The 56,181-nt window shown below is 67.8% G+C and carries 50 protein-coding genes, 2 tRNA genes and 1 pseudogene (1 of these 53 only partly in view); 31 read left to right on the plus strand and 22 right to left on the minus strand.

The annotated features are described in order from the left end of the window. The 4 genes and pseudogenes from F790_RS14705 to F790_RS0111430 form a co-directional block, all read left to right on the plus strand. Nucleotides 1–465, plus strand: a pseudogene (locus F790_RS14705) (type VI secretion system tip protein VgrG); the annotation flags it as partial. Further along, nucleotides 450–1,196, plus strand: a complete 747-nt coding sequence (locus tag F790_RS0111420; protein WP_019591733.1) for a DUF4123 domain-containing protein — start codon at nucleotides 450–452, stop codon at nucleotides 1,194–1,196. The pseudogene F790_RS14705 and the gene F790_RS0111420, both read left to right, overlap by 16 nt. Nucleotides 1,197–1,198: 2 nt before the next feature. Then, nucleotides 1,199–4,522, plus strand: a complete 3,324-nt coding sequence (locus tag F790_RS14850; protein WP_019591734.1) for a hypothetical protein — start codon at nucleotides 1,199–1,201, stop codon at nucleotides 4,520–4,522. 50 nt (nucleotides 4,523–4,572) lie between these two features. Beyond that, nucleotides 4,573–5,586: a tetratricopeptide repeat protein gene (locus F790_RS0111430; RefSeq protein ID WP_026332940.1), complete on the plus strand. Its 1,014-nt coding sequence runs from the start codon at nucleotides 4,573–4,575 to the stop codon at nucleotides 5,584–5,586. A 513-nt stretch (nucleotides 5,587–6,099) separates the two neighbouring features. On the opposite strand, the gene uvrD is transcribed toward F790_RS0111430, so the two are convergent. Next, nucleotides 6,100–8,295, minus strand: coding sequence for a DNA helicase II (gene uvrD, locus F790_RS0111440; protein WP_019591736.1), 2,196 nt, complete (start codon nucleotides 8,293–8,295; stop codon nucleotides 6,100–6,102). Between the two features lie 75 nt (nucleotides 8,296–8,370). On the opposite strand from uvrD, the gene F790_RS0111445 reads away from it, so the two are divergent. Next, complete coding sequence (locus F790_RS0111445) at nucleotides 8,371–11,205, plus strand: 2-oxoglutarate dehydrogenase E1 component (RefSeq protein ID WP_019591737.1); 2,835 nt, start codon at nucleotides 8,371–8,373, stop codon at nucleotides 11,203–11,205. A gap of 34 nt (nucleotides 11,206–11,239) precedes the next feature. After that, complete coding sequence (gene odhB, locus F790_RS0111450; protein WP_019591738.1) at nucleotides 11,240–12,580, plus strand: 2-oxoglutarate dehydrogenase complex dihydrolipoyllysine-residue succinyltransferase; 1,341 nt, start codon at nucleotides 11,240–11,242, stop codon at nucleotides 12,578–12,580. A 13-nt stretch (nucleotides 12,581–12,593) separates the two neighbouring features. On the opposite strand, the gene dtd is transcribed toward odhB, so the two are convergent. From dtd to F790_RS0111465, 3 genes are read right to left on the minus strand one after another with little or no spacing between them, the layout of a single operon-like run. After that, entirely contained in the window at nucleotides 12,594–13,043 is a 450-nt protein-coding gene (gene dtd, locus F790_RS0111455; protein ID WP_018868963.1) for a D-aminoacyl-tRNA deacylase, read from the minus strand. Beyond that, entirely contained in the window at nucleotides 13,040–14,023 is a 984-nt protein-coding gene (gene pip / locus F790_RS0111460) for a prolyl aminopeptidase (RefSeq protein ID WP_019591739.1), read from the minus strand. Before pip ends, dtd begins: the two co-directional genes overlap by 4 nt. A gap of 52 nt (nucleotides 14,024–14,075) precedes the next feature. Beyond that, nucleotides 14,076–14,471: a hypothetical protein gene (locus F790_RS0111465; RefSeq protein ID WP_019591740.1), complete on the minus strand. Its 396-nt coding sequence runs from the start codon at nucleotides 14,469–14,471 to the stop codon at nucleotides 14,076–14,078. A 193-nt stretch (nucleotides 14,472–14,664) separates the two neighbouring features. On the opposite strand from F790_RS0111465, the gene F790_RS0111470 reads away from it, so the two are divergent. The 3 genes from F790_RS0111470 to F790_RS0111480 are packed head-to-tail and all read left to right on the plus strand — an operon-like array spanning nucleotide 14,665 to nucleotide 18,085. Continuing rightward, complete coding sequence (locus F790_RS0111470) at nucleotides 14,665–15,477, plus strand: tRNA 2-thiocytidine(32) synthetase TtcA (protein ID WP_018868967.1); 813 nt, start codon at nucleotides 14,665–14,667, stop codon at nucleotides 15,475–15,477. Further along, the gene (locus tag F790_RS0111475; protein WP_019591741.1) at nucleotides 15,470–16,372 is read left to right on the plus strand and encodes a lysophospholipid acyltransferase family protein; all 903 of its coding nucleotides are present in this window, start codon (nucleotides 15,470–15,472) and stop codon (nucleotides 16,370–16,372) included. Before F790_RS0111470 ends, F790_RS0111475 begins: the two co-directional genes overlap by 8 nt. Nucleotides 16,373–16,378: 6 nt before the next feature. Then, on the plus strand, nucleotides 16,379–18,085 hold the full coding sequence (locus F790_RS0111480) for an alpha/beta-hydrolase family protein (protein ID WP_026332942.1): 1,707 nt from the start codon (nucleotides 16,379–16,381) through the stop codon (nucleotides 18,083–18,085). A 6-nt stretch (nucleotides 18,086–18,091) separates the two neighbouring features. Here F790_RS0111480 and recG read toward each other — a convergent pair whose 3' ends face one another. From recG to ispB, 7 genes are all read right to left on the minus strand, one after another. Beyond that, nucleotides 18,092–20,155: an ATP-dependent DNA helicase RecG gene (gene recG / locus F790_RS0111485; RefSeq protein WP_019591743.1), complete on the minus strand. Its 2,064-nt coding sequence runs from the start codon at nucleotides 20,153–20,155 to the stop codon at nucleotides 18,092–18,094. A 25-nt stretch (nucleotides 20,156–20,180) separates the two neighbouring features. After that, on the minus strand, nucleotides 20,181–20,570 hold the full coding sequence (locus F790_RS0111490) for a RidA family protein (protein WP_018868971.1): 390 nt from the start codon (nucleotides 20,568–20,570) through the stop codon (nucleotides 20,181–20,183). A 52-nt stretch (nucleotides 20,571–20,622) separates the two neighbouring features. After that, nucleotides 20,623–22,809, minus strand: coding sequence for a bifunctional GTP diphosphokinase/guanosine-3',5'-bis pyrophosphate 3'-pyrophosphohydrolase (gene spoT, locus F790_RS0111495; RefSeq protein ID WP_019591744.1), 2,187 nt, complete (start codon nucleotides 22,807–22,809; stop codon nucleotides 20,623–20,625). A 9-nt stretch (nucleotides 22,810–22,818) separates the two neighbouring features. Continuing rightward, nucleotides 22,819–23,094, minus strand: coding sequence for a DNA-directed RNA polymerase subunit omega (rpoZ, locus tag F790_RS0111500; RefSeq protein ID WP_019591745.1), 276 nt, complete (start codon nucleotides 23,092–23,094; stop codon nucleotides 22,819–22,821). A 40-nt stretch (nucleotides 23,095–23,134) separates the two neighbouring features. Then, complete coding sequence (gmk, locus tag F790_RS0111505) at nucleotides 23,135–23,785, minus strand: guanylate kinase (protein WP_026332943.1); 651 nt, start codon at nucleotides 23,783–23,785, stop codon at nucleotides 23,135–23,137. Nucleotides 23,786–23,851: 66 nt separating this feature from the next. Next, nucleotides 23,852–23,928: transfer RNA gene (locus F790_RS0111510), tRNA-Pro, on the minus strand. A 63-nt stretch (nucleotides 23,929–23,991) separates the two neighbouring features. Then, complete coding sequence (ispB, locus tag F790_RS0111515; RefSeq protein ID WP_026279416.1) at nucleotides 23,992–24,960, minus strand: octaprenyl diphosphate synthase; 969 nt, start codon at nucleotides 24,958–24,960, stop codon at nucleotides 23,992–23,994. A gap of 232 nt (nucleotides 24,961–25,192) precedes the next feature. Here ispB and rplU point away from each other — a divergent pair, with 232 nt between their 5' ends. The 4 genes from rplU to proB all read left to right on the plus strand — a co-directional run bounded on the left by rplU (nucleotide 25,193) and on the right by proB (nucleotide 28,045). After that, complete coding sequence (gene rplU / locus F790_RS0111520) at nucleotides 25,193–25,504, plus strand: 50S ribosomal protein L21 (RefSeq protein ID WP_018936343.1); 312 nt, start codon at nucleotides 25,193–25,195, stop codon at nucleotides 25,502–25,504. 34 nt (nucleotides 25,505–25,538) lie between these two features. Beyond that, the gene (gene rpmA / locus F790_RS0111525) at nucleotides 25,539–25,799 is read left to right on the plus strand and encodes a 50S ribosomal protein L27 (protein ID WP_018868976.1); all 261 of its coding nucleotides are present in this window, start codon (nucleotides 25,539–25,541) and stop codon (nucleotides 25,797–25,799) included. 81 nt (nucleotides 25,800–25,880) lie between these two features. Beyond that, nucleotides 25,881–26,930, plus strand: coding sequence for an Obg family GTPase CgtA (gene cgtA / locus F790_RS0111530; protein ID WP_019591746.1), 1,050 nt, complete (start codon nucleotides 25,881–25,883; stop codon nucleotides 26,928–26,930). Beyond that, nucleotides 26,927–28,045: a glutamate 5-kinase gene (proB, locus tag F790_RS0111535; protein WP_018947182.1), complete on the plus strand. Its 1,119-nt coding sequence runs from the start codon at nucleotides 26,927–26,929 to the stop codon at nucleotides 28,043–28,045. Before cgtA ends, proB begins: the two co-directional genes overlap by 4 nt. Before the next feature lie 103 nt (nucleotides 28,046–28,148). Here the strand turns inward: proB and rpsT are convergent, their stop codons facing one another. Continuing rightward, entirely contained in the window at nucleotides 28,149–28,415 is a 267-nt protein-coding gene (gene rpsT, locus F790_RS0111540) for a 30S ribosomal protein S20 (RefSeq protein WP_026279417.1), read from the minus strand. Nucleotides 28,416–28,645: 230 nt separating this feature from the next. Between rpsT and F790_RS0111545 the strand changes: the two genes are divergently transcribed. The 9 genes from F790_RS0111545 to purU all read left to right on the plus strand — a co-directional run bounded on the left by F790_RS0111545 (nucleotide 28,646) and on the right by purU (nucleotide 38,225). Further along, nucleotides 28,646–29,176, plus strand: coding sequence for a DsrE family protein (locus tag F790_RS0111545; protein WP_018868980.1), 531 nt, complete (start codon nucleotides 28,646–28,648; stop codon nucleotides 29,174–29,176). 112 nt (nucleotides 29,177–29,288) lie between these two features. Continuing rightward, complete coding sequence (murJ, locus tag F790_RS0111550) at nucleotides 29,289–30,848, plus strand: murein biosynthesis integral membrane protein MurJ (RefSeq protein ID WP_026332944.1); 1,560 nt, start codon at nucleotides 29,289–29,291, stop codon at nucleotides 30,846–30,848. A 51-nt stretch (nucleotides 30,849–30,899) separates the two neighbouring features. Next, complete coding sequence (gene ribF / locus F790_RS0111555; RefSeq protein WP_019588859.1) at nucleotides 30,900–31,889, plus strand: bifunctional riboflavin kinase/FAD synthetase; 990 nt, start codon at nucleotides 30,900–30,902, stop codon at nucleotides 31,887–31,889. Between the two features lie 69 nt (nucleotides 31,890–31,958). Beyond that, nucleotides 31,959–34,802, plus strand: coding sequence for an isoleucine--tRNA ligase (gene ileS / locus F790_RS0111560; RefSeq protein WP_019591748.1), 2,844 nt, complete (start codon nucleotides 31,959–31,961; stop codon nucleotides 34,800–34,802). After that, nucleotides 34,799–35,296 carry a signal peptidase II gene (gene lspA / locus F790_RS0111565; protein WP_018947177.1) on the plus strand — a complete coding sequence of 166 codons (498 nt, stop codon included), beginning with the start codon at nucleotides 34,799–34,801 and terminating at the stop codon, nucleotides 35,294–35,296. Before ileS ends, lspA begins: the two co-directional genes overlap by 4 nt. 34 nt (nucleotides 35,297–35,330) lie before the next feature. Beyond that, nucleotides 35,331–35,768, plus strand: a complete 438-nt coding sequence (locus F790_RS0111570; RefSeq protein WP_019591749.1) for a peptidylprolyl isomerase — start codon at nucleotides 35,331–35,333, stop codon at nucleotides 35,766–35,768. 19 nt (nucleotides 35,769–35,787) lie between these two features. Continuing rightward, nucleotides 35,788–36,735: a 4-hydroxy-3-methylbut-2-enyl diphosphate reductase gene (ispH, locus tag F790_RS0111575; protein WP_019591750.1), complete on the plus strand. Its 948-nt coding sequence runs from the start codon at nucleotides 35,788–35,790 to the stop codon at nucleotides 36,733–36,735. A gap of 78 nt (nucleotides 36,736–36,813) precedes the next feature. Further along, entirely contained in the window at nucleotides 36,814–37,179 is a 366-nt protein-coding gene (locus F790_RS0111580; RefSeq protein ID WP_018868987.1) for a nucleotidyltransferase family protein, read from the plus strand. Between the two features lie 179 nt (nucleotides 37,180–37,358). Beyond that, the gene (gene purU / locus F790_RS0111585) at nucleotides 37,359–38,225 is read left to right on the plus strand and encodes a formyltetrahydrofolate deformylase (RefSeq protein WP_019591751.1); all 867 of its coding nucleotides are present in this window, start codon (nucleotides 37,359–37,361) and stop codon (nucleotides 38,223–38,225) included. A gap of 10 nt (nucleotides 38,226–38,235) precedes the next feature. Here the strand turns inward: purU and F790_RS0111590 are convergent, their stop codons facing one another. Both F790_RS0111590 and F790_RS0111595 read right to left on the minus strand, forming a co-directional pair. Beyond that, nucleotides 38,236–41,436, minus strand: a complete 3,201-nt coding sequence (locus F790_RS0111590; RefSeq protein WP_019591752.1) for a DUF3427 domain-containing protein — start codon at nucleotides 41,434–41,436, stop codon at nucleotides 38,236–38,238. Then, nucleotides 41,433–41,846 carry a (deoxy)nucleoside triphosphate pyrophosphohydrolase gene (locus tag F790_RS0111595; RefSeq protein WP_019591753.1) on the minus strand — a complete coding sequence of 138 codons (414 nt, stop codon included), beginning with the start codon at nucleotides 41,844–41,846 and terminating at the stop codon, nucleotides 41,433–41,435. The genes F790_RS0111590 and F790_RS0111595 overlap by 4 nt, the downstream gene beginning before the upstream one ends. Nucleotides 41,847–42,959: 1,113 nt before the next feature. Between F790_RS0111595 and F790_RS0111600 the strand changes: the two genes are divergently transcribed. The 3 genes from F790_RS0111600 to F790_RS0111605 all read left to right on the plus strand — a co-directional run bounded on the left by F790_RS0111600 (nucleotide 42,960) and on the right by F790_RS0111605 (nucleotide 46,865). Beyond that, complete coding sequence (locus tag F790_RS0111600; RefSeq protein WP_019591754.1) at nucleotides 42,960–43,793, plus strand: hypothetical protein; 834 nt, start codon at nucleotides 42,960–42,962, stop codon at nucleotides 43,791–43,793. Between the two features lie 92 nt (nucleotides 43,794–43,885). After that, entirely contained in the window at nucleotides 43,886–44,779 is an 894-nt protein-coding gene (locus F790_RS14540; protein WP_156824332.1) for a hypothetical protein, read from the plus strand. A gap of 280 nt (nucleotides 44,780–45,059) precedes the next feature. Further along, on the plus strand, nucleotides 45,060–46,865 hold the full coding sequence (locus F790_RS0111605) for a DEAD/DEAH box helicase (protein ID WP_019591755.1): 1,806 nt from the start codon (nucleotides 45,060–45,062) through the stop codon (nucleotides 46,863–46,865). A gap of 35 nt (nucleotides 46,866–46,900) precedes the next feature. Here the strand turns inward: F790_RS0111605 and F790_RS0111610 are convergent, their stop codons facing one another. Next, nucleotides 46,901–47,347 (minus strand): type II toxin-antitoxin system HicB family antitoxin, encoded by a 447-nt coding sequence (locus F790_RS0111610; protein WP_019583292.1) that lies wholly within the window; start codon nucleotides 47,345–47,347, stop codon nucleotides 46,901–46,903. A 475-nt stretch (nucleotides 47,348–47,822) separates the two neighbouring features. On the opposite strand from F790_RS0111610, the gene F790_RS0111620 reads away from it, so the two are divergent. Then, on the plus strand, nucleotides 47,823–48,143 hold the full coding sequence (locus F790_RS0111620) for a hypothetical protein (RefSeq protein ID WP_019589846.1): 321 nt from the start codon (nucleotides 47,823–47,825) through the stop codon (nucleotides 48,141–48,143). 24 nt (nucleotides 48,144–48,167) lie between these two features. Here F790_RS0111620 and def read toward each other — a convergent pair whose 3' ends face one another. Continuing rightward, complete coding sequence (def, locus tag F790_RS0111625) at nucleotides 48,168–48,704, minus strand: peptide deformylase (protein WP_026332945.1); 537 nt, start codon at nucleotides 48,702–48,704, stop codon at nucleotides 48,168–48,170. Between the two features lie 71 nt (nucleotides 48,705–48,775). Between def and F790_RS0111630 the strand changes: the two genes are divergently transcribed. The 3 genes from F790_RS0111630 (at nucleotide 48,776) to F790_RS0111640 (ending at nucleotide 50,199) form a co-directional block, all read left to right on the plus strand. Further along, nucleotides 48,776–49,408: a DUF429 domain-containing protein gene (locus F790_RS0111630; protein WP_019591757.1), complete on the plus strand. Its 633-nt coding sequence runs from the start codon at nucleotides 48,776–48,778 to the stop codon at nucleotides 49,406–49,408. A gap of 274 nt (nucleotides 49,409–49,682) precedes the next feature. Beyond that, entirely contained in the window at nucleotides 49,683–49,943 is a 261-nt protein-coding gene (locus tag F790_RS0111635) for a type II toxin-antitoxin system Phd/YefM family antitoxin (protein WP_019591758.1), read from the plus strand. Beyond that, the gene (locus F790_RS0111640) at nucleotides 49,936–50,199 is read left to right on the plus strand and encodes a Txe/YoeB family addiction module toxin (RefSeq protein WP_019021529.1); all 264 of its coding nucleotides are present in this window, start codon (nucleotides 49,936–49,938) and stop codon (nucleotides 50,197–50,199) included. The genes F790_RS0111635 and F790_RS0111640 overlap by 8 nt, the downstream gene beginning before the upstream one ends. A 74-nt stretch (nucleotides 50,200–50,273) precedes the next feature. Here F790_RS0111640 and F790_RS0111645 read toward each other — a convergent pair. The 5 genes from F790_RS0111645 to moaC form a co-directional block, all read right to left on the minus strand. Then, a tRNA-Phe gene (locus F790_RS0111645) sits at nucleotides 50,274–50,349 on the minus strand. Between the two features lie 93 nt (nucleotides 50,350–50,442). Continuing rightward, nucleotides 50,443–50,718 (minus strand): oxidative damage protection protein, encoded by a 276-nt coding sequence (locus F790_RS0111650; RefSeq protein ID WP_019591759.1) that lies wholly within the window; start codon nucleotides 50,716–50,718, stop codon nucleotides 50,443–50,445. Continuing rightward, on the minus strand, nucleotides 50,702–51,757 hold the full coding sequence (gene mutY, locus F790_RS0111655; protein WP_019591760.1) for an A/G-specific adenine glycosylase: 1,056 nt from the start codon (nucleotides 51,755–51,757) through the stop codon (nucleotides 50,702–50,704). Before mutY ends, F790_RS0111650 begins: the two co-directional genes overlap by 17 nt. A 97-nt stretch (nucleotides 51,758–51,854) precedes the next feature. Further along, nucleotides 51,855–54,143 carry an AsmA family protein gene (locus F790_RS0111660; protein ID WP_019591761.1) on the minus strand — a complete coding sequence of 763 codons (2,289 nt, stop codon included), beginning with the start codon at nucleotides 54,141–54,143 and terminating at the stop codon, nucleotides 51,855–51,857. Continuing rightward, the gene (gene moaC, locus F790_RS0111665) at nucleotides 54,140–54,634 is read right to left on the minus strand and encodes a cyclic pyranopterin monophosphate synthase MoaC (protein ID WP_019570599.1); all 495 of its coding nucleotides are present in this window, start codon (nucleotides 54,632–54,634) and stop codon (nucleotides 54,140–54,142) included. The genes F790_RS0111660 and moaC overlap by 4 nt, the downstream gene beginning before the upstream one ends. Before the next feature lie 43 nt (nucleotides 54,635–54,677). Here moaC and moaD point away from each other — a divergent pair, with 43 nt between their 5' ends. Both moaD and F790_RS0111675 read left to right on the plus strand, forming a co-directional pair. Further along, nucleotides 54,678–54,911: a molybdopterin converting factor subunit 1 gene (gene moaD / locus F790_RS0111670; protein ID WP_019021532.1), complete on the plus strand. Its 234-nt coding sequence runs from the start codon at nucleotides 54,678–54,680 to the stop codon at nucleotides 54,909–54,911. A gap of 2 nt (nucleotides 54,912–54,913) precedes the next feature. After that, nucleotides 54,914–55,348, plus strand: coding sequence for a molybdenum cofactor biosynthesis protein MoaE (locus F790_RS0111675; RefSeq protein WP_019591762.1), 435 nt, complete (start codon nucleotides 54,914–54,916; stop codon nucleotides 55,346–55,348). A gap of 26 nt (nucleotides 55,349–55,374) precedes the next feature. Here F790_RS0111675 and F790_RS0111680 read toward each other — a convergent pair whose 3' ends face one another. After that, nucleotides 55,375–56,181: the 3' portion of a DnaJ C-terminal domain-containing protein gene (locus F790_RS0111680; protein ID WP_019591763.1), read on the minus strand. The gene runs 120 nt beyond the window's last position; the window shows 807 of its 927 coding nt (coding positions 121–927); its start codon lies beyond the right edge, outside the window — the gene reads right to left on this strand; the stop codon is at nucleotides 55,375–55,377.

A 56,181-nucleotide genomic window follows, 5' to 3' on the forward strand; every position in this document is an offset into this window, starting at 1 on the left:
GAACACCTCACCGTCCAGGGCGAACGCCGCGAACACACCGCCGCCGACCAGCACCTCACCGTCGACGGCACCCTGCACCAGCGCTTCGGCACCGCCCAGCTCGTCGAGGCCGGACGGGAGATCCACCACGCCGCCGGCACGAAGATCGTCCTCGACGCCGGCGCCGAGATCACCCTCGAAGCCGGCGGCAGCTTCATCAAGGTCGACCCCTCCGGCGTCACCCTCAGCGGCCCGAACGTCCGCCTCAACTCCGGCGGCAGCCCCGGATCCGGCAGCGCCCAGCAGGCGCAGGCGCCCGAACTGCCGGGGCATGTGCAGGCCGAGCCGCCTCCGGAAGCGGTGCAGGGTGCCGGGCCCGACCCCGAAATCTACGCAAACAGCGCGGCGGCCCGCATGGTGTTGTGTGGCAAGGACAAGGAGTCCGGTGAATGCGCCAGGGAAGACTGCCCATGCACCAATGGCTGACACGCGTCGGAGACCGCGGGCACACCGTCGAAAGGCCCGGGGAAGACGGCAAGGCAGGGCGGTTCGGGATCATCATCGACCAGCGCCGCGCTCCGGAAGAAGCTCGCGCCCTTTATGCTTTGGACGGCGCCGACAGCATCATCCCCCTGTTCGCCGGTACGGCACTTGACGCCCTGGCGGCGCACAGCCCGTGGGTGGGCTGGCTGGGCGTGGACAGCCCCGCCCTGGAACAGGCCGAGTCGCTTTGCCGGGAACGGGCGCTTGGCTGGATGTGGCTGCCACCCGGTGGCGCCATGGAGCCCTGTCTCGAGCTTCTGCAGCGGTTGAGCGTGCTGGACGACGCCGGGGGAGGCCAGTCGCTGGTGCAGCTGCAGCGACCGGAGGCCTGGAGTGCGTTGCTGGCCGTGGCGCCATCCATGCAGTTCGATCACTGGCTGCACATCCTCGGGGCGGTGTATACGCCGACGCCCACGGGCGGCTGGCGCTGCTGGACCGGGAACGAACCGCGCGAGGCGGAGTGTGTGGCCGTGCTGGACGGCGAACAGTGCCAGGCGCTGGACGATGCCCCGTTGGCATGGTGGCTCGGCCGCGAACTCGGCATTGCGCTGGAGGATGTCCCTCCGCAGCGGCTTGAACAGCTTCGGCGTCTTCAGGAAGCGGGCATCCACCAGCCCCGGGAATGGCGGCGCCGACTGCCGGATTTTGATTTTGCGGCAAGCAAGGAGGCTTGAACATGAGTCATTCCATCCCGACCGAGGTCTGGCCCCCGTGTCCGCGTGGAGCGGACGACGAACTCTTCCACGAAGACCCGCGCCCCCTCTGTGACACCTCCAGCTGGGAGGACATCGCCTACCTGACCGGATCCGGCGAATTCTGGCTGCTCAATGCCACGGCGGCCGCCGCGATGCACGGCGCGGCCGACGACCTCGCCGACATCGCCGCCATGGATGATCGCGAGGCACGCAACCGGCGGCTGTCCGAGGAGGCCGGGGTGCTGGACAGCTTCCTGCCGGCCCACCCGGTCAGTTTCCTGGCCGAGGACGACCGCCGGCAGTTCACCGACACCCTGCAACGGCTCGCCGCATTGCAAGACGAAGACCCCGACAGCCTGCTGCGACGGGTCGTGGACGACGAGCCCTTTCAGGCATTCAACAGCGCGAGCACCTCGCAAAACTGGCCCGGTGATGACGCCATGCCCTCGAGCGTACCGACGCACGCGCAGGCGCAGGAGAAAACCCGCGAGAGCAACGACCACCTCGAACAGCTTCAGGCGCTCTACCACCGCGGCCTGAAAAAGGCCGAAGAGTCGGGCTACGTGGTCGACAGTGGCCTCATCCATGGTGATGGCGAAACCCGCATCCGCGAGGCCCTGCAGCGCTATCACGAGCACCGGGACCTCGCGTTCCACTCGGTCCGCTCCCACCTGGAACGGGATCAGGGTCTGCCGCCGACCCGGCCTCTGCACCGGATCCTCGATCAGTACCGCCGGCATGTCGAGCTCTGCGACCGGGATCCGGTACCGGAGGCCGCATCGCAATGCGAGATCGCCCAGGTGATCGAGTTCGCCATTCCGCAGCTGGAACAGGACTACCGGGACTACATCGACAGCATCGTCGAACTCGCCGGTCTGGGCGTCGCCACCCCCGAGTTCGCGCTGGCCGAGGATCCCGACGCGGGTTTTGCCGACGGGGTCGACCATCTGGCCCGCTACTTCGAGTACCTGCAGGCGTTCGAACAACTGCAGGAAGACGTGGATACCCGCCTGCGCGAGTGGGAGCAGGGTACGGCCCGCGGCACGCCGCTGCCCGTGTTCCTGTTCACCGACGAACAGGCCCGCTTCGACCGGCTGCGCGAGGACATGGATCGCCTTCACCGCCTCGCCCTGCGGCGTCTCAAGCGCATGTACCCCGGGCGCGTTCTCCACTGGGACCTGGGGCCCGACGACATCCGCGAGGCCGAGCTCTACCGCCCGCGCCCGATCCACCGGCTGGTACGCGCCGACTTCCCCCTGCGCGAGTTCAGCAGCCCCGGGCGGCCGCGCACCCTCGACCACCTGAGCCTGCATCAGCTGGGTGAGACCTGCGAGCACTCCGCCCGCCAGCGCGACGCCGCCAACGAACACGACAGCCGCGCCATCGCCGAACCCCGGTCGATGCCCGACACCGCGCTCGCCGGCTGGCTTCGCCGGCGTGGCTGCCGACGCATCGACTGGAACCCCGACTGGCACGACGACGCCCTCGGGCTTTTCCGGCCCGAGCGCTTCTTCGAGGACCTGGACCGCCAGGGCCTGGCGATCGAGCGCCTCGCCGACGACAGCGCCCGCGAGCAATGGGGCCAGCGCCTGCGCCGGATCCTGTTCGCCGACCCGCTCAACCACCCCATGCGCCTGTTCGACGCCAGCGGCCCGGCCCAGTTGCTGCGCCTGCTGGCCGGCGAGCACGCCGAGCCCGACCGGCGCGAGGACACCGCCTTCGGCGACGGCACCCTCTGGCTGCGACTGCCCGAGCCGATGGCCCGCGCGGATGCGGATACCGACGAGGGCGGCGCCCGTCTCGGCGTCCAGGTTCGGCACGCCGACACCGCCAGCACGGGCGACGACGCCGGCGGGCGCAGAGTCGCTGTTACCCCCAGCCTGGCGCTGGACGACCCGGGCATCACGGCCACCCTCACCCGCGGACAGGGCGACGACCCCGCTCGCCTGCAGATCCAGGGCCAGCACGCCTTCGACTTCGCCCGCGGCGAACTCGCCCTGGAGGCCATCCATCTGCCCGAGCCTGCCCGGGCCGAAGCGGTCAAAGTCCCCTTCGGCGCCGCGGCCGACGACCCCGACGCACGCTCCATTGGCCGCTACTGTCTGCGTATCGAGCCCGTCCTTCACGGCCACGCCGCCGTCTCCATCGCTCTGGGCGGCGCGGCCGGGCTCGACACCGCCAGCGGGCGCATGACGGTCAACGGGTTCGCACCCGTCGAGCGCAACGGCGTCGACGCCCGCCTCGATGCCTTCGCCGGCACTGGCCTTGCCGCCCACAACCACTGCCGCCTGCTGTGGCAGCCACCCGAAGGCCTGCTTGCGCGCCTGCCGCGCTACCAGGCCCTGGCCCGCATCCACCGCGAGGACCGTGCCCACCGCGAGGCCGGGCAGTGGAAGACCCTCACCACCGCCGAGATCAACCCCGAGGTGCGCGCCGGCGTCGGCGGCGGCGCTGCCTTCCGGATCGGTCTGGACAACGGGCGGTTCGTGCTGCACGCCTCCCTGCGCCTGGTGCTCGGCATCGGCGGCGGGGGCAGCGTGCGCCTCACTCTCGACCCCCGCCACCTGGACCTGTGGCTGGCCATGCTCCACCAGGCCCTGGTCGATGTCGGCTACGAGCGCGTCGACTGGATCGACGAGGACGCCTTCGAGCAGATGAGCATGCTCGCCTACCTGTCCGCCGTCACCCTGGTCGATGCCAGCCTGTTCCTGCTGCGCACCACCTACAGCATCCGCCAGTGGTTCGAGCGCTTCACCCGCCGCCGCGATATGGCCAGCCGCATCGCCCATGAACTGGCCACCGAAGAACCGCCCGAACTGCGCCACGACCCCGAGGCCCGGGAGGCCCACACCCGCCGCGTCCGGCAATTGCGGGCCTGGGTGCGCCAGCTCCCGCCGGAAGCCCTAGGCCCCCTGCTCGACACCCTGACCAGCGAGCCGAGGGCGTTCGAGGTGGAGGGGCAGCAATACAACGCCGATGAGTCAAGGCGCTTCCACCAGCAGGCCATCCTCAACTGCCTGCAATGGATCGTCTCCGGCGTGGGCGACGGCGTATACGGACCAAAGCGCACCTTCTCCGCCGACGACCCCAACCCGGCCCAGAAACTGTTCGAGAAGGCCGTGATCCGCATGGGGCGCGACGGACGGCCCACCAGCGAGGCGAAGCGCGAAGCCTATGAGGAGAACCGACGACGTCTGGACAGCTTTATGCCAACACCTTCACCAACTGCGGGTGGGCGCGAGGAGCGCAGGAAATACGACAATGCCGTTCGGATGTTATCCAGGCATCTGTCGCCGATTGACTGAGGAGCAAGAATCAACAGGTATGTCTTGGGGTGTGTTCATGGGACGGAAACATGTCTTTACGTAATATAAAAATCACTATTTTCGCGGTCCTTGTTCTTTCATTGGCAGGTGATCCTGTGGCCTCACCTGTTAATGCCGACCCAACGCCGGACCTTGACCAGACCGCCCAGCAGGCCAGGGAAGAAGGCATGCGCCTGTACGGCATCCGCTGGCGCAGCGTGGCCATTCCTCATCTGGAGAAGGCGGCCGAGGCCGGCGATGTCGAGTCCATGTACTACCTGGGCGAAATCCACCGCTTCATGGACCGCGGCATGTCCCGCGAGGCCATCGACTGGTACCACCGCGCCGCCCTGGGGGGCGACCCCTACGCCATGCTTCGTCTGAACTGGGGCATGATCTGCGAACTCGCTGACCTCTGTCCCGAGGACCACGACACCTGGGTCGATATGGCCCTTGAGCAAGAGCTGCCCAGAGCCGAGAAGGGCGATCCGGAGGCCATGCTTGCGCTGTATTCGATCTACGTTGCACTGGATGATGCTGAGGAGGGGCGAGACTGGCTACGCCAGTCGGCCAAGGCCGGCCATCCCCAGGCACAGGATCTGTGGGCCAGTCGGATTCAGGAGCGCTCCGACGAATGGCCGCCACCGCTCGAAGACGTCAAAGCCGCCGAACCCTGGTTCCGCAAGGCCGCCGAACAGGGCTATGCACCGGCCATGAACAACCTTGCCGGCAATCTGTGGCGGCAGGACGATGTGGAAGGCTCCTGGAAGTGGGTCGTGCATGGATCTGAACATGGCCATGTAGAGAATCGGACTACCTACGGTGGCTGCCATCTCGCTCCCGAAGATCTGACTTATTGCCCGAAGGACAACGATCCGATCAAGGGCTGGGCGATACTCCGCGCCGTTTATGAAGAAACTCGACACCAGAACGCCAAATGGTACCTGGAAGAGTTTCCCGATCTGCTCATCGACGAAGAAATCGCCGAGGCCGAGGCACTTGCCGAGGACTGGCTGAACCGCGACCCGCCGTTGTCCTACTTCCCGCCGAAATACGGTTTTTAGGGAGAAGTGTCGCATGGACGCAGCCGGCACCGGTCTCGCCGCCCACAACCACTGCCGCCTGCTGTGGCAGCCACCCGAAGGCCTGCTTGCGCGCCTGCCGCGCTACCAGGCCCTGGCCCGCATCCACCGCGAGGACCGTGCCCACCGCGAGGCCGGGCAGTGGAAGACCCTCACCACCGCCGAGATCAACCCCGAGGTGCGCGCCGGCGTCGGCGGCGGCGCCACCTTCCGGATCGGCCTGGACAACGGGCGGTTCGTGCTGCACGCCTCCCTGCGCCTGGTGCTCGGCATCGGCGGCGGAGGCAGCGTGCGCCTCACCCTCGACACCCGCCACCTGGACCTGTGGCTGACCATGCTCCACCAGGCGCTGGTCGATGTCGGCTACGAGCGGGTCGACTGGATCGACGAGGACGCCTTCGAGCAGGTGAGCATGCTCGCCACCTTGGGGGGGCAAGACCCGCGGGAGCCCTTACCGGAGGTTTCGGGGTCGAACAGCGGGTCGAAGGGTTCGGGTCAGGCCAGCACGTCCAGCTTGGCGAAGCCGACCACCAGCCACTTGGCGCCGGCGTCGGCGAAGTTGACCTGTACCCGGGCCGAGGATCCCGAGCCCTCGAAGGCCGTGACCAGCCCCTCGCCGAAGCGCGCGTGGTGCACCCGGGTGCCGATCGCCAGGCCCTCCTCGCGGGCCGATTCCGCCTGCGCGTCCATGCTGCTGGTCCGCTGGCGCGCGGCGGCGAAGCGCCCGGCGGCGTAGGGCGAGGACTGCGGGCGCAGCACCTCGAGCATGTCTTCCGGGATCTCGTTGAGAAAGCGCGAGGCCGGGTTGGAGGCCTCGCGGCCGTACAGCCGGCGGGTCTCGGCGTGGGTCAGGTACAGCTGGCGCTCCGCCCGGGTCATGCCCACGTAGGCCAGACGGCGCTCTTCCTCCAGGCGGCCGGGCTCGTCTACCGAGCGGGCGTTGGGGAACAGCCCGTCCTCCAGCCCGGTCAGGAACACCAGCGGGAACTCCAGGCCCTTGGCCGAGTGCAGGGTCATCATCTGGATCGCGTCCTCGTCGGGGTCCGCCGACCCCTCGCCCGACTCCAGCGCGGCGTGTGACAGGAAGTCGGTCAGGCGGTCACCGGTGGTTTCCTCCTCGCGGATCTCCTCCATGTCGAAGGCCCGCGCCGCACCCACCAGCTCGTCGAGGTTCTCCAAGCGTGCCTCGCCGCGTTCGCCCTTCTCCTTCGCGTAGTGCTCGCGCAGCCCGGACAGGGCGATGGCCTGTTCCACCTGTTCCCCCAGCGGGCGCCCGGACAGGGCGTCGCGGATCTGTTCGATCAGCTGCAGGAATCCCGCCACCGCGTTGCGCGCGCGTCCGGACAGCGCGTTCGCCTGCACCGCCCGCTGCGCCGCGCGCAGCAACGAGATGTCCTGTTCCGCGGCCACCGCGCGCAGGTCGTCGAGGGTCTTTTCGCCGATCCCGCGCGGCGGCTGGTTGACCGCGCGCAGGAAGGCCGGGTCATCGTCGCTGTTGCCGGCCAGGCGCAGGTAGGCCAGCGCGTCGCGGATCTCCTGGCGCTCGAAGAAGCGCAGCCCGCCGTACACCCGGTACGGCAGGCGCCGTGCGATGAAGGTCTCTTCCAGCACGCGCGACTGCGCGTTGGAACGGTACAGGACCGCACATTCGCGGTGCTGGCCGCCGTCCTCGATGTGCCGGGCGATGGTCTCGGCGATGAAGCGCGCCTCCTCCTGCTCGTTCAGCGCGGTGTACAGCCGCACCGGCGCGCCCTCGAGGTCCTCGGTCCACAGCTCCTTGCCCAGACGGCCGCTGTTGTGGCGGATCAGCGCGTTGGCGGCGTTGAGGATGCTGGCGGTGGAGCGGTAGTTCTGTTCCAGCCGCACGACCCGGGTGCCGGGGTAGTCCTTCTGGAAGTGCTGGATGTTCTCGATCTTCGCCCCGCGCCAGCCGTAGATCGACTGGTCGTCGTCGCCCACCGCGAACACCGGGATGGCGCCGGCGATCAGCCGCAGCCAGGCGTACTGGATGTCGTTGGTGTCCTGGAACTCGTCCACCAGCACGTGGCGAAAGCGCGTGCGGTAGTGTTCCAGCAGCCCCGGATTGTCGCGCAGCAGTTCCAGCGAGCGCAGCAGCAGCTCGGCGAAGTCCACCACCCCGGCGCGCTCGCAGGCCTGCTGATACGCGGTGTAGATGCGCACCCACTGCCGCGCGATCGGGTCGCCGGTGTCCGGAAGGTGTTCCGGGCGCGAGCCCTCGTCCTTGCGCGCGTTGATGTAGCCCTGCGCCTGCTTCGGCGGCCAGTGGGACTCCTCCAGCTCCAGCCCGCGCAGCACGCGCTTGACCATGCGCAGCTGGTCGTCGGAATCCAGGATCTGGAAGCTCTGCGGCAGTCCGGCCTCCTGCCAGTGCTGACGCAGCAGGCGGTGGGCCAGACCGTGGAAGGTCCCCACCCACAGCCCGCTGGCCGGATAGTCCAGCAGTTCCTCGATGCGCCCGCGCATCTCGCTGGCGGCCTTGTTCGTGAAGGTCACCGCCAGCAGTCCGTGCGGGGCGATGTTCTCCACGCCGATCAGCCACGCGATGCGGTGGACCAGCACGCGGGTCTTGCCGGAGCCGGCACCGGCCAGCACCAGAACGGGTTGCGACGGCGCGGCCACGGCCTCGCGCTGCGCCGGATTGAGGCCTTCAAGAAGGGGAGAAACGTCCATGCGCGCATGGTAGCAAACGCGGTACAGTCGAGGTCTGCAGAACTTCGCGCGCACGCCCGACGTCACAGGACCACCATGAACGACATGTCATCCCGCCATCGGCTGGATCAACCGGTTTCCGGACAGGACCCCCACCCGGACAATCTGGCGTTTGCCGAGACGCTGCTGGAGCGTTTCCGCGAGGATCCGTCTTCGGTCCCGGCGGCCTGGGCCGACTATTTCCGGGCCCTGGAGGATGCGGCACCGCAGGCGCGTGCGCCGGCGCGGGGCGAGGAGCGCCGCCGGCATACCGATCGCCCCGACCTGGAGCACGAGCGCCTGCAGATCCGCGTGCTGCAGTTCATCAACGCCTATCGTTACCTCGGGCATTTCGGCGCGCGTCTGGACCCGCTGGAGCGCGAGGCCCCGGTGGCACCGCGCGAGCTGAGCCGCGAATACCACGGGCTGGAAGGCGTGAGCCCGGACATGAGCTTCGACCCCGGCTCGCTGTTCCTTGACGGTCCGGCACCGCTGGACACCATCGAACAGGTCCTGCGCGAGACCTACTGCGCCAGCATCGGCGCGGAATACATGCACATCACGGCCACCGACGAGAAGCGCTGGCTGCAGGAGCGCCTGGAGTCGGCGCACGGGCGCTTCGGTTTCGGCGACGATACCCGCCTGGCGATCCTCGAGCGCCTCACTGCCGCCGAGGGCCTGGAGCGCTACCTGCACAAGCGCTACGTGGGCCAGAAGCGCTTCTCGCTGGAGGGCGCGGAGAGCCTGATCCCGCTGCTCAATGCCCTGGTCCAGCGCGGTGGCGCACGCGGCCTGACCGAGCTCGTGCTGGGCATGGCGCATCGTGGCCGTCTCAACGTGCTGGTGAACCTGCTGGGCAAATCGCCGGGCGAGCTCGCCGACGAGTTCGAAGGGCGCCCGCGCGATGATCGGGGCACCGGTGACGTCAAGTACCACATGGGGTTCTCGTCCGATGTGGAGACCCCCGGTGGACCGGTGCATCTGGCGCTGGCCTTCAACCCGTCGCATCTGGAGATCGTGACGCCGGTGGTCGAGGGTTCGGTGCGCGCGCGCCAGGTGCGCCTGGGCGACCGGCAGGGCAACCGGGTGATGCCGGTGGTGATCCACGGCGATGCGGCCTTCGCCGGCCAGGGCGTGGTGATGGAAACCCTCAACATGTCGCAGACCCGCGGGTTCTCCACCAAGGGCACCGTGCACGTGGTCGTGAACAATCAGATCGGGTTCACTACCAGCACGCTGAAGGATGCACGTTCGACGCATTACGCGACCGATGTCGCCAAGATGGTGAATGCGCCCATCCTGCACGTGAACGGCGACGACCCCGAGGCGGTGGTGTTCGTGACCCAGATCGCGCTGGATTACCGCATGCGGTTCGGCAAGGACGTGGTCATCGACCTGGTCTGCTATCGCCGTCAGGGGCACAACGAGGCCGACGAACCCGCCGCGACCCAGCCGCGCATGTACCACCGCATCCGCGACCTGCCGACTACCCGCGAGCGCTATGCCCGTCAGCTGATCGAGGAAGGCCTGACCGACGCGCAGCAGCAGGAGCAGATCCTCGACGCCTACCGCGACCGGCTGGATGCCGGCGAGGCGGTGGCCGACTCGCTGCTGCGCGATCGCACCCGCGAGACCCGCGCCGGCGGCACCAACTGGGGTCCGTACCTGCATCAGCCCTGGGATCAGCCGGTCGATACCGGCGTCGACCGCGAGCGTCTGGCGACCGCGCTGGAACACCTGTCGACCCCGCCGGAGGGCTTCGAGCCCCACCCGCGGGTGCACAAGATCCTCGAGGCGAGGCGCCAGATGGCGCGCGGTGAACAGTCGCTGGACTGGGGTGCTGCGGAGACCCTGGCCTACGGCAGCCTGATCCAGGACGGCTATCGCGTGCGCCTGTCCGGACAGGACTCCGGGCGCGGGACCTTCTTCCATCGTCACAGCGTGCTGCACGAACGCAACACCGGCGACACCTACGTCCCGCTGCGCCGACTGGATCCGGACCATCCGCGCTTCCTGGTCATCGACTCGCTGCTGTCCGAGGAGGCCGTGCTCGCGTTCGAATACGGTTACGCCACCGCGGCCCCCGAGGCGCTGGTGATCTGGGAGGCGCAGTTCGGAGACTTCGTCAACGGCGCCCAGGTGGTGATCGACCAGTTCATCTCCTCCGGTGAGCAGAAATGGGGGCGGCTGTGTGGCCTGACCCTGTTCCTTCCGCACGGCTACGAGGGCCAGGGACCGGAGCATTCCTCCGCGCGCCCCGAGCGCTTCCTGCAGCTGGCGGCGCAGGAGAACATGCAGGTATGCGTGCCGACCACGCCGGCGCAGATCTTCCATCTGCTGCGCCGGCAGATGGTGCGTCCCTACCGCAAGCCGCTGGTGGTCATGACCCCCAAGAGCCTGCTGCGGCACCGTCAGGCCGTTTCCTCGCTGGAGGACCTCGCCGAAGGACGGTTCGAGACCGTGCTGGACGATCCGGAGGTGACCGATCCGCAGCAGGTCCGTCGGGTCCTGCTGACCAGCGGCCGGATCCACTACGATCTGGTCTCCACCCGCCAGACCGACGAACGCGAGGATGTCGCCGTAGTGCGCCTGGAGCAGTGTTACCCGTTCCCCTGCGACCGCATGCGCGAGGTACTGGAGCGTTATCCGCAGGCCGAGGAATTCGTCTGGATCCAGGACGAGCCGGAAAACCAGGGCTATCTCGGCTTCGTGTATCCGCGCCTGGCCCCGCTGCTGGCCGAGCGCGGTCATGCCCTGCACGCGGTTGCGCGCCCGCCGGCGGCGGCCCCGGCGGTGGGCTATCCCGAGGTCCACCGGTCGCAGCACGAGGAACTGCTGGAGCGCGCCTTCGGCCCGCTGGGCAGTCGTGACCTGCCGCACCCGACACCCTGAGTCCGTCCCGCAAAACCGCCGAAAAGGAAGCCCGATGTCCGCCGAGCAGACCCCGATCCAGGTTCCGCAACTCCCCGAATCCGTGGCCGACGCCACGGTGATCGCCCTGCACCGGAAGCCGGGCGATGCCGTACGCCGCGACGAACTGATCGCCGAGCTGGAGACCGACAAGGTCGTGCTGGAGGTCAACGCCCCCGCCGACGGAACCCTGGTCGACCTGGCCGTGGCCGAAGGCGACACCGTGCACGCCGATGACGTGCTCGGCCATCTGGGCCCGGCCCCGGCACAGGCCGCCGAGGAGGCCCCGGCGGCCGGGGAGCACGTCGAGCCCGAACCCGACCCCGCCTCGGCCGAGGCCGACGAAGCGGACGAAGGCCCCGAGTCCGAACCGGCCGCGGATGCCGGCTCGCCGCCCCCGCCGAGCCCGGCGGTACGCCGCCTGCTGCAGGAGGCCGGCCTGCGCGAGGATCAGGTGCGCGGCACCGGGCCCGATGGCCGTATCCAGCGCGAGGATGTCGAGCGCGCACGCCAGGCGGCGGGCGGCTCCGGGGCCGAGGCCCGGGGTGACGGCGGGGGTGAATCCCGGCGTCCGGCGGCCAGTGGCTCCGGACGCGTTGCCACGCGCGAGCCGGCCGGAGCGGAGCCGGAGGGCGAGGCGCCGCGTGCGGCCGGCGAGCGCGGCACCGAGCGGGTACCTATGAGCCGCCTGCGGGCGCGCATCGCCGAACGCCTGCTGGAGGCGAAGCAGTCCACTGCGATGCTGACCACCTTCAACGAGATCGACATGTCGCAGGCCATGGCCCTGCGCGGGCGCTACAAGGATGCCTTCGAGCAGACCCACGGCATCAAGCTCGGCTTCATGGGGCTGTTCGTGGCTGCGGCCACCCGAGCCCTGCAGCGTTTCCCGGTGATCAACGCCGCGCTGGACGGGGAGGAGATCGTCTACCACCACTACACCGACATCGGCATCGCGGTGTCGTCCCCGCGCGGACTGGTGGTTCCGGTGCTGCGCGATACCGGCAACGCCTCCATTGCCGACATCGAACGCCGCATCCGCGACTTCGCCGAGCGTGCCGGCAGCGGCAAGCTGGATATCGACGAGCTGCGCGGCGGCACCTTCACCATCACCAACGGCGGGGTGTTCGGTTCGCTGTTCTCCACGCCCATCGTCAATCCGCCGCAGAGCGCCATCCTCGGCATGCACGCGATCAAGGAACGCCCGGTGGCGGTGGACGGCGAGGTGGTGATCCGGCCGATGATGTACGTCGCGCTGTCCTACGACCACCGCCTGGTCGACGGCGCCGACGCCGTGCAGTTCCTGGTGGCGATCAAGGAGGCCATCGAGGACCCGGCGCGTCTGGTGCTGGACGTCTGAGTCCGAACGCGGTTCAGCCCCGGGGCCGGGCCTGCAGCCAGAACGTGACCGGGCCGTCGTTGGTCAGGCTCACCTGCATGTCGGCGCCGAAGCGCCCGGTCGCGACCGGTTCGTGGCGCTGCTGCGCCCGCTGCAGCAGGTGGTGGAACAGGGCCTCGCCACGCTCCGGGGGAGCGGCCGTGGTGAAGCTGGGGCGCATGCCCTTGCCGGTATCCGCCGCCAGGGTGAACTGCGGCACCAGCAGCAGCCCGCCGCCGGTCTCCCCCAGCGAGCGGTTCATGCGCCCCTCCTCGTCCGGGAACACGCGATAGCCCAGCAGGCGGTCGAGCATGCGCTCGACTGCCGATTCGTCGTCGTCCGGTTCCACCCCCACCAGCGCCAGCAGCCCGGTGCCAATCTCGCCGGTGATCTCCCCGGCGACCTCCACCCGCGCCCGGCTGACCCGCTGGATCAGGCTGATCATGTCCGCGCCCTGCCACTGCCCGGCTCCAGCCCGCCCGCCAGGTGGGTCAGGCGATCGGTGGCGGCGACCAGCGCCCGCGCGATCCCCGGCTCGGCGGCCGAATGCCCGGCATCCGGGACGATCTGCAGATCCGCCTCGGGCCAGACCTCGGCGAGCGCCACCGCCTGCTCCACCGGGCACACCACGTCGTAGCGCCCGTGCACGATGAAGCCCGGGATGTCGCGCAGGCGCCCGGCATCGCGCAGCAGCTGGTCCGGTTCCAGGAAGGTGTCGTGGCTGAAGTAGTGGCACTCGATGCGCGCCAGGCTCAGGGCCACCTCCGGGTCCTCGAAGTGGTCGATCACGTCGTCGTTGGGGATCAGGCAGGAGGCATGTCCCTCCCAGGCCGACCACGCCTGCGCGGCCGCCTCGCGCACCGCCGGGTCCGGGTCGGTCAGGCGCCGATGATAGGCCGCCACCAGGTCGTCGCGTTCCTCCGCAGGGATGTGGTCGCGATAGGCCGCCCAGGCCTCGGGGAACAGGCGGTCGGCCCCCGCCTGGTAGAACCACTGGATGTCGCGCGGCCGGCACAGGAAGATCCCGCGCAGCACCAGGCCCAGCACCCGGCCGGGGTGCGTCTGCGCATAGGCCAGCCCCAGGGTGGAGCCCCAGGACCCGCCGAACACCACCCAGCGCTCGATCCCCAGTTCCTCCCGCAGCCTTTCGATGTCGGCCACCGCGTGCCAGGTGGTGTTCGCCTCCAGGCTGGCGTGCGGGGTGGAGCGGCCGCAGCCGCGCTGGTCGAACAGCACGATGCGATAGCGTGCCGGATCAAAGAACCGTCGATGCCAGGGCTCGCAGCCGGACCCGGGGCCGCCGTGCAGGAACACCGCAGGGATGCCTTCCGGGTTGCCGCATTCCTCGTAGTACAGGCGGTGGCCGTCGCCAACCTCCAGGGTGCCGGTGGTATGGGGTTCGGTCGGGGGGTAGAGCGCGTCCATGGCAGGCCTCGAGTTACACGAGCCCCAAGTCTGGCCAAAAACGGCGCGGCTGTCAGTCGTCGTCGATCACCTTCCCGCGATAGACCCGGCGACCCTTCTTCTTCGCGGGTTCGGCGGCATCGGTTGTACCCGGGGTGTCCGGTGTCTCCCCCGGCTCCGCGGCCGAACCTTCTTCCCGCGCGTTGTCGGCGTCCGCATCGGCCTCGGATCGGGATGCCGCCGGGGCGCTCAGATGCCCCCGCAGGGTCATCGCCGCCGCCTGCACCATGCTCGATCGGCTGCGGCCGGCATAGTCCAGCAGCACCTCCATGAAATCCGGGTCGGCGAACGAGAGACGACCCACCGCCGGGAACTCGCTGCGCAGGGCGCGCTTGAGCTCGCCGGCGAGGGTCAGGGTCTTGCGGTCGTACATGTCGAAGTTCCGCGCGGTGTCCGTCCCGGGACTCATGCAAGCCGGGTGCCACGGTGATTCGGCCCGTCTTTCCCGTCCGGGGCGCCCGGGTGCCGGACCCCGATCGCGCGGGTGAACCGGGCTGGTGCAGACGCCCGCGCGCTCAAGGGCAGCCGCACCGCCCCGGTGCATCCCCTCGCGGCCGGCGTCGGGGCTTGCGCGGGCCGCGCCCCGTCCCTATGTTGCGGGCATGGAAACCCCGTCCGTTCCTCGTTCCATCCGCCGGCTGGCGGGTCAGGCGATCCGCGAGTTCGACATGATCCGTGACGGCGACCGCGTGCTGGTCGGTCTGTCCGGTGGCAAGGACTCACTGACCCTGCTGTGGCTGCTGCACGAGCTGGCGCGTCGCGCGCCGGTGCATTTCGAGGTGGGTGCGGTGACCATCGACCCGGAGATCGACGGCTTCGACCCGGAGCGCCTGCAGGACTACCTCGGCGGCTACGGGATCCCGTATCACTTCGTCTCCGAGCCGATCGCCGAGCTGGCCGGCGAGCACATGGATAACGACTCGTTCTGTTCCTTCTGCTCGCGCATGAAACGCGGCCTGATGTATCGCACCGCGCGCGAGCACGGCTACAACGTGCTGGCGCTGGGCCAGCACCTGGACGACCTCGCCGAGAGCTTCCTGATGAGTGCCTTCCACGGTGGTCAGCTGCGCACCATGAAGGCCCATTACCGCATCGACGCCGGCGACCTGCGCGTGATCCGACCGCTGGTCTACGTGCGCGAGCGCCAGACCCGCGACTTTGCCGAGGCGGCCGGATTGCCGGTGATCCTCGACAACTGCCCGGCCTGCTTCTCCATGCCCACCCGGCGCGAGCACATGAAGGCGCTGCTGGCGCGCGAGGAGGGCGAGTTCGGCGAACTGTTCCGCAACCTGCGCACCACCCTGCGCCCGCTGATGACCGAGGGCGGGATTCCGGGGCCGGACGAGGCCCCCGCCGCTTCAAACGGGCCGCGGTCCGCGGAACCGGTGCCCCGCGGGGAGCCGGCCGATGGCTGAGCGGCGGCAGCTGCGCGACCGCCTGATCGGCATGGTCCTGCGGGTGCTGGGGCGCCTGCCGCTGCGGGTCAATCACGCGCTGGGCGGGCTGCTGGGGACGCTGGTCTGGCTGCTGCCCACGCGTTCGGCGCGGCTCACGCGCATCAATCTGGCGCTGTGTTTCCCGGACATGGATCCGGCCTGGCACCGGCGCACTGCGCGGCGTTCGCTGCAGGCCATGGCGCGGTCGCTGACCGAATCGCCCTGGCTGTGGCGGGCCTCGCCCGAGCGCCTGGCGGCGCTGGCGGAGGCTCCACCGCATTACGCCCGGCTGCAGCAGCGCGAGCCCGGGCGGGCCCTGTTCCTGGCCACGCCGCATCTGGGTTCCTGGGAATTCGCCGGCCTGCAGGCGGCCACCCACGGCCCCATGGCCACGCTGTACAGCCCGTTGCCGACCCCCGAGATCGACCGCTGGGTGCGCGAGGCGCGCGCCGCCACCGGGGCGAAACTGGCGCCGGCCGACCGTTCCGGTCTGCGCATCCTGCAGAAGGCACGCGATGCCGGCGAGATCATCGGCGTGCTCCCCGACCAGAGCCCGAAAGGGACCTCGGGCGTGCACGCGCCGTTCTTTGGCCGCCAGGCCCTGACCATGACCCTGCTGCCGCGCCTGCTGCGCGGGCGCGACGACCACGTGGTCTTCCTGTTCGCCGAACGCCTGCCGCGCGGGCGCGGCTTTCGCTACCACGAGATCGAGGCCGGGCCCGAGGTGCGGGACCCGGATCCCGCGCGTGCCGCCGCGGCGGTCAACCGCATCGTCGAGGACCTGGTGCGGCGCTGCCCGGAGCAGTACAACTGGGCCTACAAGCGTTTCCACCCACCGCCGCCGGGACAGCCGTCGGTGTACGCCCGCCGCTGAAGCGTGATGTCGTTCCCCGATTCCTTGGCCCGTATGGCCGCCCGCACCCCGTTGCCCCGCTGGCTGGCGCCGGGCTGGGCGCGGCGCCTGGCGGCCTCGCTGTCGGTGCCGGGGCTGTTGCTGGGCACGCTGTTCTTCGCCGCTTCGCTGTCGCCCAGCCTGATCCCGCGCACCTGGGAGATGCAGGGCATCCTGTCCGGGATCTCCCTGTCGGCGGGTTATCTGCTCGGGGTCTTCCTGCACTGGCTGTGGGCCTACCTCGAGCTGCCGGAGGCCGGCGAGCGGGTGCACCGGATCATGGTCAGCGTCGCCGCCGTGCTGTGCGCGATCATCGCGGTCGCGTTCCTGATGCAGGCGGCCCAGTGGCAGAACTCGATCCGCGAGCTGATGGAGCTGGACCCGGTGGACAGCGCGCATCCGTTCCGTACCGGGATGATCGGCCTGGCGGTGTTTGCGGCAGCGCTGGCGGTGGGGCGGCTGTTCCTGCTCAGTTTCCGCTTTGTGGCCGTGCGTCTGCGCCGTTTCATTCCGCGGCGGCTGGCCAACGTGACCGGCGTCATCGTCGCGCTGTCGCTGTTCTGGGCGGTGATCGACGGGGTGCTGCTGGAATACGGTCTGCGCACGGCCGACCGGACCTTTCAGCAGTTCGACGTGCGCATGGAGGCGGACGTGGAGCACCCGGGCGACCCGCTGCTGTCGGGCAGCGAGGCATCGCTGATCGGCTGGGAGGACCTCGGCCAGCACGGGCGGCGCTACGTGGGCTTCACCCCCACCCGCGGCGAGATGAGCGAATTCTTCGGCCAGCCGACCCCGGCACCGCTGCGGGTCTATGTCGGATTGAACGCGGCGGAGACCATCGAGGAGCGTGCTCGCCTGGCGCTGGACGAACTCCGGCGCACCGATGCCTTCGACCGCTCGGTGCTGGTGCTGGCCACGCCCACCGGGCGCGGCTGGGTGGATCGCGACGCGATGCAGGCGGTGGAATATCTGCACCGCGGCGACGTGGCCTCCGTGGCGGTACAGTACTCTTACCTGCCCAGCTGGCTGTCGCTGATGTCGGAGTCATCCTACGGGCTGGAGACCGCGCAGGCGGTGTTCGCCGAGATCTACGGCTACTGGCGCGAGCTGCCTGCCGAGGAGCGCCCCGAGCTGTATCTCCATGGTCTCAGCCTGGGGGCGCTGAATTCCGAGCGCGCGGCGGATCTGTACGACATCGTCGGCGATCCGTTCTCCGGTGCGCTGTGGAGCGGGCCGCCGTTCCGGTCCGAGGCCTGGCGCGAGATCACCGCGCAGCGCGAGCCCGACTCGCCCGCGTGGCTGCCGCGCTTTCGCGACAGTTCGATCGTGCGCTTCACCAACCAGGATCCGCACCTGGAGATCCCCGGTGCCGAATGGGGGGCGATGCGCATCGTGTACCTGCAGTACGCCAGCGACCCCGTCACCTTCTTCGAGCCCGAGGCCTTCTACCGCCAGCCGGAATGGATGGAAGAACCGCGCGGCCCGGACGTGACCGACAAGCTGCAATGGTACCCGGTGGTGACCATGCTGCAGCTGGCGATCGACGTGGCCGCCGCGGATGATGCCCCGGTGGGCTACGGCCATGTGTATGCCCCGGAACACTATGTCTACGCCTGGCGCCACGTGACGGATCCCGAAGGCTGGTCGGAAGACGAGCTGCAGCGGCTGAAGGACCACCTGCGCGGCGATCGGTAGCGGCCGTCAGCCGACCTGGCCGTAGCGGGTCGCATCCCCCAGCCAGCGCTCGATCAGCGCGCCGCCGCGCGGCGGATCCTGCAGCAGCCCCTCGGCGATGCGGGTCGCGCGCGGCAGCAGGTCCTGGTCACGCGACCAGTCGGCCACGCGGAAGCTGCGGTCGCCGGTCTGGCGGGTGCCCAGCAGTTCGCCCGGCCCGCGCAGGCGCAGGTCCACCTCGGCGATCTCGAACCCGTCGTCGGTGCGCCGCATCGCCTCCAGACGCTCGCGCGCGGTGTCGCCCAACGGCGGGCGATACAGCAGCACGCAGGCGCTGGCGGCATTGCCGCGCCCCACGCGCCCGCGCAGCTGGTGCAGCTGCGACAGGCCCATGCGCTCGGCATTCTCGATGATCATCAGGCTGGCGTTGGGCACGTCCACGCCGACCTCGATCACCGTGGTCGCCACCAGCAGGTCGATCGCACCGCGGCGGAATTCCTCCATCACCTGGTCGCGCTCGCTGCCCTTCATGCGTCCGTGTGCCAGCCCGATGCGCAGCCCCGGCAGGGCCTCGGCCAGGCGCTCGCGGGTGGCCTCGGCGGATTCGGCCTCCAGCTGCTCCGAGTCTTCCACCAGCGGACACACCCAGTAGGCCTGGGTGCCGTCGCCGCAGGCCACGCGGATGCGTTCGATCACCTCGTCGCGGCGTTCGTGGCTGATCAGCGCCGTGCGCACCGGCGTGCGCCCCGGCGGGCGTTCATCGATGATCGAGGTCTCCAGCCCGGCGTACAGCGTCATCGCGAGGGTGCGCGGGATGGGCGTGGCGGTCATGATCAACTGGTGCGGGGTGTGGCCGTTGCCCTTCTCGCGCAGCGCCATGCGCTGATGCACGCCGAAGCGGTGCTGCTCGTCCACCACCGCCAGCCCGAGGCGATGGAAATGCACGTCCTCCTGGAACAGCGCATGGGTGCCCACGGCCACCGGCCGCGCCCCGCTGGCCAGTTCGTTCAGCAGCTGGCCGCGTTCGCTGCGCCCCTGGCGTCCACCCAGCCAGGCGACGGGGATCCCCATGGGCTCCAGCCAGGCGGCCAGGTTGCGTGCGTGCTGGCGGGCCAGCAGCTCGGTGGGGGCCATGAACGCAACCTGGTAGCCGGCCTCCACCGCGGCCAGCGCCGCGGCCACCGCGACGAGGGTCTTGCCCGAGCCCACGTCGCCCTGCAGCAGGCGGTTCATCGGCTGCTGGCGGGCGAGATCCGCCCGGATCTCGCCGATCACGCGCTGCTGGGCGCCGGTCAGCGGGAACGGAAGCCCGGCATGCAGGCGCTTCCACAGGTCGCCGGGCGGGGCCAGCGCCGGGGCGTGTTCGTCGGGTTCGGTCCGGGCATGCTGCAGGCGGGCGAGCTGGTGCGCGACCAGTTCCTCCAGCGCGAGCCGGGTCTGCGCGGCCGAGCGCCCGTCGATGCCGGGCTCGAGCGCCGCGGTCTGCGTGTCGGGGGGCGGCTGGTGCAGGTCCTGCACGGCCTGCTGCAGCGGCGGCAGGCCGTCACGCTCCAGTTCCGGCAGGAGATCGGGCAGCTGCCGGATGCCGGGCAGGGCCTGGCGCACCAGCTTGCGCAGCAGCGGCTGCGACACGCCGTCGGTGACCGGGTAGACCGGGGTCAGGCGCTGTTCCAGCGCCGGCGGGGCATCCGGATCGACGATCTCGGTCTCCGGGTGCACGCATTCCAGCGCACCGGGCACGCCCCGTGGTTCGCCGAAGGCGCGGACCCGGGTCCCGGTCGCCAGGCGTTTCTGCTGCGCGTTGCCGAAGTGAAAGAAGCGCAGGGTAATGAGGCCCTGACCGTCCCCCAGGGTGACCACCAGCATGCGCCGGCGGCGGATCACCACCTCGCTGCGCTCGACCACGCCTTCGAACAGGGCGGCGCGGCCCGGGCGCAGGCGGTCCAGCGGGGTGATGCGGGTGCGGTCCTCGAAGCGCAGCGGCAGGTGGAACAGCAGGTCGCCGCAGACATGCAGGCCCAGCCGCGCCAGGCGCTCGGCCTGGCGCGGTCCCACGCCGGTGAGTTCGGTCAGCGGGGCCTGCAGGTCCATCTGCAGTGCTCCGGGGCGCGGGGCCTCAGCCCCGCGGGCACCAGGCGATGGCGTCCATCTCCACCTGGGCACCCTTGGGCAGGGCGGCCACGCCGATGGCCGCGCGCGCGGGGTAGGGCTCGCCGAAGTATTCGCTCATCAGCTCGTTGACCAGCGGGAAATGGGTCAGATCGGTGAGGTAGATGTTGAGCTTGGCGATGTCGCCCAGCCCGGCGCCGGCGGCTTCCAGCACCGCGGCGAGGTTGTCGAACACCCGGCGGATCTGGGCCTCGATGCTTCCGTCCACCAGTTCCATGGTGGCCGGGTCCAGCGGGATCTGGCCCGACAGGTACAGGGTGTCGCCGGTACGCACCGCCTGCGAGTAGGGGCCGATGGCGGCCGGGGCGGTTTCGGTCTGGATCACTTCGCGGGACATGAGGTCTCCTGATTGCTGTGCGCCATAACTGTGCGACCGGCACCTTACCGCATCAGCCTCGCGGGCGGGAGATCTTCAGGACGTCGGGCAGGCGCCGCAGCATGCGCATGATCTGCGCCAGGTGCCGGCGGTCGCGCACCGTGAGCAGGAAGGTCATCGCGGTGGAATGCCCGTCCTGCTCGTTGAAGGAGATGTGCTCGATGTTCGAGCCCTGATCGGCGATGTTCGCGGCCATCTCCGCCAGCGCCCCGCGACGGTTCGCGGTGCGGGTGCGGATCGCGGCGGTGAACTGCAGGCCCGGTTCGTGCGACCACTGGAGGTCGATGGTGCGGTCGGGGCGCTCGCGGCCTTCGTGCAGGTTGCGGCAGTTCTCGCGATGGATCACCAGCCCGCGTCCGGCACTCAGCTGGCCCACGATCGGGTCGCCCGGGATGGGATAGCAGCAGCGCCCGTAATTCAGGACCATGCCCTCGGTCCCGCGGATGGCCAGGGTCGGAGTCTCGTCGCCGCTGGTCTCGCCCTCGACTTCCGCGGTTTCCGCGGTCTCCAGGCCCGTCAGCTGGCGGGCCACCAGGCCGGCCATGCGGTTGCCGAGGCCGATCTCGGCCAGCAGGGCATCCAGGTCCCGCAGCTGCATGGCGTCCAGCAGCTGGTCCAGCTGCGCCGGGGAAACCCGCGCCAGGCTGGAGTCCAGCGCGGACAGGGCCTTTTCCAGCAGTCGCCGCCCAAGGGCGCGGGCCTCGTCGGTCTGCATCGACTTCAGGCAGTGGCGGATGCCGCTGCGGGCCTTGCCGGTGACCACGAAGGACAGCCAGGCGGGGTTGGGCCGGGCGCCCTCCGCCGTGACGATCTCCACCGTCTGGCCGCTTTGCAGGCGACTGGACAGCGGCGCCAGCTGACGGTCGATCTTGGCCGCCACGCAGCGGTTGCCCACGTCCGAATGCACCGCGTAGGCGAAATCGATGGGCGTGGCATTGCGCGGCAGCACCAGGATGTCGCCCCCCGGGGTGAAGGTGTAGACCTCGTCGGGGAACAGGTCGACCTTGACGTTCTCCAGGAACTCGATGGAGTTGCCCACGCTGTTCTGGATCTCGAGGACGTCCTTGAGCCATTCGCGCGCGCGGCTCTGCGCGGTCTGCGCCAGTTCGCCGCCGGCCTTGTACTGCCAGTGCGCGGCGATGCCGCTCTCCGCCACGCGGTCCATCTCGGTGGTGCGGATCTGGATCTCGATGGGGATGCCGTGCGGGCCGAAAAGCACGGTGTGCAGCGACTGATAGCCGTTGGATTTGGGGATCGCGATGTAGTCCTTGAAGCGCCCCGGCACCGGCTTGTACAGGTTGTGCACGACCCCCAGCGAGCGATAGCAGGTGTCCATGCTGTCGACCACGATGCGGATCGCGAAGACGTCGAAGACGTCCTCGAAGGTGTTGCGCTTGGACAGCATCTTGCGGTAAATGCTGTAGAGCGATTTCTCGCGCCCGGTGATGCGGCCCTCGATGCCCGCGGCCTCCATGCGCGAGCAGATCGCCTGCTCGATGTTGCGCATCGGCTCGCGGCGGTTGCCGCGGGCTTCGCGCATGGCCTTCTCCAGCACCGCCGCGCGCCACGGATGCTTGGCGGTGAACCCGAGGTGCTCCAGCTCGCGGCGCATCGCGTTCATCCCCAGGCGCTGGGCGATGGGGGCGTAGATCTCCAGGGTCTCGTTGGCGATGCGGCGTTTCTTGTCCGGGCGCATCACGCCCAGGGTCCGCATGTTGTGCAGGCGGTCGGCCAGCTTGACCAGGATCACCCGGATGTCGCGGGTGATCGCCAGCATCATCTTGCGGAAGTTCTCCGCCTGCGCCTCGGCCTTCGACTGGAACTGCAGGTGGGTCAGCTTGGAGACCCCGTCGACCAGCTCCGCGACCTCCTCGCCGAACTCGGCGTGGATGCGGTCCTTGCTGGTGGGGGTGTCCTCCATCACGTCGTGGAGGATGGCCGCGCAGATCGCGCGGTGGTCCATGCGCATCTCGGCCATGGTGCGGGCCACGGCCAGGGGGTGGTAGATGTACGGCTCGCCGGTCTTGCGGGTCTGGCCGTCGTGGGCCTCGGCGCCGAACAGGTAAGCGCGATAGACCTCCTCGACCTGCTCCGGCTCCAGATACGCCTCGAGCTCAGCGCACAGGTCGCTGATCAGGAAACGTGCGGAGCCCGAGGGAGCCGAGGAGACGGCCCCGGGCGCGGACAGCCCAGCGGCCATGGGCTCCACCTACCGTTCGTCGGCTTCGAGCTGTTCCAGGTGCCGGATCGTGGAGAAATCCAGCATCTGGTTCTGCGGCCGCTCGTCGTGTTCGTCGAACACCTCGGTCCCGACCTCGCCGGCGGCGATCTCGCGCAGGGCGATGACCGTCGGCTTGTCGTTGTTCTCGGGGACCCGGGGTTCCTTGCCGTGGGCGATGTGCCGGGCGCGACGGGCGGCCATCATCACCAGCTCGAAGCGGTTGTCGACTTTTTCGAGGCAGTCCTCGACAGTTATGCGGGCCATGGGCTAGCTCCGGATGTTGCGTGCAAAAAGGTTGAACGGTTCAGGCCGGCGCACGGGCGCCGGCCAGCAGGTTGTTCAGGGTATCCGCCGAGCGGATCTCCTGCTCCACCGTACGCAGCCGGTTGGAGCGGAAGATGCTGGCAAGATCCCGCAGGGCCTGATCGAACTCCGCGTTGACCACGGTGTAGTCGTATTCGCGGTAATGCGTGCAGTCCGATTCGGCATCACGCAGGCGGCGTTCGATCACCTCCTCACTATCCTGACCACGGCCGCGCAGCCGACGTTCCAGTTCGGTGCGCGAAGGCGGCAGGATGAAGATCGAGCGGCAGTCCGGCACCGCGGCGCGGACCTGCCGGGCGCCCTGCCAGTCGATCTCCAGGATCACGTCGAAACCGGCGTCCAGGCGTTCGTTCACGCTGGCCAGTGCGGTCCCGTAGAAGTTGTCGAATACCTTGGCGTGCTCCAGCAGCTTGCCGTCCTCGATCATGCCGAGGAAGGTCTCCGCCGAGACGAAGTGGTAGTCCACGCCGTCGACCTCGCCCGGGCGCGGCTGACGCGTGGTATGCGAGACCGAGACCTCGACGTCCTCGACGCTGTCCAGCAGTGCGCCGACCAGGCTGGTCTTGCCGGCACCGGAGGGTGCGGAAACGATGTACAGCGTGCCACGTGCGGGCCGGGAAGAAACGGTCATGCTGGCGTCCGCCGAAGGAGGACCGGGCGGTGCCGGATGCACCGCCCGACCGGAGAAATCGGGAAATGGTCGGAGTGAAAGGATTCGAACCTTCGACCCCTGCCTCCCGAAGGCAGTGCTCTACCAAGCTGAGCTACACTCCGACGCTGAGCTGAGTATTGTGCCGTGTTGATCCGGAGTTGTCCATGCCCCGGGTGAACGCGGTGTCAGTGATCGCGGCCCACGGCGAAGCGGGCGATGTCCGCCAGCGCGCGGCGGTGGGGGTTGTCCGGCAGCCCGGCGATGGCGTCGATGGCCGCGTCGGTTTCGGCCTCCGCCCGCGCCCGGGCGTAGTCCAGCGCGCCGGTGGAGTGCATCGCCGCGATCACCGCGTCGGTTTCCTCGCGTCCGCCCTGTTCGATTGCCCGGCGCACCACGGCCTTTTCGGCGTCGTTGCCCTCGCGCAGCACGTGGATCAGCGGCAGGGTCGGCTTGCCTTCGGCGAGATCGTCGCCCAGCTGCTTGCCGGTCACCTCGGGGTCGGCCGAATAGTCGAGCACGTCGTCGATCAGCTGGAACGCGGTGCCCAGGTGCATGCCGTAGCGCGCCAGCGCGGCCTCGTCGGCGGCGTCGCGCTGCGCGAGGATGCCGCCGATCTGGCAGGCCGCCTCGAACAGCTTGGCGGTCTTCGACTGGATTACGTCCATGTAGCGCGCCTCGTCGACATCCGCGTCGTGGCAGTTCATCAGCTGCATCACTTCGCCTTCGGCGATCACGTTGGTCGCGCGCGACAGGATCTCCATCACCCGCATCGAGTCGATCTCGACCATCATCTCGAAGGCGCGGGTGTAGAGGAAGTCACCCACCAGCACGGCGGCCTCGTTGCCGAAGATGTGGTTCGCGGTCTCGTTGCCGCGGCGCATCTCCGAGGCATCCACCACGTCGTCGTGCAGCAGGGTCGCGGTGTGGATGAACTCCACCAGCGCCGCCAGGGTGACGTGCTTGTCGCCCTCGTAACCGCAGGCCCGGGCCGACAGGGTCGCCAGCAATGGCCGCAGTCGCTTGCCGCCACTGTGGATGATGTAGTGTCCGAGCTGGTTGATCAGCACCACGGGGGAGCTGAGCCGGTCGCGGATGCAGGCGTCGACTGCCTGCATGTCGTCGGCAGCGAGCTCTCGGATGGCGTCTATGGACATGCGGTTCGGCAGGCCGGTGAGGGTGGGGTCGGTTTCGGCAGGCCCGCACGCGCGCGCCGCCTCCAGCAAATGAAGAGCCCGGCATGCTAGAAAGGGGGTGGCGGGGTGTCAAGCAATACGGGTGGTCGAAACGTTGACCCCCGGCGGGGGTGCTGCTAGCATTGCCGCCCTTTCGCGAGACCAGTCATCAGCACCTGGTCCATACAGGTCATCGCAACGGAGTCCCAGGGAAATGTACGCGATCATCGCAACAGGTGGTAAACAGTACCGCGTCGCCGAAGGTGACGTGATCCGCATCGAAAAGCTCGACGCCGAAGTCGGTTCCGAGGTCGATTTCGACCAGGTGCTGATGGTGGGTGCGGGTGACGATGTCCGCGTCGGGGCCCCGGTGGTCGATGGCGGTAAGGTCACCGCCAAAGTCGAGGACCACGGCCGCGGCGACAAGGTCCGCATCATCAAATTCCGGCGCCGCAAGCACAGCATGAAGCAGGCGGGCCACCGGCAGCACTACACCACCGTGCGCATCACCGGCATCGCCGGCTGAGCTGCGGCACGACAGTACTCGGGAGAACGAGAACATGGCACACAAGAAGGCAGGCGGCAGTTCCAAGAACGGGCGCGATTCCGAGAGTAAACGCCTTGGCGTCAAGCGGTTTGGCGGCCAGACCGTGAGCGCCGGGAACATCCTCGTCCGTCAGCGCGGTACGCAGTATCATCCCGGCGAGAACGTGGGTTGCGGCAAGGACTACACGCTGTTCGCCAAGGTGGATGGCGAGGTCGTGTTCAAGAAGGGCGGTCGTTTCAACCGCCGTTTCGTGACGGTCCAGCCGCAGCAGTAATCCGGCCGTCCGCAGTCCGGATCGCCGTAAAGCCCCGTTCTGCGGGGCTTTTTTTGTTTCTATCCCCTCCGGAGGCGAAGGATGCAGTTCATCGACGAGGCGAACATCGTGGTCAGGGCCGGCGATGGCGGTAATGGCTGCGTGAGCTTCCGCCGCGAGAAGTACATCCCCTTCGGCGGGCCGGATGGCGGCGACGGCGGGGACGGGGGTTCGGTGTGGCTGGTCGGGACCGAGCGCCTGAACACCCTGGCCGACTTCCGCTACCAGAAGCGTTTCGACGCCCCGCGCGGGAAAAACGGCATGGGCCAGAACCGCACCGGCGCGTCCGGCGAAGACCTCGAGATCGCGGTGCCGGTGGGCACCGTGGTGCGCGATGCGGAGACCGACGAGCTGCTGGGCGACATCACCGCGGACGGCCAGCGTCTGCTGGTCGCCCAGGGCGGCTATCACGGCCTCGGCAACACCCGCTACAAGAGCTCCACCAACCAGGCCCCGCGCCAGAGCAAGCCGGGCACGCCGGGCGAGCAGCGGCGCCTGCAGCTGGAGCTGCGGGTGCTGGCCGACGTGGGGCTGCTGGGGCTGCCGAATGCCGGCAAGTCGACCCTGCTGTCGCGCGCGTCGGCCGCGCGTCCACGGGTGGCCGATTACCCGTTCACCACGCTTTATCCGCAACTGGGCGTGGTCAGCGTGGGGCCCGAGCAGAGCTTCGTGATGGCCGATATACCCGGGCTGATCGAGGGCGCGGCCGAGGGTGCCGGGCTGGGCACCCGCTTCCTCAAGCACCTGGGGCGCACCGAGCTGCTGCTGCACCTGGTGGACGTGGCCCCGCCGGACCCCGAAGCGGAGCCGGTCACCGACATGCAGACCGCGCTCACCGAGCTGCAGCGGCACAGCGAAGAACTGGCGGCGCGTCCGCGCTGGCTGGTGCTCAACAAGTGCGAGCTGCTGGACGCGGAGGCGCTGGACGCGCTGGGCGAGCGCATGCAGGCGGTGTCCGGCGGGGACGTACCGCAGTACCGTATCTCCGCCGCCACCGGCGACGGCGTGGACGGTCTGCTGCAGGCCGTGATGCGCGAAGTCGAGCGCCGGCGTCTCGACCCGGCGGAGGGCGAGCCGGAGGGCGAAGCATGAGCCGCGCCCTGCCGCAGGCGCGGCGCGTGGTGGTGAAGATCGGCAGCGCGCTGATTACCGCCGATGGCACCGGCCTCGACCGCCCGGCCCTGCAGGCCTGGGCCCGGCAGATGGCCGAACTGCGGGAGCAGGGGCTGGAGGTGATCCTGGTGTCCAGCGGGGCGGTGGCCGAAGGCATGTATCGCCTGGGCATGACCGAGCGGCCGCACCAGCTGCATCAGCTGCAGGCCTCGGCCGCGGTCGGTCAGATGGGGCTGGTGCAGGCCTACGAGCAGGAATTCGCGGCGCACGGGCTGCACGCCGCCCAGGTCCTGCTGACGCATGACGACCTGGCCGACCGCGAGCGCTACCTGAATGCGCGTTCGACCATGCAGGCCCTGCTGACCCTCGGCACCATCCCGGTGGTCAACGAGAACGACACCGTGGCCTACGAGGAGATCCGGCTGGGCGACAACGACACCCTGGCGGCGCTGGTCGCCAACCTGGTGGTGGCCGATCTGTTGCTGATCCTGACCGATCAGGAGGGCCTGTTCGACGCCGATCCGCGGCGTGACCCGCAGGCCCGGCGGATCGCCGAAGGCCGCGCCTCCGACGTGACGCTGCAGCAGTTCGTGGCTCCGGAGTTCGGGCGGCTGGGACGCGGCGGCATGGCCACCAAGCTGTACGCCGCGGAGCGTGCCGCGCGTTCCGGTACCCATACCGTGATCGCCTCGGGGCGCGAGGAGCGCGTGATGGCGCGGGTCCTGGCCGGCGAAGACGTGGGGACCTGGCTGCAGCCGGACCGCGAGCCGCTGGCCGCGCGCAAGCGCTGGATCGCCGACCAGTTGCATTCGCGCGGTGTGCTGCATCTGGACGAGGGTGCCGCGCGGGTGCTGCGCGAATCCGGCCGCAGCCTGCTGGCGGTGGGCGTGGCGCGGGTCGAGGGGGAATTCCGCCGCGGCGAGGTGGTGACCTGCGTGGCCCCGGATGGCTCCGGGGTTGCGCGTGGACTGGTCAACTACTCGGCGGCCGAGGTGGAGCGCATCCGCGGTCTGCGTGCCGATCAGATCGAGGCGGAGCTGGGCTATCAGTTCGAGCCGGAGCTGGTGCACCGCGACAACATGGTCCTGCTGTAGCGACACGCGCACGACATGCGCACGCAAACGGGCCCGCCCCTGTGCACAGGGGCGGGCCCGTTCGGTCTTCAGGCTGCCGGCCGGGCCCGCAGGCCCGAGGGTCTTACGCCTGCAGGGCGCGGATCCGCTGGTTCAGGCGGCTCTTGTGGCGGGCCGCCTTGTTCTTGTGGATCAGACCCTTGTTCGCGGTCTTGTCGATGATCGGGACCGCCTGGCGATACGCCTCGCGGGCAGCCTCGACGTCTCCCTGACGCAGCGGCTTGAGGACCGCCTTCATGTACGTACGGAAACGCGACCGCAGCGCCATGTTGTGGGCGCGGTTCTTCATGGACTGACGGGCCCGTTTACGGGCAGAAGCAATATTCGCCAAAACTCTATCCCTCGCGTGATTCGCCGGGTTCTCTGAAAGGCGACAAAGCATACTCGGGGCTCCGGTCGGGGTCAAGCTCGCCTTCGCCTGCAAGCAGGCTCCTACGGGCGCGGTCGTGCAATGCTGTGGGAGCCTGCTTGCAGGCGAGCCGGGCCCGGGCGCCCCGGAATGGAATCCCGGAGCCCGTGCGTCTACATTGCAGGCACCACAACATAAAAAGGAGCATGGAGATGAAATACCCCGCCGCCCGCAACAACGCCCTGGTCCCCGGCTTCGTGCTGGTGCTGCTGGCCCTGTTTGCCGCCAGCCTGGTCCTGGTCCCGCAGCAGGCGCGCGCCTTCGAGCCCGAGGCCAAGGTCGCCTACCACGCCGATTTCGCCGATCCGCGGCGCTTCTCGGCAATGCTCACCAGCATCAACAACATGGTCACCCACTACGAGCGCGAGTTCATCGAGGCGGATGTGCGGATCGTGTTCGTCTCGCACGGCATCCGGTTCCTCACCGAGGACAACCTCGAGGACACCCCGTTCGAGGCCGACGAAGAGCTGCTGGAGGAGCGCGAACGGCTGCAGAGCCGCCTGCGTTCCCTGGCCAATACCTATGACGTGCAGCTGGAGCTGTGCGACATCACCCGCGGTGACATCGGCCTTCCGGAAGAGGATTTGATGGATGGCGTGGATATCGAGCTGGTGCCCTCCGGCGTGGTGCGCCTGACCGAGCTGCAGAACGACGAAGACTTCGCCTACCTGAAGATCGAGTAATCCTCCCTCCCTCCTGACGGCTGCCCGCGGTTCCCCGGGGGCAGCCGTCGCCGGGCCTGGCGAGTCGGTTACACTCCGGTCCGCTCATTGTCTGTGTGGTGCCGGCTTCCGCATGAACCGACTGTTCCGATCCACCGCTGTGGTCAGCGGCATGACCATGATCTCGCGGATCATGGGCTATTTGCGCGACATGGTGCTGGCGGTGACCTTCGGGGCCAGCGCGGCCACCGACGCCTTCTTCGTCGCCTTCCGCATCCCCAATTTCCTGCGCCGGCTGTTCGCCGAGGGGGCCTTCAACCAGGCCTTCGTCCCGGTGTTTGCCGAATTCCGCGAGAAGCGCGGGCGCGAGGCCCTGCGCGATCTGCTGGACCATACCGCCGGGGCGCTGATGGCGGCAGTCTCGGTGATCACGCTGCTGGGCATCCTCGCGGCCCCGGCCCTGATCTGGGTCTTCGCGCCCGGGCTGGCGCAGGAGGCAGGGCGCCAGGACCTGGCGGCGGACATGCTGCGGATCACCTTCCCGTACCTGCTGTTCATCTCGCTGACCGCGATGGCGGCGGGCATCCTCAACAGCATCGGGCGCTTCGCGGTACCGGCCTTCACCCCGGTATTTCTCAACCTGGCGCTGATCGCCGCCGCGCTGTGGCTGGCGCCGATGTTCGCCGAACCGGTGGTCGCGCTGGCCTGGGGGGTGTTCATCGCCGGGGCGCTGCAGCTGGCCTTCCAGATCCCGTTTTTGTGGCGCGCGGGGCTGCTGCCACGGCCGCGTTTCCGCCGGGCGCACGAGGGCGTGCGCCGGATCGTCAAGCTGATGCTGCCCGCGATCCTCGGGACCTCGGTGGTGCAGATCAACCTGCTGGTGGACACCCTGATCGCCTCGTTCCTGGTGGCGGGTTCGATCTCCTGGCTGTATTTCGGCGATCGCTTCGTCGAGCTGCCGCTGGCGCTGTTCGGCATCGCCATCGGTACGGTGATCCTTCCGCGCCTGGCGAAACAGTTCAACGAGGAGCGGCCCGAGGCCTTCGGCCGCACCCTGGACTGGGCCCTGCGCACGGCGATGCTGGTGGCCCTGCCGGCGATGGCCGGGCTGGTGGTGCTGGCGGTGCCGATCCTCGCGACGCTGATCCAGTATCAGGAGTTCACCCCGCACGACACCCACATGACCGCACTGGCGCTGGCCGCCTATTCGCTGGGGCTCCCGGGCTTCATCCTGATCAAGGTGCTCGCGCCGGGCTTCTTCGCCCGCCAGGACACGAAGACCCCGGTGCGCATCGCGATCATTGCCATGCTGTGGAACATGCTGCTCAACGGCCTGTTCGTGCTGCCGTGGTATCTGTCCGGGGTGCCGGGTGCGCATGCCGGGCTGGCGCTGGCGACCTCGGCCTCGGCCTATATCAACGCCGGGCTGCTGTATCGCGGGCTGGTGCGCGAGGGCATCTATCGCCCCGGGCCGGCCCTGCGGCGCCTGCGCTACGGGCTGCCCGTGGCCCTGGCGGTGATGGTGGCGGTCCTGGTGGTGCTGTCGCCGGCGCTGGACGCGTGGACGGACTGGTCGATCCCCGAGCGCGGGACGGCGCTGACCGGGCTGATCGCCGCCGGGGTGGCCAGTCTCGGGGTGACCCTGTGGCTGGCCGGCCTGCGTCCGCGGCATTTCCTGTTGCGCGAGGCCTGATCTCGCGGGGCACGCCGGGTTATACTTGCCGTTTTTCCTGGATACGGGGCAATGCGGCTGATTCGAGGGCTGGGCAGGTCCGACGGTGCGGATTCCGGGCTGGCCGCGGTGCGTGGCGCCGTGGTGACCATCGGCAACTTCGACGGTCTGCACTGCGGGCATCAGGCGGTGGTGGACCGCCTGCTGGCGGCCGCGCGCGAGCACGCCGCACCGTCGGTGCTGATGACCTTCGAACCGCTGCCGCGCGAATATTTCGCCGAGCATGCCGGGGCGCCCACGCCGCCGGGCCGGCTGCAGCGCCTGCGCGACCGTCTGGTGGCGCTGGACGGCCGCGGACTGGACGCCGCCTGGGTGCTGCGCTTCGATGCCCGCCTGGCGGGGCTGCCGGCGCGCGACTTCCTCGAGGAGGTCCTGTACCGGCGGCTGGGCGCGCGCCATGTGCTGGTGGGCGACGACTTCCGCTTCGGCCGCGGACGCGAGGGCGACAGCGCGCTGATGCGCGCCGAAGGGGAGCGGCTGGGCTTCAGCGTGGAGTCCACGCCCACGGTCAGCGATGCCGACGGGCGCATCAGCAGCACCCGGGTGCGCGCCGCCGCGCGCGAGGGCGGCTTCGACGAGGTGGCGCGGCTGCTGGGACGGCCGTACCGGCTGCACGGGCGGGTGGCGCATGGCGACCGCCTGGGGCGCACCATCGGCTTCCCCACGGCCAACGTGCGCCTCGGGCGCTGGCCGCTGGCGCTGCGCGGGGTGTATGCCGGCTGGCTGCACGGCGCGGGCGGCGAGCCGCTGGCCGCGGTGGCGAACATCGGCTGGCGGCCCACGGTGCAGGGCACCGAACAGCGCCTGGAGATCCATGTGCTGGACGCCGCCCCCGAACTCTACGGCGCGCGCGTGGCGTTCGAACCGCGCGCGCTGGTTCGCGGCGAACAGCGCTTCGACGGGCTGGATGCCCTCAAGGCGCAGATCGCGCGGGACGCCGACACGGCGCGTGAATGCCTGACAGGCGACGAACCGGGCCGCGTGCCCCGTACCGTCTGCTGACACCGGTCCAGACTGCCGAATCCTCCAACTCCACAGCAACCGGCCCCGCGGGGCCCATCCGGAAGAGCCATGGCCAAGAAACAGGCACCGCCGAATCCCTACAAGGATACGCTCAACCTGCCGCAGACCGCGTTCCCCATGCGGGCGAACCTGGCAAAGCGCGAGCCGGAATGGCTGGAGCAGTGGCGCGCGGAGGATCGTTACCGCCGCCTGCGCGAGCACTGCGCCGGACGCCCGCGGTTCGTGCTGGCCGACGGCCCGCCGTACGCCAACGGCTCGATCCACGTGGGGCATGCGGTCAACAAGATCCTCAAGGACATCATCGTCAAGAGCCGCACACTGGCGGGCTTCGATGCCCCGTACGTGCCCGGCTGGGACTGCCACGGCCTGCCGATCGAGCTGCAGGTGGAGCACAACATCGGCAAGCCCGGCCACGAGGTGGATGCGGCCGAGTTCCGCGAGGCCTGCCGTGCCTACGCCGCGGAACAGGTGGCCGGCCAGTCGGCCGACTTCCAGCGCCTGGGCGTGCTGGGTGACTGGGACCACCCGTACCTGACCATGGACTACCAGGTCGAGGCGGACACCGTGCGCGCGCTGGCGCGCATCTACGAACGCGGCCACGTGCAGATGGGCGAGAAGCCGGTGCACTGGTGCGTGGACTGCGGCTCCGCGCTGGCCGAGGCCGAGGTGGAGTACGAGGACAAGATCTCGCAGGCGGTCGACGTGCGCTTCCGCGTGGTGGACGACGTGGATCTGGTGCGGCGTTTCTCCGGTGCGGATGCCGACGGCCCGGTGAGCGTGGTGATCTGGACCACCACGCCGTGGACCCTGCCGGCCAACCAGGCGGTGGCCGTGCATCCGGAGCTGGATTACGCGCTGGTGGAGCTGGAACACGAGCGCCTGCTGCTGGCGGAAGAACTGCTGGAGGACTGCCTGGGTCGCTACGATCTGGGCGAAGGCCGTGTGCTGGCGCGGGTGAAGGGTGCCGCGCTGGAAGGCCTGATGTTGCAGCACCCGTTCCTGGAGCGCGAAGTGCCGCTGATCCTCGGCGACCATGTGACCACCGAGGCCGGTACCGGCTGCGTGCATACCGCCCCCGGCCATGGTCAGGACGACTACGCCGTGGGCCTGCAGTACAACCTGCCGGTGGACAACCCGGTGGGCCCCGACGGGGTGTTCGTGGAGGGCACGCCGTATTTCGCAGGGCAGAACGTGCACCAGGCCAACGGCCACGTGATCGACGTGCTGCACGAGAAGGCCGCACTGATCGTGGCGCGCAAGCTGCACCACAGCTACCCGCACTGCTGGCGGCACAAGACCCCCATCATCTTCCGCGCCACGCCGCAGTGGTTCATCAGCATGGACCGTGCGGAACTGCGCGCCGATGCCCTGCGCGCGATCGGCGCGACGCGCTGGATGCCCGACTGGGGCGAGGCGCGCATTCACGGCATGGTGGCCAACCGGCCCGACTGGTGCATCTCGCGTCAGCGCCACTGGGGCGTGCCCATCCCGTTCTTCCTCAACCGCAAAACCGGGCGCGTGCACCCGCGCACCCCGGAGCTCACCGAGCGGGTCGCCCGGCGCATCGAGGAGCAGGGCATCGAGGCCTGGTTCAGCCTGGACCCCGAAGAATTCCTCGGCGAGGAGGCCGCCGACTACGTCAAGCTCACCGATACCCTGGACGTATGGTTCGACTCCGGCGTGCTGCACAGCACGGTGGTGGAGAAGCGCCCCGAGCTGGGTGGCCTGCCGGCGGATCTGTTCCTCGAAGGTTCCGACCAGCACCGTGGCTGGTTCCAGTCCAGCCTGCTGACCAGCGTGGCCATGCGCGGCGAGGCGCCCTACCGCGGGGTGCTGACCCACGGCTTCACCGTGGACGAGAACGGCGAGAAGATGTCGAAGTCGCGCGGCAACGTGGTCGCGCCGCAGGAGGTGGTCTCCACCCTGGGGGCGGACATCCTGCGCCTGTGGGTGGCCGCGACCGATTTCGCCGGCGAGATGGCGATCTCCGACAACATCCTCGACCGCACCGCCGATGCCTATCGCCGCATCCGTAACACCATGCGCTTTCTGCTCGGCAACCTCAGCGGCTTCGACCCGCAGCAGCACGCCGTGCCGCTGGACGAGCTGCTGCCGCTGGACCGCTGGATCGTGGCGCGCGCGCTGCAGGTGCAGGAACAGGTCACCCGCTCGTACGACGAGTTCCTGTTCCACCCGATCTACCAGCGGGTGCACAACTTCTGCTCGGTGGAGCTGGGCAGCTTCTACCTCGACGTGATCAAGGACCGCCAGTACACCACGCCGGGGGATTCGCACGCGCGGCGTTCCGCGCAGACCGCGCTGTACCACGTGGCCGAGGCCCTGACCCGGTGGATCGCGCCGATCCTGACCTTCACCGCCGAGGAGATCTGGGAGCTGCTGCCGGGCGAACGCGCCGACTCGGTGCTGTTCGCCACCTGGTACGAGGGCCTGGCCCCGCTGCCGGAGGATGCGACGTTCAGCAACGCCGACTGGGACCGCATCCTGGAGATGCGCACCCACGCCGCGCGCGCGCTGGAGACCGCCCGCAACGAGCAGCGCATCGGTGCCTCGCTGACCGCCGAGATCGACCTGCACGTACCCGCCGATGCCCCGGTGCGCGCCCCGCTGGAACGCCTGGGTGACGAGCTGCGGTTTGTGTTCATCACCTCGGAGGTGCGCCTGAGCACCGAGCCCGCCCCGGCCGATGCGCATGTCGCGACCCTGGAGGACGGCACCGCGATCGGCGTGGTGGTGCACCGCAGTGAACACGCCAAGTGCGTGCGCTGCTGGCACCTGCGTCCCGATGTGGGCGAGAACCCGGCGCATCCGGAACTGTGCGGGCGCTGCGTCACCAACGTGGAGGGGCCGGGCGAGACCCGGCGGTTCGCATGAGACTGCCGGGGCATTCCGGACTGGCGCCGGGGCTCGCCCTGGCCGCGGTGGTGCTGGTCCTGGACCAGATCACCAAGTTCTGGGCCGAGCGCGCGCTCACCCAGTTCGCCTCGGTGGAAGTGGCCCCGTTCTTCAACTTCACCCTGCTGTACAACCCGGGGGCCGCGTTCAGCCTGCTGGCCGATGCCGGCGGCTGGGGCCGCTGGCTGCTGTCCGGGATCGCGATCGCCGCCGGGGTGCTGATCACCGTCTGGCTGGCGCGTCTGCCGCGCAATGCCTGGCTGACCATCGCCTCGCTGGGGCTGATCGTGGGCGGGGCCATCGGCAACCTGGTGGACCGCCTGCGCATCGGCAAGGTGGTGGATTTTCTCGATTTCCACTGGGCCGGTTATCACTGGCCCGCATTCAACGTCGCCGACATGGCGATCACCGTGGGCGCGGTGCTGCTGATCGTTGCCGCCTTTACCGAAGGCGAGGCCACCCGCCGCGACTGACCCGCCCCGCGTCCGTAAGCGAACTGGAGCAAAGATGACGACCGTAGTAAAAGAAAAGCGCGTACGCATGCATTACCGGCTGGTGCTGGAAAACGGCCTGGTGGTGGATTCCACCGGCGAGGAACCCACCGAGCTGGAGGTCGGCGCCGGCGAGATCCTGCCCGGGCTGGAAGACCTGCTGATCGGCCTGCAGCCGGGCGATCAGCGGGAATTTGCGATCGAGGCCGGGACCATGTTTCCTTGGCCCGAGAAAGAGGCCTTCCAGTCGGTGCCCCGCAACCAGTTCCCGCCCGACGCGGAGCTGGAAGAGGGTCAGATCTACGAGTTCACCAGTCCTTCGGCCGAGGCCGTGCCCGGCCGCATCAGCGAATTGAGCGAGGAGACCGTGACCGTGGACTTCAACCACCCGCTGGCGGGCAAGAACTTCACCTTCGAGGTGGAGATCCTGGAAGTGCACCCGGCGGACGAGTGATCCGCGAGGAGAACAGGGCATGAACATGCAGGTCCGGCTCGCCAACCCCCGCGGCTTCTGCGCCGGCGTCGAACGTGCCATCGAGATCGTGGAACGCGCCCTGGAGATCCACGGCGCCCCGCTGTACGTACGCCACGAAGTGGTGCATAACCGGCACGTGGTCGGGCGCCTGGAAGACGCCGGCGTGGTGTTCGTGGAAGAGCTGGACGAAGTGCCGGACGGCAATGTGGTCATCTTCTCCGCGCACGGCGTACCGCGCCACGTGGAGGAAGAGGCCGAGCGCCGCGGCCTGACCGTGTTCGACGCCACCTGCCCGCTGGTGACCAAGGTCCACCTCGAGGTGTCCAAGCACGCCCGCGAGGGGCGCGAAGTGGTCCTCATCGGCCATGCCGGGCACCCCGAGGTGGAGGGCACCCTGGGCCAGTTTGACACCTCGAACGGCGGGCGCATGATGCTGGTGGAAACCGTGGAAGACGTGGAACGCCTGGAGGTGAGCGAGCCCGACCGCCTCGCCTTCGTCTCCCAGACCACGCTGTCGATGGACGACACCGCACACATCATCGACGCCCTCACCGCGCGCTTCCCCAACATCGAGGGGCCGCGCAAGATGGACATCTGCTACGCCACGCAGAACCGTCAGGACGCGGTGAAGACCCTCACCGACGACTGCGACCTGCTGCTGGTGGTCGGCTCGAAGAACAGCTCCAACTCCAACCGCCTGGCCGAGATCGGCGCGCGCGCCGGCGTGCCGTCGTATCTGGTGGACGGCGCCGCCGACATCGACCCCGCCTGGCTCGAAGGCCGCGACCGCATCGCCGTGACCGCCGGCGCCTCCGCCCCCGAACTGCTGGTGCAGGAAGTCATCGACTACCTGCGCGAGCGCGGCGTGAACGAGGTCAGCGAAGTCGCCGGCCAGGAAGAGACCATCACCTTCTCCATCCCCCCCGGCCTGCGCGACACCGCCTGACCCCGGTAGGAGCGGCCTTGGCCGCGAACTGGAGTTGTCCTAATCTGGACCCTTTCGGATTCGCTGCCGCGGTGCCCCATGCTTTCTCCCGAACAAACTTCGCAGCTCGAGCGCCTCGCCAGAGAGCATGGCTGGGAGCTGCTGGTCCTGTTCGGCTCCACGGCGCGGGACGGCACCGGCCGGGACATCGACCTTGCCGTTCAGCCGGCGGAGATGCCGGGCCTGATGACCCAGGGTCGCTGGCAACGGCAACTGGAAGAGATCCTGGAGCCTTGCCCGGTTGATCTGCTGGTCCTGAGCGAGGGTACTTCCCCGCTGACCCGGTTCGAGGTCTTCCGGGATGGCGTCTGCCTGTACGAAGCACAGGCCGGGCGCTTCCACGCCGAGCAGGACCGGGCCTTCTTCCTGCACGCCGACTCCGTACTCTTCCAGCAACTACGGTAGAGGGCACGGATGCCTCCTGATACCGATGCCGTGCCCGACGCCCTGGAGGTGTATTCCGCCTTTGCCAGCTGGGCCGGGGAGCGCGTCCGGTCGAGCCCGTAGTCATTCCTGCCGGGTATCGGTCTCCCGGGCGCCCCGGTGTACCCTGACCGCTTCAATCTCCCCGGAATATCTCGACCATGACCGAAACCACGCCCGCGCGCCACGACTTCCGCCTCAGCATCGTCTGCCCCGACCAGCACGGCATCGTGGCCCGGGTGGCCGAGGCCATTGCCGGTACCGACGGCTGGATCACCGAAGCCGCCCAGCACACCGACGCCGAGGCCGGCTGGTTCTTCATGCGCTGGGTCTTCGCCCTCGACCCCGTGCGCGAGGGCGAACTGCGCGACCGCCTGCTGCATCTGGGCGAAGACATGCGCATGGACTGGGTGCTGGCCGACTCGTGCAGCCGCCAGCGCGTGGTGCTCATGGTCAGCCGCGAAGGCCACTGCCTCAGCGACCTGCTCGCCCGCTGGCACGCCGGCGAGCTGCCCATGGACATCCCCGCCATCCTCTCCAACCACACCGACCACGAACCCCTGGCGCGCTGCTACGGCATCCCGTTCGAGCACATCCCCGTCCCGCGCGACGATCGCGCGAGCGCCTTCGCTCGACTGCAGGAACGCCTCGACGACCTGCAGCCCGACACCGTGGTCCTCGCCCGCTACATGCAGATCCTCCCGCCGTGGATGTGCGAGCGCTACCCGCAGCGCATCATCAACATCCACCACAGCTTCCTGCCCTCGTTCTCCGGCGCGCGCCCCTACCACCAGGCGCACACCCGCGGGGTCAAGCTGATCGGCGCCACCAGCCACTACGTGACCGAAGAACTGGACGCCGGCCCCATCATCGAACAGGACGTGACCCGCGTACGCCACGACGACAGCGTGCAGGACATGATCCGCAAGGGCCGCGACGTGGAACGCTGGGTCCTCGCCCGCGGCCTGCGCTACCACCTCGAAGGCCGCGTGCTCACCCACGGCAACAAGACCGTCGTCTTTGACTGAGCGCTGAGCGCTATAGGACCGTGCGGCGGGCGAGGTGCAGGAGGCGGGCGGGCAGTTCGTAATCCAGCTCCCAGACGATGCTCATCGGCTTGCTGCCTTCATGGCGCTGGTAGCGCACCGGGCCGCAGAAGGTGAACGGTTGGCTCAGGCCGGTGGCGTCGCGCTTGGCGGGGCGTATGAACAGCATTGGGGTGTAGCCGAGTTGTTCGTGGTGGATGTAGCGCTGCCCGGTCTCCGAGGTGGGTGAGGTGCCGGACTGCGACTGCCAGTGGAACCGCCGCTCGTTGAGGGCGTAGTCCTCGTACATGGTGGTGGGGGAGAACTCCTGCTCGGATTTCTCCAGGGTCACGAACAGCGCATCCACTCGCCGTTCCGGCACATGCCGCACACCCTCCTGCTGAGTAATCGGCTTCTCCAGGCTCCCGAGGCCCAGCGCCAGCAGGATCTGTTCGCGGGTGTAGGACGCATGCAGTTCCAGCGGCCCCGTCTGCTCCGGGAAAGTGATGCCGCTGGCCGGCACCATGCGCTCGCGCCGCCATTCGGCGACCTCCTGAAGGTCCCGATACAGCGGGCGTTGTTCGCGGACGAAGCGGTCTACCGACGAGAGGTCGCCGTTCCCCGGGCGCGTCTTGCCCCATAGCGTGCTGTGGATCAGGGCCAGCCGGAGTCGTTCTTCCTCGCTGAGCTCATCCACGTTCGCCGCGGATTCCTCCAGATGGCTTTGCAGGGTTTCCAGCAACTGCTGGTCATCACAGCGGACCAGGCGTTGCAGCCCACGCTTGAGGCCGTTGGCATACGGCTGCAGTGCCTCGGTCGACTCCCCTCCGCAGTCCGCGCGCAGCCGTGACGGCAGATCCTTGCGCAGCAGGTCTTCGGCATCGTCCATATGCAGGCAGTCCAGCATCTTGGGCAGGCTGGCGGCGTCGATGTCCTCCTGGAAACACCCCTTCAGCTCGCGCACGATCTGCGGGCGCTGGCGGTTGATCTGCGCGCGGATGTTGTCGAGGACCCGCTGGGTGGCCAACCGGTCGAGATGGATCAGGCAGCCGCTGGGCAGCCAGGGGAAGCCTTCCTCGATCTGGTGATCCACCCGCTTCTCCGGCCGCGCGCTGAGCGCCCGGAACCGAGCGGCGTAGCGAAAGCGCCGGTCCTGCGGGGCCACGAAATCCAGCACCGTGAGGTGCGGCTTGCCTTCGTGCAGTCGCAGCCCGCGGCCGAGCTGCTGCAGGTAGACCGTCAGGCTCTCGGTCGGGCGCAGCAGCAACAGGGTGTCCACCTCGGGCAGATCCACGCCCTCGTTGTAGAGGTCCACGGTAAAGATGAAGCGGATGCGCCCCTCGCGCAGGTCGCGCTGCACCGATTCGCGCTCGTGGTCCGAGCTCTCGCCGGTCAGCGCCGCGCTGGGCACCTGCCTGGCCGAAAAATGCTCCGCCATGAACCGCGCGTGGGCGCGGCTGATGCAAAACCCCAGGCCCCGAACCGAGCCCAGGTCGGTCGCATGTTCATGGGCCTGCCGCAACACCCAGTCGGCCCGCGCCTGGTTGCCGGTGAACACGCCCTCCAGTTCTTGGGCGTCATAGCCCCCGCGCTGCCAGCTCACCCGGCTCAGGTCCACGGATTCGTGGTCGGCCACGCCGAAGTAATGGAACGGCACCAGCAGGCGCCGCTCGATCGCGTCCGGCAGGCGGATCTCATGCGTGTAACGCTGGCCGAAGTGCTGGCGGATGTCGTCGGCATCCGTGCGCTCCGGGGTCGCCGTCAGGCCCAGCAGGCACTTGGGTCGAACATGGTCGAGGATGCGTTGGTAGCTCCCGGCGGTACTGTGGTGTGCCTCATCCAGCACCACGTAATCGAAATGCGCCGGGTCGAGGCGATCGAGGTCCCGCGCATTCCAACTCTGCACGGTACAGAACAGGTGACGGTCCTGACTCGGGCGCGCCCCGCCCACCAGCACGTCACCAAACTCGTTGTCCTGCAGTACCTGACGGAAGCTGGCCATCGCCTGCCGCAGGATCTCCTCCCGGTGGGCGATGAACAGCAGCGACGGGCGCCCCTTGTCCGCCTGCTCGCGCGCAAACCGGCGATAGTCGAAGGCGGCGATCATGGTCTTGCCGGTCCCGGTGGCGGCGATCACCAGATGGCGGTCGATCCCTGAACGGCGCTCGCGCTGGATGTCCTCCAGGATCTCCTGTTGGAAGGCATACGGTCGCAGGTCGAAGAATGTCGCCGCGTCTTTCTGCGCCGCGGGCCCTGAACTGGCCTCCGATTCCAGCGCCTGTTGCAGGCGAGGCAGCTCTTCCGTGCTCAGGGGTTCAAACTCGGCCGGGTCTGCCCAGTGCGCCTCGAACGAAGCCTCGATCTGGCGCCACATATGCGGCAGCTCGTATTCGCTGACCTTGGCCGTCCACTCCAGCCCCTCATCCATCGCCACGCGCGAGACATTCGCCGAGCCGATGTAGGCACTGCCAAACCCCGTATTCCGATGGAACAGGTAGGCCTTGGCGTGCAGGCGCGTGCGGTGCGTGTCGTACGAGACCCGGATCTCGGTGTTCGGCAGGCCCAGCAGAAACTCGATCGCCTTGAGATCGGTGGCCCCGAGGTATGAGGTCGTCGCGATCCGCAGCCTGGGCGAGCCATCGGCCGTCGGGGTCTCGGTAACGCGCTTGAGCGTCTCGCGCAGGGCGCGAATCCCGCTCCACTTGATGAACGACACCAGCCAATCAGCCCGCTCCGCACTGGCCAGCTCCTTCTCGATCTGCGTGACCAGGCTCGGTGTGCGATCGGATCCGGTGAGCAGGCTGGATAGAGCCAGCGGAACATCCGGCCGCGGTGTCTCCTGCCGCCCCAGCTGCTCGGCGGTCGGAGAGCGCACCTCCAAGAGTTGCCGAAACGGCCGCTGTGGCAGGTCCTCCTCGATGCCCGACAGCGGATGCCCCGCCGCCGCCAGCGAATCCGCCAGGATCTGCACGGCCCGGGTCCAGTCTTCATGCCCCTTCTCGCGCAGTTCCCCGGCGCGCTCGGCGAGGCGCTGGGCCAGTTCGGCCGCCAGGGTCATGGCCAGATCGTCGCCTTCCAGCCCCTGGCTCCAGCGGGCATGGTCCTCCAGCCCCAGGGCTTCCAGCGCTTGCCGTACCCGCGGCGTATCCAGCCGTTCATGCAGGCCGACCCATTCGGCCCCGGGCAGGGACTTGGCGGCGCTATCCCGGCTCATACGGAACGCCCTGCAACAAAGGCTTCGAGCAACGGGATGTCCGCGGGCGCGAGTTCGAGCCCGCGCGCCTCCGCCGGCGACACCCAGCACCAGCGATCGTGCACCGTCAGCACCGGGCTCTCGTCGTCCGTCCACGCCCGCAGCGCCACCAGCTCAAGGCCCCCATGACCCGGAATCGGCGTGCGCCCAATCTCCTCCCCCACCCGGAGCTCCATCGCCAGCTCTTCCCGAAATTCACGGCACAACGCAGCCTCCAGGCTCTCGCCCGGCTCCGCCTTGCCACCGGGGAACTCCCAATGCCCCGCCAGCGCCTGATCGGCCCCGCGCCGCGCCAGAAAGATCCGCCCCTGTGCATCCTCCAGAATGCCGCAGACCACCACCGCCTGATTCGCTTCTATGAGCGTTTCCAACACCGGCTCCCGATTCGCCTCTGGCCGGATCGTACCAGGGAACGCCGCCACCGCTCCCGCCGGAGGCTGGTTTCTCGGGCCACGCGTGGTGTCCCTCCCGTCACGCCACACCGGGATAACGGTGTTATACCGATTCTGTATAGCACCGCGCTCTGTCACGCTCGTGCCGCCGACCCCTCGTCTCGACCCGAACCAGTCCACCCGCAAGCCTTTAACGTCGGCCCCTGCATCCCGCCTATGTTGGATCGCCGGGCCGATGTAAGCCTTTGACTAAGCTCCAAAGATTCTTCGTCACAGTGGGCCGGACGCCCTGCCCCTCGACGCGACGCACACTACCATGATAAAAGCATGGTTTAGCTGTGGTGGTGTGCCGCCGCGAGGAGAACGCCGGGATGATATGCAGAATCTGTATATCACCAATATGACAGATTCTGTCTAATCTACTGTTAAGCGTCAAAGAGTCTGGGGCAGGTTGATAAATGATGAGGCATCTAGTCACGCTAGCCGAGATTAGCTTCGAATTTGGGCTGATCGGCATAGATGAATTTCAGGAAAGAATCGAGGTCGCTAGATGGGTTGCCAGCGACGATTCGAGCATTCCCGACCCTCGGGCTCCAATGGTAGAAGCTGAAACGGTTGAAGATAAACTAGAATCGGAGCACGAGGTGCTAAGGGTTCGAGTCAAGGAAGAGCCAGAAGAGCCGGGTTGGCTGGAGCTTCTATTCGACGGAAAGTGGTATTTTACGATATCAGATCCGGATCCATACCCATCTACTCCTCATGGACACTTGAGTAGCCCGAACCAAGCGTGGCCAAAATTGAATCCATACACGGGTCGCGCATTTAAGAAGAAGCACCATGAAGACGTATCGCTGAGATTGTCAAAGATCAAGATGAGACAGCTGTGGCGAGACCCAAAGTTTCGAAGCTTTTGTCGGGACCACATACTTTGGTACATGGAAGAGCATCCACATCATGTGTTTCGGGTGAGATACCCTCTTCGGTTTCCACGATGGTGATGCGCTTAACAACAGCGTCAACGCGGACCGCTTTTCCGCTGGCGCTCCAAAGCCGTCCGGTTACGCTGGGCGTTATGCGTAGGAGAAAGAATAGGTGATTCCAAAGAAGCTCCATGGGCAGATTCTAGCTTCGACAAAGAGGGATCTACAGGACGAAGAACTTTCGCGCGAAGCGCTCGAACGGGTGATTGCGTCCTACCCCGAGCGGATGCCCCTTCACCAACGGCACGACCTCAGCCGAGATACGATTGGTTCAATCGAGAATCTCAGAGTGGAGGCGGATCCAGAGGCCTTAGGGCACTACGTAATTAAAGGCGATATCGAGATCAAAGATGGTGCCCTCGATCCTGACTTAAGCGGGTTTAGCATATCGTTTCTCGAGAAAATTCAATCTAATGCTGAGTCTCCCTTGCATTATGTCTTTCTCCCGTACCCCCTGTACCGGGATTCTGAACTTGTCCAGTCGTTCCTGGATGATGATGAGAGCGTTTATGTAGGGAAGTTCGTCAAGAAGCAGGTCGATCCACTCCTGATCGGTCTAATCGGTACCGGGATTGCGCTGGCCTTGGGGCCAGAGTGGGATATCCAGTATCGACAGCGAGTTCGGCCCGCGATCCTGAAGGTCATTTCATGGCTGCCCACGCTGGCACAGAGAAACGCGTCCGCCGACCTCGCGCAACACGTTATAGGGAAGCGTGGGGAGGAGGTTCAGCTGATTCTGATCCCTGAGCGGGGCGCCGAAGAATCGTGTTTATCGCCGGAACGGGTGGAGCGGGTTATGGGATCCGCTAAGCGCTTTCTTGACGAAGACGAGAAATCGCAGATGGTCGGCGTGCGTAGGATTAAGTTCCTTTGGGATCCCGCCTCGTCCGCTTACAAGCTCGCGCATGTCGAGTACCTCGATGGAAGCGATTGCTATCACGCATAACAAGGCGTTCCAGGACGACGCCACAACCGCGCGGCGGTTGTGGCGCGCCTGAACGCTAGCGTTCGGCTACATAAAACAATAAGATACCAATCATGCGTTTTGAAGACTATTCGCAGTATATAAGCAACTTTTCTCACTTAGATAGAAAGCTTGGGAACGAAAAGGACATCTCTGGTTATTACTCAAAATGGATGGCGAAATATTCTAGTGTGTTTAAGAACTGCAAGGCACGGACGACCATTGATTGGGATGTGCGAACAAGCAAGTCGCTAAAAGAGGTGTTTACGTCTGCATCGTTCTACAAGGAGTCGCAGCTCGCCAAGGATTATAATTCGTGGTCCGCTTTCTATTTTCTGTCATATTACTCTCTGTTTCACGCGCTGCTGGCAAATGTTTATCTATTGCCAGAGGAGCGATTAGAGTCGTTGTCGGAGATCACGCATTCAAAGTTGATTAACGTGTTCCACGCAACATTCTCGGCTGCTAAGCCATATGTCGTAAACGGAAAGATTAAGGAATTATTTGAAGTACTCAGATATGCCCGAGAATATTACTCGTACCACATGCCGTTCAATGACTTCCTTTATAGCCACAAAGAAATCAACAGGCCAGACCTCAGGTTGCCATACTTTCTTAGATGTTGTTTTCAATTGGCAAGCCTTCATTCCGAAATGATCGAAAAGGCATTTCAGAAGCATGGGAAGGTTGTTAGAGGCGCTGCTCAGCTTCATCGGTACAAAAAAGAGACATTCATGCGCGCTCATTCACGAGTGCATCCCCTTACCGGTGAGTATATTCTTGATCCTTCCGACGAGTTTCGAATAAGAGAACTGATTGCGGCCAGCGGGCCGACCTCGTTCGTGATAAATCTTGAGCATTATTGTGATGAATTTCGGAGCTATGTAGGGGACAGGAGTGAATCCAGAGAGCATCCACAAGTTTCACAGCAGGAAATATATTCGTTTGTCTATAACGCAATCCAATAGAGCACCATCTTTCGAAATGGGGTCGAGAGGTGTTTGTTCAGGCATGCTAGATAATATCGGCTTGACGTAGGCTTTCGTCAGTACAGGGCGCGGAGCAATGATGCAAGGAAAACGAGGAGTCAGCCGAGTGGCGGAGGCAGATGAGGAAAGCCGAACCATGCGTTTAACCCGACCAACCTCCGCTACGCTCCGGTTGGCGGGTTAACGCAACGTTATCCGTACAAGTAGGTTCTGGAGAATGACCACGCTAATACCTTCGCTGAACAGCTGCCTGCCGCGGATGACGTCGGGCGAGAAGCGCTTTGCGCGGCGCCTGGAGCAGTTCCTGGAGGATGACTACCTGTGCTGGTACGACGTACCGGTGGGCGGGCGGTCGGAGCATCCGGATTTCATCGTGCTGCATCCGCAGCGTGGGCTGCTGATCCTGGAGGTGAAGGACTGGCGGCTGGAGACCATCCGGCAGATCGATCGCCAGGAGGCGACCATCCTGACGGACCGGGGCCTGAAGGTGGTGCCCAACCCGCTGGAGCAGGCGCGCCAGTATGCCTATCAGGTCATCAAGCCACTGGAGCGCGATCCGCAGCTGGTGCATCCGCCGGGGTCTTCGCTGCAGGGCCGGTTGATGCTGCCGTTCGGGCACGGGGTGGTGCTGGCCAATATTACCCGCGCGCAGTTCGAGCAGCAGGAGCTGGGCGAGGTGATTCCGGCCAATCGGGTCATCTGTCGCGACGAGATGACGGAGTCCCAGGATCCGGAGGATTTCCAGAAGCGGCTGTGGGACATGTTCACCGTGCAGTTCCCGCACCGGTTGTCGCTGCCGCAGATCGACCGCATCCGCGGCCATCTGTTCCCCGAGATCCGCATCCGCCAGGGCAGCCTGTTCGACGATGCGCCCGACGCGGACGAGACCGAATCCCCGGCCGAAGTGCTCCCGGACCTGATGCGGGTGATGGACCTGCAGCAGGAGCAGCTGGCGCGCAGCCTGGGAACCGGGCACCGGGTGATCCATGGCACGGCCGGGGCGGGCAAGACGCTGATCCTGGTCTACCGCTGCCTGCATCTGGCGCGGGCGCTGCGCAAGCCGATCCTGGTGCTGTGCTACAACCGCACCCTGGCCGACCGCCTGCAGGCCATCCTGGCGGAGAAGGGCGCGGGCGATCAGGTGGTGGTGTACAACTTCCACCGCTGGTGCCACGCGCAGCTGCGCACCTACAACGTGCCGCCACCGCCGAATAACACGGACAAGCGGGCCTTCTTCGACCAGCTGGTGCAGCAGGTGATCGACGGCGTCGACCAGGGGCAGATCCCCGGCGGGCAGTACGGCGCGGTGATGATCGACGAGGGCCACGACTTCGAGCCGCGCTGGTTCCGGCTGGCCACGCAGATGGTCGACCCGGACACCAACTCGGTGCTCGTGCTGTACGACGACGCCCAGTCGATCTACGGCCGCAGCCAGAGCCGGTTCAGCTTCTCGAGCGTGGGCGTGGAGGCCCGCGGGCGCACCACCATCCTGCGGGTGAATTACCGCAACACCCGCCAGGTGCTGGACCTGGCCACCCGTTTCGCCCGCGAACTGCTGGACCCGCAGGAGGCCGAGGAAGACGGCATTCCGCTGGTGCCGCCGGAAAGCGCGGGCCGCGAAGGCCCGGAGCCCGCGATCATCCCCCTGCCCGCCCAGCCGCAGGAGATCGAATACATCGCCGGGCACTTCAAGCGGCTGCACGAACAGGGTCGCCCCTGGAGCGAGATGGCCGTGCTGCACCGCCGCGTGCCCGCCGCCGGCAAGATCCGCGCGGTGTTCGAGCGCGCGGGCATCCCGCTGGAAAACCTCGGGGACCGCAATCGCCAGAAGTCGGCCACCCCGGCCGACACGGTCAAGATGGTGACCATGCACTCCAGCAAGGGCCTGGAGTTTCCCGTGGTGGCCCTGACCGGCCTGGGCGAGATGGACACCGCCGAGGAGCGCGAGGCCGAAGAGGCCCGCCTGCTCTACGTGGCCATGACCCGGGCCATGGACGAACTGATCGTCACCGGCCCGTCACAGTCTCCCTTCCTCCGTCGCATCGGCGAGGCCGCGCAGGCCTGAACCCGCGGGCCCGGGCGGGCGCTGGCGGTTACCCTCTATGCTGCGACGGGTTTAAAGGGGCGAGCATCCTCCACGACGAGACCATGCCCCAGGCTGGCGATCGCGGCGTGGACCGCCTCGATCCTGGAGCGGTGATCCACGTCGATTAGCCGCCGGATCGCACCCTCATGGCTGCCCATTCGGCGTGCCAGTTCCGAGTTGCTGACCCCTTCCGCCCGCATGGCGACCCGGAGCGCGAGTTTGGCGGCGATCAGGGGCGACACCGGCGCGATGGCCTCGCCCGGTTCTGGGTCGGTGGGGGAGGGGATGGGGCGCCCCTCCATGACGTAGCCAGCGAGCGCCGCGCCCAGGGCCTCGCCCATTTCGCGCAGCGCCTCCTCTTGAGATTCCCCGTCCGTCAGGGCCTCGGGCACGTCCCGGCACGTCGCCAGGTAGTGGCCGCCTTCGTCGCGTTCGAGTTGTACGGGGTATGCGTAGCGCAAGGCTCTGTCCTCAAATGTCGTTCGGGCCGGTTTTCTTTCCCAGCTTCTGCAGCCGCTTCAGGTATTCGTTTCCATTCATGTTGCGGCCCACTAATCCCTTGCCCATAGACTCGTACATTTGTGTACGAGTCGTCAAGCTGTTGTGTAGCTGATGCTCGGTCCGGGCTCCAGTTTTTCAACGTAGTCAGGGACCTACGGCTCTCCATGCGCGTGGGCGGGCCCTTGAACCGACGTCCTGGACCGCCAAATAGCTTGATCGGGAGCGAGAACTTCGGGGGCAATTGCCGCTTGCCCTGCGGTGTGCCACCTGTTGAAGGAGTCCACCAAACGGTAATGGACCACACGAATCCTTCCCCATCGCCGCCGGGGTCACCTTTGACCGCCTCGTGGACGGCGTCTAGCGTCAAAGGAGAGGGGCAGGGAACGGCTCCGCGAAACCCGTTGCAACCTCGCGGAATCGCGAAGGAGGCACACCATGCGCAGCGTAGACAACATGCCGGCCCTGGACTGGGAAAACGGCAGGAACGCCATGCGGGCGAAGTTCCAGGTGATGCACGAAGAACCGGTGGTGCTGAAGATGCCTGCCGACATGGACTGGTCGGTGAACGGGGGCGAGTTCGGCTGCACGCTGGACGACGGCGGCATGCCGCGTGACTGTGAGGGCGGCAGCCTGCTGCATCGTCTGGCGGAGCTCAATGACATGCCGGCGCTGGAGGACATCGCGAAGGCCTGCGACTACTCCAGTTCCCGCGTGGACATCGACGCCGCCGGCTCCCGCATCATCGTGCACGACTGACCGGCCCTGTGCCGGGCGTGAGCCCTATGCTTCTGCGTGGAACTCGCGGTATTCCTCGAGGAAGGCGAGGCGGGTGGTGTCGGTCACCCGGTCGATGAACAGGGTGCCCTCGAGGTGGTCGATCTCATGCTGGAACACGGTGGCGAGGAAGCCTTCGGGTTCCAGGCGGCGGGGCGTGCCGTCGGGCTCGTGGTAGTCGACGGCGATGTGGCGCGGCCGGGCGACTTCGCCGCGCAGGCCGGGCACGGACAGGCAGCCTTCCCAGTAGCGTTGCGGCGTCGGGTCCAGCACGGTGACCACCGGGTTCACCAGCACCAGGCGGCCGGTGGGTACGGCATCGGGGTAGCGCGTGTTGCCGGGCTGAATCTCGATCACGGCCACGCGCCGGGTGTCGCCGATCTGGGCGGCGGCGAGGCCGAGCCCTTCGCTGGCGTGCATGGTCTCCACCAGGTCGTCCACCAGGGCGTGCAGCCCGGGGCTGCCGAAGTCGCTATCGGCCACCGGGTCGCAGACGCGACGCAGGTCGGGGTGCCCCATACGCAGAATACGACGAACGCTCATGGCATCGATGGTGCCACAGCGTAGAAGAACGTTCGCAGCCCGGCGCGTTCGAAGCCGGCCAGGGGAGATGCATGGGGCAGTGGATCATCGGGGTGGATCTGTCCGGGCCCGGAAGTGCCGGGCAGACGTCCGTGGCCGTGTTCGCTGAACGGGACGGGGCGCTCCGGCTGCGGGAGCTGCTTGCGGGGGCGGACGATCAGGCGATCCTGGACCGTGTGCCGGCCGCGGCGGTGGTGGGGCTGGACGCCCCGCTGTCGTACTCGCCCACCGGGGGCAGTCGCACGTCCGATCAGTCCCTGCGCCGCCTGGCGGTGGAGTGCGGCCTGCCGGCCGGCACCGTGATGGCGCCTTCCGCGCCGCGCATGAGCTACCTGACGCTGCGCGGTGTCGCGGTCAGCCGTATGCTCGCCTCCGAGCGCCCGGATGCCCGCGTGGCGGAGGTACATCCCACGGTGGCCATGGCGCTGGGCGGCGCTTCGGTCGAGAGCCTGAAGGCGATGAAGCACGCGGCGGACGCGCGACGGGAACTGCTGGCCTGGCTGGATCGGCAGGGTCTGAACGGGGTGCTCGATCTCGCCGATGCCAGCGACCATTCGGTTGCCGCCTGCGCCGCGGCATGGGCCGCCTGGCAGTGGAGCCGGGGCCGTTCCTCATGGATTCACCCGGCCGAGCCACCGGAACACCCGTACGATTTCGCCTGTTGAGTTTGTGGCTCAGCGCATGGTGGACGGACGTGGGCTGGTCAACGCGCCAGCGATCTGAATGCGCGCCTCGGACGGTTTGCCCCCGCTGCCAACGGCGGTGGCCTTCAGCCTGAAGGGTGGCGTGGGACGGTCAACCACGCTGGCGGCCCGGGCCCATCGTCTACAGAAGTGCAAACGGAGCTTCCCGGCGAGTCGATGCCGTGGTCTGTCCCGTAAATTGTACATGTAGGCTGCTCGCTCTATACTTGTACGGGTTAATGTACAGGAGGGCACCATGAAGATTGTGTCATTCACTGAGGCTCGCAACGGCCTCAAAGCCGTACTCGATGGCGTGGTCGATGATGCCGACACCACGGTGATCACGCGCCGCGATTCGGAAGACGCCGTGGTGATGTCGCTGGATTACTACAACAGCCTGATGGAGACCGTGCATCTTCTGCGTTCCCCGGCGAATGCCGAGCATCTCAACAAGTCCATTGCGCAATACAAGGCAGGAAAGGCCGCCGAGCGAGAGCTGGTAGACGGGGATGAGTAGTCGGCTCCTTTGCTGGACGGACGAAGCATGGAACGACTACATCTACTGGCAAGCCCAGGACCGGAAGACCCTCAGGCGGATCAACAAGTTGATCGCGGAGGTGAAGCGGTCACCGCTGGAAGGCATTGGCAAGCCGGAACCTCTCAAGGAGAACCTGGCTGGTTTCTGGTCGCGCCGTATTGATGACACCCATCGCCTGGTCTATGCCGTGGACGGTTCGTCCATCACCGTCATCTCCTGCAGATACCACTATTGAGCGCGATAGATACGACCGCTGGCCCTCGCCGAACGGGGCATGCGGACGCGAGAAGACGATTGCGGAAAGGGAAATGGTGGCCGGGGACGGAATCGAACCGCCGACACGGGGATTTTCAATCCCCTGCTCTACCGACTGAGCTACCCGGCCAGTACTGACTTGTTGCGGGGTTCGCCGCGAGGCGAAGGGCAGTATTAAAGCGGTCCGGGGCGCTCACGTCAAGGGCGCGCCCCGGGGCCGGCTTCAGGACTGGTTGGGGTCGACGAAGCCTTCGGGCTTTTCGGAACCGTCGCCGAACAGGAACTTCTCCATTTCCTCTTCCAGGAACTTGCGCGCCTTGGGGTCCACCGGGGTCAGGCGATACTCGTTGATGAGCATGGTCTGGTGGCTCAGCCAGGCGTTCCAGGCTTCCTTGGAGACGTTGAGGTAGATCTTCTTGCCCATCTCGCCCGGGTAGGGCGGGTAGTCCAGGCCTTCGGCCTCTTTGCCGAGTTTTACGCAGTTAACGGTTCGTGCCATGGCCGGAATCCTTTTCGCTTTGCAGTAAGCCTTGTATGGGGGCCGGGATGCCTGCCGGCCGCGACTGGCCCGGTTTATACCAGATCACCCCGGGGGCATCCATGATCCCGCACTCGCCCGCCGGGAGCCGGTAGCGCTGCACGCGCAGGTCGAGCTGGTAGTGGCTGAAGCCGTGGCTCAGGGCGTCGCCTTCCAGCGCCTCGGCGTGTGGCCAGTGGGTGCGCACCCAGGCTTCCATGTGCTCCGGGTCTTCGGCCTCGGGCAGGGTGTACAGCCCGCCCCAGATGCCGCTGGGCGGGCGTTGTTCCAGGTAGATGCCTTCGGGGGCGTGCAGCAGGGCGGCCCAGCGCGTGCGTGTCGGGCGTTGGCGCTTCGGCCGCGGGTGCGGCAGCTCGGCGGTGCGGTCCTGCAGGCGGGCGCCGCAGTCTTCGGCCACGGGACAGGCGGCGCAGTCGGGGCGGCTGCGGGTGCACACCAGGGCGCCCAGATCCATGATCGCCTGGGTGTAGTCGGCGCAGCGGCTGGCGGGGGTGCGGGCCTCGGCCTCGCGCCACAGGGTTTTCTGGCTGGCGGTGCTGCCGGGCCAGCCGTCCACCGCGGCGTGGCGGGCGAGTACGCGCTTGGCGTTGCCGTCGAGGATGGCCTCGGGGGCGTCGTGTGCCTGGGCGAGGATGGCGGCGGCGGTGGAGCGGCCGATGCCGGGCAGGGCCTCCAGCGCCACGCGTTCGCGCGGGAAATGGCCGTCGTGGTCTTCCACGATGGTCCGGGCGCAGCGGTGCAGGTTGCGGGCACGGGCGTAATAGCCCAGGCCCGCCCACAGGGCGAGGACGTCGTCCACGGGGGCGGCCGCCAGGCTCTGCACGTCCGGGAAGCGCGCGGTGAAGCGCTCGAAATACGGGATGACGGTCTCGACCCGGGTCTGCTGCAGCATGATCTCGGAGACCCATACGCGGTAGGGCGTGCGCGGGTGCTGCCAGGGGAGGTCGTGACGGCCGTGGTGGTCGAACCAGTCCAGCAGGCGTTGGGCGAAGGGTTGCATGATGGCGGGGAGGAGGCGCCGACGCCCGGGGCGATGTGCCCGGGCGTCGGTGTTCGTGGTCGGGTTGAACGAGTGCGGGTGACCCGGGTTCCCCGGTTTACTCGAGGAGTTCCCGCATGCGGTCTTCCGCTTCCTGCTCGAGGCTGCGTTCGGCCTCTTCGTCTTCCTCGTCTTCCTCGTCTGCCTCGTCTTCGTCAGCTTCTTCGACTTGTTCGTCGTTTGCTTCTTCCTCGTCCGCTTCGTCGCGCGAGACGCCGAGGCGCTCCATCAGGCGGCGGGTGGCCTCGTCGCGCAGTTCGTCCTCGTCCACGCCCAGCTCTTCGGCGGCGCGTTCACGCAGGATGGACTCGAGGTCGAGGCGGAAGCTGGGGTCGTCGAACGTGCCGCTGATGCGGATCGGCAGGCGGACGCCGCGCAGGTCTTCCAGCGAACGTCCGCCCTGGCCTTCCAGGGTGCCGACGAGGGTCGTGTCCACGCGGTAGTCCAGCGACTCGTCGTTGAGGTCGGCCGAGCCCTGGCCGCGGACGCGCAGCAGCGGGGAGTTGCCTTCCAGGTCGTTGTTGGAGACCACGCCGTTCTCGATGTCGAAACTGCCGGAGATCTCGCTGAAGTCCGTCTGCCGCGGCTCGTCCGACTCGTATTCACGGCCGCGGATGCGGGCCTCCGCGCGGCGGATGATGTCGGCGACATTGATGCCGCGCACCGCGCCGTCCTCGAAGCGCATGTCGCCGTCGCCGTTGAGGTTGGCTCGCAGGTCGGACAGCGCCTCGCCGTGCGTGGTGATATCGAGTGTGAGGTTGCCGGTGCCCAGCAGCATGGCGTCGTCACCCTGCAGGTCGTCCAGCAGGGCGCCGATGTCCAGACCGGTCAGGTCGGTGGTGAGGCCGTAGCGCGGCTGGCTGCCCGAGGCGTCCAGCTGGATGCGGCTGGTCAGTTCGCCGTCGTAGCCGGTGGCGGACAGCGGGTCGATCACCCAGTCGCCGCCGCGCGCCCGGATGTCCAGCGCGATGTCGCGCAGTTCCAGGCCCATCAGGATCAGGCGACCATCGAGGGCCAGGCTGCCGTCCACGTCGACGGAACGCAGGGCTTCCATCGGCAGTTCGACCCGCAGCTCCTCGGCTTCTTCCTCGTCGGGGGTGCCGTTGGCTTCGCCGGTGCGCGCCTCTTCGACCTCCGGCGGGAGGTAGCGGTCGACGTTGAGCTCGTTGCCGCGCAGGTCGAAACCGAAATGCGGCCGCTCGCCGGTGGTGTCCAGCGTGGCGTCACCGCTGAGGGTCGTGTCGTCGAGGGTGAACAAGAACGGCGACAGTTCCAGGTTGCCCGGCGTACCGGCCGCGGAAAGGTCGAACGCGACCCGTTGCAGGGCATCCGGATCCGCGGTGGCCGGGGCTTCCAGCCCCAGATCGTCCATGACCGAGCGCAGGTTGAAGGTGTTGGAGCGCAGTTCGCCACGCATCTGGGGCTGGTCGCCCTGCAGGTTACCCAGTTCGGCGAACCCGGTGAGGGTCACCCTGGAGGCCTCCACCGTCAGGCGCTCCATGCGCAGGCGGGTGTCGTCTTCGTCCACCTCCAGCGCCACGTCGCTGCGGAAGATGACGGTCATCGGCTGCGGCACCGGGCCGCCTTCCACGTCGAGGTTCAGGTCCAGACGACGCACTGCATAGCGATTGTTCAGCAGGTCGAGGTTGACCAGTCCGGTCAGGTCCATGGTGGTGCTGAGCGGCTGCTCCAGCGCGCCGCCCTCGGCCTCCAGCGCGGCGGACATTTCCAGCCGGGTCTCCACGCCGGGCTGGAAGCGGCCCACCTGCAGGCTGAACGGGTCCAGCACGGCACGCATCCCGGTCTCGCGGTCGTCCCACACCACGCGGGCGTTGGTCAGGCTGACGCCGGCGATATCGATCCGTTCCATGGCCAGGCGCGATTCGGTGGCGGTGCGTTCTTCTTCTTCGTTGCCGGTCACGGCCTCGTCACGGGCCTCGTCGGCGCGGGCAGCGAGGTCGTCCCAGTTGTTGCGGCCGTCCTCGTCGCGCGCCAGGTTCAGGCGCACGCCGTCGCCTTCAACCCGTTGCACTTCCAGCTCGCGGCGCAGCAGCGGCATGACCGCGACGGCCACGTCCACCACGTCGAGCTCGGCGAAGGATTCGTCACCGAAGCCTTCCGCGTTGCCCAGGCGCACCTCTTCCAGGCGCAGGCCGAGACTGGGGAACAGGGTCAGGCTGACATCGCCGGCCAGCTCCAGCTCGCGCCCGGTGTGTTCGTACACCTCGGCCTCGATGCGCTCCTTGTAGTCGTTGGCGTCGAACGTCACCAGCAGATACGCGGCGACGACGATCACCACGAGGATCAGGATGCCGATCAGGCCAAACAGGCGCTTGATCCATTTCATGTTCGGGAATCTCCTTGCGGGTCGGGGGCCTTCCAGCTGCCGCTGCGACCGCCGTGTTTTTCCAGAAGCCGGACCGTTTCCAGCACCATGCCCCGGTCAACGGCCTTGCACATATCGTAGATGGTCAGAAGGGCGGTGGAGACCGCAGTCAGGGCCTCCATCTCCACGCCGGTAACTGCATGAACCTCGCAGGTGGCCCGGGCCACCACCGCGTCATCTTCCAGATCGAATTCGACCGCCACGCGGCTGAGTCCGATGGGATGGCACAGCGGGATCAGGTCCCCGGTACGCTTGGCCCCCATGATACCGGCGATGCGGGCAATGCCCAGAACATCCCCTTTGGAATGATTGCCTTCGCGGACCTTCTGCAGGGTCTCCGGCTGCATGCGGATGCGGCCTTCGGCGATGGCCACGCGGTGGGAGACGGCCTTGTCGCCGACATCGACCATGTGGGCATGGCCGTGGGCGTCAAAATGAGTGAAGTCGGTCATGCGGCTATAATGCTTGTTTGAAAGCCACACGTGTAGGGGCTGCATGGCGGTAAAAGTGCTGTATTTCGCGCGCTTGCGCGAAGAACTGGGCCGTGAGGGCGACCGGGCCGAACTCCCGGCCGAGGGTTTTACCGTGGCCGGCCTGTGGGAGCACCTGCATGGCGAACCCCCGCCGCAGCGGCTGATGAGCGCGGTCAATCAGACCCGCGCCGATCTCGAAACCCCGGTGCGGGATGGCGACGAGGTGGCCTTCTTCCCGCCGGTGACCGGGGGCTGAGCATGACCGTGACCATCCACTCCGAGGATTTCGACCCCTGGGACGTGCTGCGCGCGGCGGAGCAGGACATCCCCGCCGAGGCCCGCGGGGCGGCCAGCGTGTTCGTCGGCCGCATGCGCGATTTCAACGAGGACGAGGCCGTGACCGGGCTGTTCCTGGAGCATTATCCGGGCATGACCGAGCAGGAGCTGGAGCGCATCGTGGAGGCCGCGCAGCAGCGCTGGCCCCTGCTGGGCGTGCATGTTGCGCACCGCGTGGGCGAGGTGCGGCCGGGCGATGCGCTGGTGCTGGTGGCGACCTGGTCGGCGCACCGCGCGGCCGCCCGCGATGCCTGCAGCGACATCCTGGAGCGGCTCAAGCACGAGGCCCCGTTCTGGAAGCGCGAGCGCCTGGCCGACGGCAGCAGCCGCTGGGTGGAGCGCAACACGCCCGGCTGAATCCCGCGCGTCGCGCGCGAGGGGGATCAGCCGTCCAGCAGCTCGCGCGGGTTGAAGCTGGATGACTCCGCCATCTTTTCATACCAGTCGCCGGCTTCGTCTTCCGGCGGCACGTGGATCATCAGCCGCAGATACAGATCGCCCGGGGTCTTGCCGGGCAGACCCTTGCCCTTCAGGCGCACCTGCTTGCCCGACTGCGAGCCCTTCGGCACCTTCAGGTTGACCGGTCCGTGCGGGGTGGGCGCCTCGATCGTGGCGCCCAGCGCGGCCTCCCACGGGGTGATCGGGATGTCGCGGTACAGGTCGCGCCCTTCCACCCGGTAGTTGGGGTCCGGCTTGATGCGGATCTCCAGCAGCAGGTCGCCCGGGGCGCCGTTGCCCACGCCGGGGTCGCCCTGGCCGCGTACCCGGACCCGCGAGCCGTCCTTGGCGCCGGCGGGGATGCGCACGCGCTGCGGGCGCCCGCGCGGGTCGGTCACCGACAGCTCGGCGCCGTGCATGGCCTGTTCGAGGGTCACTTCCACCGCGTCTTCGCGGTCGGCACCACGCACGTCGAAGCCGCGCCGGCGACCGCCGCCGCCCATGCCGCCGCCGCCAAAGATCGACTCGAAGAAGTCGGAGAAGCCGCCGAAATCGGCCCCGCCGGCACCCGGTCCGGCGCCCCGTGCGCGGCCGCCGGCACCCGCACCGGTCCAGCCGTCCCAGCCCGGCGGCGGACGGAAGTCCTGCCCCTGGCGCCAGTTGGCGCCCAGCTGGTCGTAGGCCTTGCGCTTTTCCGGGTCCCCGAGGGCCTCGTAGGCCTCGTTGACTTCCTTGATGCGCGTCTCGGCCTG

The sequence above is a fragment of the Thioalkalivibrio sp. ALE20 genome (assembly GCF_000381405.1).
Lineage (GTDB): Bacteria > Pseudomonadota > Gammaproteobacteria > Ectothiorhodospirales > Ectothiorhodospiraceae > Thioalkalivibrio.

Coding starts and splice junctions, on each gene's coding strand:
- F790_RS0111420 (WP_019591733.1), top strand. CDS start 450: ATGCACCAATGGCTGACACGCGTCGGAGACCGCGGGCACACCGTCGAA.
- F790_RS14850 (WP_019591734.1), top strand. CDS start 1,199: ATGAGTCATTCCATCCCGACCGAGGTCTGGCCCCCGTGTCCGCGTGGA.
- F790_RS0111430 (WP_026332940.1), top strand. CDS start 4,573: ATGTCTTTACGTAATATAAAAATCACTATTTTCGCGGTCCTTGTTCTT.
- uvrD (WP_019591736.1), bottom strand. CDS start 8,295: ATGGACGTTTCTCCCCTTCTTGAAGGCCTCAATCCGGCGCAGCGCGAG.
- F790_RS0111445 (WP_019591737.1), top strand. CDS start 8,371: ATGAACGACATGTCATCCCGCCATCGGCTGGATCAACCGGTTTCCGGA.
- odhB (WP_019591738.1), top strand. CDS start 11,240: ATGTCCGCCGAGCAGACCCCGATCCAGGTTCCGCAACTCCCCGAATCC.
- dtd (WP_018868963.1), bottom strand. CDS start 13,043: ATGATCAGCCTGATCCAGCGGGTCAGCCGGGCGCGGGTGGAGGTCGCC.
- pip (WP_019591739.1), bottom strand. CDS start 14,023: ATGGACGCGCTCTACCCCCCGACCGAACCCCATACCACCGGCACCCTG.
- F790_RS0111465 (WP_019591740.1), bottom strand. CDS start 14,471: ATGAGTCCCGGGACGGACACCGCGCGGAACTTCGACATGTACGACCGC.
- F790_RS0111470 (WP_018868967.1), top strand. CDS start 14,665: ATGGAAACCCCGTCCGTTCCTCGTTCCATCCGCCGGCTGGCGGGTCAG.
- F790_RS0111475 (WP_019591741.1), top strand. CDS start 15,470: ATGGCTGAGCGGCGGCAGCTGCGCGACCGCCTGATCGGCATGGTCCTG.
- F790_RS0111480 (WP_026332942.1), top strand. CDS start 16,379: ATGTCGTTCCCCGATTCCTTGGCCCGTATGGCCGCCCGCACCCCGTTG.
- recG (WP_019591743.1), bottom strand. CDS start 20,155: ATGGACCTGCAGGCCCCGCTGACCGAACTCACCGGCGTGGGACCGCGC.
- F790_RS0111490 (WP_018868971.1), bottom strand. CDS start 20,570: ATGTCCCGCGAAGTGATCCAGACCGAAACCGCCCCGGCCGCCATCGGC.
- spoT (WP_019591744.1), bottom strand. CDS start 22,809: ATGGCCGCTGGGCTGTCCGCGCCCGGGGCCGTCTCCTCGGCTCCCTCG.
- rpoZ (WP_019591745.1), bottom strand. CDS start 23,094: ATGGCCCGCATAACTGTCGAGGACTGCCTCGAAAAAGTCGACAACCGC.
- gmk (WP_026332943.1), bottom strand. CDS start 23,785: ATGACCGTTTCTTCCCGGCCCGCACGTGGCACGCTGTACATCGTTTCC.
- ispB (WP_026279416.1), bottom strand. CDS start 24,960: ATGTCCATAGACGCCATCCGAGAGCTCGCTGCCGACGACATGCAGGCA.
- rplU (WP_018936343.1), top strand. CDS start 25,193: ATGTACGCGATCATCGCAACAGGTGGTAAACAGTACCGCGTCGCCGAA.
- rpmA (WP_018868976.1), top strand. CDS start 25,539: ATGGCACACAAGAAGGCAGGCGGCAGTTCCAAGAACGGGCGCGATTCC.
- cgtA (WP_019591746.1), top strand. CDS start 25,881: ATGCAGTTCATCGACGAGGCGAACATCGTGGTCAGGGCCGGCGATGGC.
- proB (WP_018947182.1), top strand. CDS start 26,927: ATGAGCCGCGCCCTGCCGCAGGCGCGGCGCGTGGTGGTGAAGATCGGC.
- F790_RS0111545 (WP_018868980.1), top strand. CDS start 28,646: ATGAAATACCCCGCCGCCCGCAACAACGCCCTGGTCCCCGGCTTCGTG.
- murJ (WP_026332944.1), top strand. CDS start 29,289: ATGAACCGACTGTTCCGATCCACCGCTGTGGTCAGCGGCATGACCATG.
- ribF (WP_019588859.1), top strand. CDS start 30,900: ATGCGGCTGATTCGAGGGCTGGGCAGGTCCGACGGTGCGGATTCCGGG.
- ileS (WP_019591748.1), top strand. CDS start 31,959: ATGGCCAAGAAACAGGCACCGCCGAATCCCTACAAGGATACGCTCAAC.
- lspA (WP_018947177.1), top strand. CDS start 34,799: ATGAGACTGCCGGGGCATTCCGGACTGGCGCCGGGGCTCGCCCTGGCC.
- F790_RS0111570 (WP_019591749.1), top strand. CDS start 35,331: ATGACGACCGTAGTAAAAGAAAAGCGCGTACGCATGCATTACCGGCTG.
- ispH (WP_019591750.1), top strand. CDS start 35,788: ATGAACATGCAGGTCCGGCTCGCCAACCCCCGCGGCTTCTGCGCCGGC.
- F790_RS0111580 (WP_018868987.1), top strand. CDS start 36,814: ATGCTTTCTCCCGAACAAACTTCGCAGCTCGAGCGCCTCGCCAGAGAG.
- purU (WP_019591751.1), top strand. CDS start 37,359: ATGACCGAAACCACGCCCGCGCGCCACGACTTCCGCCTCAGCATCGTC.
- F790_RS0111590 (WP_019591752.1), bottom strand. CDS start 41,436: ATGAGCCGGGATAGCGCCGCCAAGTCCCTGCCCGGGGCCGAATGGGTC.
- F790_RS14540 (WP_156824332.1), top strand. CDS start 43,886: ATGCGTTTTGAAGACTATTCGCAGTATATAAGCAACTTTTCTCACTTA.
- F790_RS0111605 (WP_019591755.1), top strand. CDS start 45,060: ATGACGTCGGGCGAGAAGCGCTTTGCGCGGCGCCTGGAGCAGTTCCTG.
- F790_RS0111620 (WP_019589846.1), top strand. CDS start 47,823: ATGCGCAGCGTAGACAACATGCCGGCCCTGGACTGGGAAAACGGCAGG.
- def (WP_026332945.1), bottom strand. CDS start 48,704: ATGAGCGTTCGTCGTATTCTGCGTATGGGGCACCCCGACCTGCGTCGC.
- F790_RS0111630 (WP_019591757.1), top strand. CDS start 48,776: ATGGGGCAGTGGATCATCGGGGTGGATCTGTCCGGGCCCGGAAGTGCC.
- F790_RS0111635 (WP_019591758.1), top strand. CDS start 49,683: ATGAAGATTGTGTCATTCACTGAGGCTCGCAACGGCCTCAAAGCCGTA.
- F790_RS0111640 (WP_019021529.1), top strand. CDS start 49,936: ATGAGTAGTCGGCTCCTTTGCTGGACGGACGAAGCATGGAACGACTAC.
- F790_RS0111650 (WP_019591759.1), bottom strand. CDS start 50,718: ATGGCACGAACCGTTAACTGCGTAAAACTCGGCAAAGAGGCCGAAGGC.
- mutY (WP_019591760.1), bottom strand. CDS start 51,757: ATGCAACCCTTCGCCCAACGCCTGCTGGACTGGTTCGACCACCACGGC.
- F790_RS0111660 (WP_019591761.1), bottom strand. CDS start 54,143: ATGAAATGGATCAAGCGCCTGTTTGGCCTGATCGGCATCCTGATCCTC.
- moaC (WP_019570599.1), bottom strand. CDS start 54,634: ATGACCGACTTCACTCATTTTGACGCCCACGGCCATGCCCACATGGTC.
- moaD (WP_019021532.1), top strand. CDS start 54,678: ATGGCGGTAAAAGTGCTGTATTTCGCGCGCTTGCGCGAAGAACTGGGC.
- F790_RS0111675 (WP_019591762.1), top strand. CDS start 54,914: ATGACCGTGACCATCCACTCCGAGGATTTCGACCCCTGGGACGTGCTG.